Raw genomic sequence first — 56467 nt, 5'->3', positions numbered from 1 at the left:
CAAGGTCACGCTGCCGCGCTCGAGATAGCGCGTGACCGAGGCGTCGCCGGCCTTGCGGTCGTCGCTCATGCGCGAGGCGCCGGAGACCGCCGTGTGATAGCGCGGCGAGGCGCCCGAGACATCGTCCGTCACCAGCGAGCCGCTGACGCTCCATACGCCGGCCACCGGCGCCATCACCGAGATCGACGGCGCCTTGACCCGTATGCGGTCCAGGCCGGACTGGCTGTCGCGGTAGTCCAGGTAGCCGACACTGATCGTGCCGTTGGTGGGCGGCGCCTCGGCATGCGCCTGCACGCCGGGCAGCATCAGCGCCGCCGCCAGGATGGATGCGGCACCGACGCCGCTGTCTTTGTTGGTAGTCATAGGCATTCCCTCAATTGCAGCCGCAGCCGCCGCCGCCCACCCCGGCGCCGCCGGAGGAGGCTTCGCGGCTGGTGTAGATATGGTCGTCATAGCGCTTGAAGGCGTGGCTGTCGTTGAAGGTCATCTCGCTGCGCGCGAGCGTGCCCTTCTCCCATGGCTGCACGTTGCCGATCGAAGCGCAGCCGCCCAGCGCGGCGGCCAGTGCCAACAGTGTCAAGACTCGGATCCCATTCATTTGACCGCTCCCAGCGCCGACTGGATTTTGCTTTCCAGCTCGGCGCGGTCGGCGTCGCGGAAGCCGGAATGCTCCAGCAGCACCTTGCCGTCCGGTCCGATCAGCACACTGCTCGGCATGCCCTTGATGCCATAGCTGCGTGGCGTGGCGCCCTGCGGATCGAAGCCGATGGCGAAACGCGCCGGCGTCGATGCCAGGAACTGGCGCGCATCGGCGCTGTTGGCGTCGACGTTGACGCCGACCACCTGCAGGCCGCGCGCGCCATACTTGGCCTGCATCTCGTTCATCCAGGGGAAGGACTGGCGGCACGGGCCGCACCAGGAGGCCCAGAAGTCCACGTACACCACCTTGCCCTGCAGCTTGGCCAGCTTCACCGCGCCATCCAGTCCCTGCAGATCGAACTGCGGGGCGGGCGCGCCCTTTTCCAGCGCATATGCGGGCAAGGTGCTGAACGAGGCGGCCAGGGCCAGCATCATGGCGATCGTCTTCATCTCAAGCTCCTTTGGATTGATTGCGGCGGCGCCATGCGATGACGCCCAGCGCCAGCACCACCAGTGCCGGCAGCATCGGATCGTTGCCGTCCTGCGAGGCCGAGCAACCGCCGCCGCCGCGATTCGACGGTGCGGCGTTCGATGGCGCGGCCGTACCCTGGCCGCTCAACGCGATGGTCCAGCTGGAGCCGGCGACGCTGGATTGAATCGTCACGCTGCCGTTGCTGGCGCCCGCGTTGAGCGGGGTGTAGCCGACCACCAGGTCGCACGCGGCGCCAGGCTGCAAGGTCAGGGGGAACGCCGCGCAGCCGGTGCTGTCGGCGACCGCCGCGAACGGACCGGTGTAGGCGGCGCTGTTCAGCGTCACCGCCGCGGCGCCGCTGTTGGTCAGCGTGAAGCGGCGCGTCGGCGCGGCTGCGCCGATCACGACGGAACCATAGTCGAAGCTCTGCGGATTGATCGCCAGCGACGGCGTGCTGACCGCCACCGCCACGCCGGTGCCGTTCAGGGCCAGGTGGAACTGGGCGCCGCCGTCGGTCACCAGCAGCAGGTCGGCGCTACGGGCGCCGGCGGCGGTCGGCTTGAACGCGGTGGTGATGGTGCAGCTGGCGCCGGAACTGACGGAGGCGTTGGCCGCGCAAGTGCCGCCCAGTACAAAGTCGCCAGGCTGGTTGCCGCCCAGGGTCAGCGTGGAGATCTTCAGCGCGGCGTTGCCGCTGTTGCTCAGGGTGGTGGTGTGGACGGTGGCGCTGCTGCCGACCTGCGTATCGCTGAACGCCACAGGTCCGGTCTCGGACAGGGCCGGCTTGGCCGTCGCCTGGGTGGTGCCGCTGCCGCTGATGCCGACCGACAGCGCCGGCGCGTTCGAGGCGACCGCCAGCGCGGCGGTGACCGCGCCCTCCGCCGTCGGCGCGAAGCGCAGCGTTGCCGAGCAGGACGCGCCGACGGCCAGCGTGGCGCCGCAATTGCTGGACGCGACGGTGACGGTGCCCGAACCGGTCAGGCCGATCTGGGTGAAGGTGACCAGCACATTGCCGGTATTGGCCAGCGTGACCGCCTGCGTCGCCGCGGTGGCGCCGATGGTCTGCGTGCCGAAGGCGACGGCGGACGGCGTGGCCGTCAAGGCCGGCGCTGGCGCCGCCGCCGTGCCGGACAGGCCGACCACGGCGTTGCCGTTGGAGGCGTTGGAAGCCAGCGTCAGGCTGGCGGCGAAGGCGCCGGCGACGGTCGGCGCGGCTTGCAGCGTCACCGTGCAGCTGCCGCCCGCAGCCAATGGCGCGGTCGTGGCGCAGGTGCCGCCGCGCGTGAAGATGGCCGCGTTGGCGCCGCTGACGGCGATGGAGCTGAACGTCAGCGCGGCCTGGCCGCTGTTGCTGACGGTGATGGACGATACCGCCGACGGCGTCCCGGTCAGCAGCGTGCCGAAGTTGACGGATGCCGCCGACAGGGCGATGGTCGCCTGCGGCACGCTGTTGCCGGTGCCGCTCAGGGCCACCGCGCTGCTGCCGCCGGTGGCGTTGTGGGTGATGGTCAGCGTCGCCGCGCGCGATCCGGCGGCGGTCGGCGTGAAGCTGGCCTGCACGGTACAGGAAGCGCCGGCCGCGATGGCCGCGCCGTTGGCGCAGCTGCCGCCGGCCAGGCTGAAGTCGCCCGCCGCCGCGCCGCCGATGGAGATGTTGCCGATATTGAGGGCGGCGTTGCCGGTATTGGTCAGCGTCGCCGCCAATGGGCCGCTGCTCTGGCCGATGTTGGCGCCGCTGAAGGTCAGGCTGGCCGGCGCCAGCGATGCCGCGGGCGCGGCCACCACGTTGGGGTTACCGATGAAGGCCGCCAGGTCGGCCAGCTCCGCCGCGCTGAATTTGCCGCTGAACAGGCCACCCATGCCGCCCTTGTTGGTGGCAATGGCGTTGGAGATGACGGAAGGCTGGTTGGCCGCCGCGAGTATGCCGTTGACGTTGTTGGCCGGCGTCGAACTGTGACAGGAAGCGCAGCTCGCGCCGCCGCTCACCGGGCCATTCAGATAAAGGCTTTTGCCGTTCAAGGCATCGGCCGCATTCGATGTCGATGCGAAGCCCAATAGCAAAGCGGCAGCAGCCACCCGCGCAAACAATCCAGTCATGCCACTCTCCTAGTGAAGTTATAAGCTGCAGACAGAGATGGCAAAGGCATTCATGGCGCTATGGGCCAGCGCGCACCAGCGCCAGCTGCGCGTGCGCTGGTACAGCAGCGCCAGCGCCAGGCCGGGCGTCGCCACAGCCAGCGCTTGCGGCCAGCCGGAGCCGAGGTGCAGCAGGCTGAAGGCGACGACCGATACGGCGACCGGCCGAAGGCCGCTCCCGGTGTCGCGCCGCATCAGCCACTCCTGCAGGCCGGCGCGTATCACGCACTCCTCCAGCGCGGGCGACAGCAGGAGCAGGCGCAGGCAGACGCCGGCATCCGGCGCCTGTAACTGCGGGCTGCAGAACTCTGAGATCAACCACACGGAATGAAGTACCTTTGCTGCCGATTGCGCATCTTGTCTGACCGTTCATTCCCGGCCGCGCGGCAAAGGTTCTACAAAAGAAGAATTTATTTTCGGCCGATCAATCGGTCCAGCCATTTGGCGGCGATGCGCTTGTTGGCCTTGAGGGTGTAGTCCAGCGTGGCGAATTGCTCGTCCAGCGCTTCCTGCAGCATGCTGGCCGGGTTGGCCGGCAGCAGCTTGAGATAGGCGTCCGCCTCGCCGTAGTCGCGGTGGATTTCCATCCCGGCTTTTTTCGCGATGTGCATCATCGTCTTGTTCGACGACAGGCAGTGCATATACAGTGTATCGACATCGTTGTTGCGGCAATGGATGGCCGCGCGCTCGAACAGCTTGGAGCCGACGCCCATGCCGCGCGCCGATTTGCTGACCGAGACGCCGAACTCCGCCACCCGCTCCTTTTCGGTGACGGCGCTCTTGCTGTCGTCGCGCGGCGCGAAGGCCAGGTGCCCGGCCGCCACCAGCTTGAACATGCGGTTGTAGACGCCGAACACCATGTCGCGCGAGAAGTCGATACGGTTGACGTAGTTCTCCACCTGCTCGTCCGGCAGCACGGTGCCGAAGCGCAGCAGGCGGTCGCTGTTTTCCAGCTCGAGGAAATGCTTGACCATGCGGCGGCGGTCGCGCTCGTGCAGCTCCTTGACGAGCACCGTCGGCCGGCGCTTGCCGTCTTTGTGCTTGCCCCAGCGGCGCAGCGGATTTTGGAACAGATCGATGGAGTTCATACTTGCAAAAAGATTATGGTGCAGTGCAACATCAGCACCATTGTACCCTGCTTCAGGTGGATGCGCCGGGAGGCCGCAGGGGCATTCCCGCCTCGTCCTCGTCGTCCGTATCGGCGGCCTTCAGCGCCAGCTTGACGGCGCTGACGCGCGCGCGGTGCACCAGTTCCGGAATACGCTGGGGGTTCGCCACGCTGGCCTGGGCGATCTCGCCGGCGTTGACGGCGCGCGCGGCTGCCAGCGCGGTCTCCAGGTAAGGGCCTTGCGGGAACGGCGCATCGCGATAGCTGGCCGTGGGGCCGATGCGTCCGCGCGAGTCGCACTCGGTCGCCAGCAGCATCTGCGAGAAGCGCGCCGGCTTGCGGAAGGCGTCGCAGCGCTCCAGCAGCGTGACGATGGTATTGGGACGCAGCTGCAGGGCGCGGCCGACGTTGCCGTGCTCGCGCGCCGTCATCACGGCCAGGTCGCGGCACTCGGTCGGCACCTTGAGACGCTTGCAGACCTGCTCGACCAGCTTGACGCCCATGCCTTCATGGCCGTGATGCGCAGGCCACTTGTCTGAGGGCGTGACGCCCTTGCCCAGGTCGTGCATCAGGCAGGCGAAGCGCGTGGCCAGTTCGTGGCCCGCCTCCGCAGCGCAGTCGATCACCTGCAGCATGTGCATGCCGGTGTCGATCTCGGGATGCCATTTCTCCGGCTGCGGCACGCCCCACAGCACATCCAGCTCCGGCAGGATGCGCGCCAGCGCCCCGCAATCGCGCAGCACTTCCAGCATGCGCGACGGCCTGGCTTCCATCAGCCCGCGCGACAGTTCCTGCCACACCCGTTCCGGCACCAGCGCATCGACTTCGCCCTGCTCCACCATGCGCCGCATCAGCGCGTTGGTTCCCGGGGCGACGCGGAACTCGCCGTAGCGGGCGGCAAAGCGCGCCACGCGCAGGATGCGAACCGGGTCTTCCGCAAACGCGTCCGACACATGGCGGAAGATGCGCGCCTTGATGTCGTCCTGGCCGCCGTAGGGATCGGTGAGCGTGCCGTCTTCGGCGCGGGCGATGGCGTTGATGGTCAGGTCGCGGCGTACCAGGTCGTCTTCCAGCGTGACGTCCGGCGAGGTGTGGAACACGAAGCCCTTGTATCCGGGCGCGGTTTTGCGCTCGGTGCGGGCCAGCGCGTATTCCTCCTGCGTCTTCGGATGCAGGAACACCGGGAAATCCTTGCCGACCGGGCGAAAGCCCCGGGCCAGCATCTCGTCCGGCGTGGCGCCGACCACCACGTGGTCGTGGTCCTTGACCGGCAGGCCAAGCAATTCATCGCGCACGGCGCCGCCGACTACATAAATCTGCATGCTTGTTCCAAATTCGTTAATCCGGCATCTCGGCGTCGTGCTTGGGCGCGACTTCGGTTTCGGCCAGCGCCTCGGCGACCCAGCGCGCCACGGCGGGATGCGCCTGCACGCGCTGGCAGTAGGCGTCCAGCGCCGGCGCCAGCGACACGCCGTAGGTCTTGAAGCGCATCACCACCGGCGCGTAGTAGGCGTCGGCGATCGAGAAGTCGCCGAACAGGAACTGGTGATGGCCGAAGCGCGACAGGCACTCTTCCCAGATTTCGCTGATGCGGCCGATGTCGGCCTGGGTGCCGTTGGTGCGGCCCTTGCCCGGATAGCTGCCGCGGATATTCATCGACATCGAGTTGCGCAGGTCGGAAAAGCCGGCGTGCATCTCGGCGCAGATCGAACGCGCCATCGCGCGCGCTGCCACGTCCTGCGGCCACAGGTGCAGTTCCTGGAATTGCTCGGCCAGGTATTCGCAGATGGCCAGGCTGTCCCAGATCGTCATCTCGCCGGCGATCAGCACCGGCACGCGGCCGGCAGCGGAATAGCCGCAGATGCGGTTGGCGGTGTCATCCTGGTCCAGCAGCACGCGCACTTCCTGGAACGGAATGCCGAAGGCGGTCATCGCCACCCACGGGCGCATCGACCACGACGAGTAGTTCTTGTTGCCGATAACGAGCGTCAGGCCCGGCTCGCGCGCGGCGGCGAGGGTTTGCGACAGGCTGGGATCAAGCTGAGTGGTTTGCATGGCGATGCGTCCTGGTTGATGGTTGTGGCGCGGGTTTATCGGGCTCCGAAGCTCGACTCCTGCTGTTCCTGTTCGGTGTAGCCTTTCGGCGCGACGGTGCCCAGGCGCGCCTTCAGCGATTGCGGGCGGCCTTCAAACAGCGCCGCGTAGTAAGTCGTATTCGACATCACGTTCTTGACGTAGGTGCGGGTCTCGACGAAGGGGATCGATTCGATGAAGACCGCGCTGTCCATCGGCTTGGTCAGCGTCGAGCGCCATGAACGCAGGCGGCCCGGCCCGGCGTTGTAGGCGGCGGTGGCCAGCACCTGCGAGCCGTCCATGTTCCCCAGCACCATGTTCAGGTAGTTCGCGCCGAGCAGGATATTGGTGCGTACGTCGCTCAGCATGTCCTGCACGAAGTCGGCCAGGCCGATCTTCTTGGCGACCCAGCGGCCGGTCGACGGCATCACCTGCATCAGGCCCGACGCGCCGACATGCGACTGCGCGTCCATGATGAAGCGCGATTCCTGGCGTATCAGGCCGTAGACCCAGGCCTTGTCCAGGCCCAGCGTCTGCGTGGTCGGATGCATGATGTCGTTGTGCGGCGACGGGAAGCGCTGCGTGTAGTCGACCTGGATGCGGGTGCGTTCCGAGGTGTTGACCATGCGGTCGAGGATATTGTTCTGGCGCGCGAATTCGGCGGCGGCCAGGTGTTCGCGTTCGCTCAGGCCGCGCAGGCCCCAGTTCCATTCGCGCGTGCCTTCGAAGCGCAGGCGCATGCTGAAGAACTTCAGCGCGCGCTGGAAGTTCGGGTTGGCGGCGATCGGCGCGATCTCCGATTGGCCGATCGGCAGGCCTGGCAGCGGAATCGTAATCAGCTTGCCGGTTTCCTCCAGCGCCAGCTGGCCGTAGTAGTTCGACTGGTCGGCGATGCTGCGGAACAGCTGCAGCGCCTCGCCGGTCGGCTGGCTGGCGGCGCCGGCTTCCGCCATCAGCGCGCGGCCCAGCCAGTAGACCCAGGCCGGATCGCTGCGCAGCGATGGCGGCATCGCGCGGATATTGTTCCTGACCTGCTTCCAGTCGCCGTTGCGCAGCGCGAAACGGGTCTTCCACTGCATCTGGTCGATCGACAGCGGCGCGCCGTTGGCCTTGTTCCAGTACTCCGTGGTTTCCGGCGCCAGCGAGTACGACGATTGCAGCGCGATGGCGGCCCAGGCTTCCTGCTGTTCCTGGTGACTGAGCTTGGACGAGGCCTTGTTCAGCGCCAGCACCGCCAGCTTGGTGCTGGTCTTGGCCATGCGGCCGACGGCGACGACGAAGATTTCATGTTCGGTGCGGCCGGCGCCCACGCCCTTGGCCAGCGCCAGGGCCGGCAGGTCCACCGCCTGCACGGCCTTCTTCTCGTTCCCGTCCAGCAGCGCGACGATGCGGCGCGCCTGGCCGGTGGCGTTGAATTCGCCGGACAGGCGCAGCTGCGCGTACAGATCCTCGATGCTGAACTGGCCGGACTGGTACAGGGTGGCGATCAGCGCCGCGCACGGCTCGCCGTAGACGCTCGGCGACGTCAGCAAGGCGCGCGCCTCCTCCGCCACTTTCTGGCCCTTGAGCGCGCGCGAGATCAGCGCGTAGCATTTGACCTGGGTGTCGTCGTTCAGCACGAACAGCGGCAGCTGCTCGTCGAAGGTGGCCCAGTCGCGCTTGCGGCCCAGGTCCAGCAGCCAGTCGTTGCGCAGGCGGTCGACGATGGCCTGGCCTTCGTAGCGTTTGAAGAAGTCGCGGATTTCCGTCGGCGAAACGTCCTTCAGGTGCGATTTCAGCCGATAATAATCGACGTAGGATGGAATCGAGTAGTTGGCCAGGCGGGCGGCGTAGAAATCCGCCTTGGCTGCGTCGTCCTGGCGTACGGCGTCGCGCAGCAGCAGGAAGGAATCGTCTTCTCTGCGGCTATCAGCGCTGATGTCCTCGGCGTGGGCAAGCGATGTAAAGGCAACGACGAGGGCGCCGGCAATCCATTTCGAAGCAGAAATCAATGTGCAACTCTCTTAAGTCTTAAATCAATATGACCAGCGACCCTAGAATACCACGCAGCGCGACCGAACCACCAGCCCCGGCCATGATCGCCAAGGCGGATTTGCGCAAGCGTTTGCTGACGGCGCGGCGCGCGCTGGACATGGCCACGCGGGCCGCCTGGGACCACGCCATCGGCGGGCAGGTGGTGGCGTGGTGGAAGGATGCGCGGCCGGCGGCGCTGGGCGTGTATTGGCCGCTGCGCGACGAGCCGGACCTGTATGCAGCCTACGCGGAACTGGCGCGGCTGGGCGCGCGCTTGCTGCTGCCGGTGGTGGTGGAGAAGCACCAGGCGCTGGAGTTCGCCGAGTGGCGCATCGGCGAGGCGATGGTCAAGGACACGATGGGAGTGGCGGTGCCGGCCGACCTGCGCCTGCAGGCGGCGACTCCGCCGGCGCTGCTGGTGCCCTGCCTGGGTTTTAACCCGCAAGGCTATCGATTGGGGTATGGCGGTGGATTCTACGACCGCACGCTGGCGCGGGAACCGCGTCCGCGGACACTGGGCATCGCTTACCAGTGCCTGCAGGTGCCGTTCGCCGTCGACGGCCATGATGTGGCGCTGGACCGCATCATCACCGAGTGATCACACCAGGCGTTGCCACAGCGCGGTGGTCGGCGCGACCTGGTTCATGCTGTAGAAGTGCAGGCCCGGCGCGCCGCCGGCCAGCAGGCGCTCGCACAGCGCCGTCACCACATCGAGGCCGAAGGCCTTGATCGATGCGCTGTCGTCGCCGAAGCTGGCCAGCTTCAAACGCACCCAGCGCGGGATCTCGGCGCCGCACATGTCCGAGAAGCGCATCAGCTGCGTGTAGTTCGTGATCGGCATGATGCCGGCCACGATGGGCACGTCGATGCCCAGCTTGCGGGTCTGGTCGACGAACTGGAAGTAAGCGTCGGCGTTGTAGAAATATTGCGTGATGGCCGAGTTGGCGCCGGCCTTGACCTTGCGCTCGAACGCCAGCAGGTCGTCCTGCGGCGACTTGGCCTGCGGGTGCACCTCCGGATAGGCCGCCACCTCGATGTGGAACCATTCGCCGGTCTCCTGGCGGATGAACTCCACCAGCTCGTTCGCGTAGCGGAACTCACCGGCCGCGCCGTAGCCGCTCGGCAGGTCGCCGCGCAGCGCGACGATGCGCTTGATGTTGTGCGACTTGAATTCGGCCAGGATCTGGCGGATCGACTCGCGCGTGCCGCCCACGCAGGACAGGTGCGGCGCGGCGTCTTCGCCGGCGGCCAGGATCTCGACCACCGTGTCCAGCGTGCCGCGCTGCGTGCTGCCGCCGGCGCCGAAGGTCACGGAAAAATATTTGGGATGCAGTTCGGACAGCTTGGCGCGCGTGACGCGCAGCTTTTCCGCGCCTTCCGCCGTCTTCGGCGGGAAGAACTCGATACTGAAATTATGATTGTCCATCGGATGTCTTCAAAAGTAAGGTCGACAAGGCCCAGGAAATCACGCTGTACAGCAGCGCGCCGCCGATCGCCGCCCAGAAGCTGTCGACATGGAAGCCGTCCACCCATTGCGCCACCAGCCAGAACATGAAGCCGTTGACGATGAAGATGAACAGGCCCAGCGACAGCACGGTCACCGGGAGCGTCAGGAGCAGCAACACGGGGCGTATCAGCGTATTGACCAGACCCAGTACAAGAGCCGCGACGAGGGCTGCGCCTATGCTTGTGACATCGACGGAATGCATCAGGTAAGGCACTGCCAGCAGGGCAACTGCATTGATTAACCAGGTAAGGACCAGACGCATAAGAGGAACTCGCTGCAAAAAGTGGCACGACGTCGTTCCCGCGCAAGCGGGGACGACGAGGGTTTTTAATAACGGTAGTGGTCAGGCTTGTACGGACCTGCTTGCGTCACGCCGATGTAGGCCGCTTGCTCTTCGGTCAGCACGGTCAGTTGCGCGTTCAGTTTTTTCAACTGCAGGCGCGCGACTTTTTCGTCCAGGTGCTTGGGCAGCACGTACACGCCGACCGGGTACTTGGCGGTGTTGGCGTACAGCTCGATCTGGGCGATGGTCTGGTTGGCGAACGACGACGACATCACATACGAAGGATGGCCGGTGCCGCAACCCAGGTTGACCAGGCGGCCTTCGGCCAGCAGGATGATGCGCTTGCCCGACGGGAAGATCACGTGGTCGACCTGCGGCTTGATGTTGTCCCAGGTGTACTTCTTCAGCGCGGCGACGTCGATCTCGTTGTCGAAGTGGCCGATGTTGCAGACGATGGCCTGGTCCTTCATGGCCAGCATGTGCTGCTCGGTCAGGATGTGATAGTTGCCGGTGCAGGTGACGAAGATGTCGCCATGTTCGGCGGCGTAGTCCATGGTCACGACGCGGTAGCCTTCCATCGCGGCCTGCAGCGCGCAGATCGGATCGATCTCGGTGACCCACACCTGCGCCGACAGCGCGCGCATGGCCTGGGCCGAGCCCTTGCCGACGTCGCCGTAGCCGGCGATGACGGCGACCTTGCCGGCGATCATGACGTCGGTGGCGCGCTTGATGCCGTCGACCAGCGATTCGCGGCAGCCGTACAGGTTGTCGAATTTCGACTTGGTGACGGAGTCGTTGACGTTGATGGCCGGGAAGGCCAGCTTGCCCTCTTTGTGCATCTGGTACAGGCGGTGCACGCCGGTGGTGGTTTCCTCGGTCACGCCCAGGATCTGCGGCAGGCGCTTGGAGTACCAGGCCGGATCGATCGCCAGGTGGGCCTTGATGGCGTTGAACAGGCAGATCTCTTCTTCCGAGCCCGGCGCGGCCAGCACCGAGATGTCTTTCTCGGCGCGCGCGCCCAGGTGCAGCAGCAGCGTGGCGTCGCCGCCGTCGTCGAGGATCATGTTCGAATAGACGGCGTTGCCGGCGGCGTCCGCGGGCCATTCGAAGATGCGGTGGGTGTAGTCCCAGTATTCGTCCAGGGTTTCGCCCTTGATCGCGAACACCGGGGTGCCGGCGGCGGCGATGGCGGCGGCGGCGTGGTCCTGGGTCGAGTAGATGTTGCACGAGGCCCAGCGCACCTTGGCGCCCAGCGCTTCCAGCGTCTGGATCAGCACGGCGGTCTGGATGGTCATGTGCAGCGAACCGGTGATGCGCGCGCCCTTGAGCGGCTGCGTGGCGGCGAATTCCTCACGGATGGCCATCAGGCCAGGCATTTCGGTTTCGGCGATCTTGATTTCTTTGTCACCCCAAGGCGCCAGGGAGATGTCGGCGACCAGGAAGTCTTGTGCGGATTTGAGTACGGCGTTCATCACGCCCTCCTTTCATGTGTTGAAAAAAGTAACGTGAGCGCGGTTTGGATCTCCGAGCCTGGCGAATTTTTGATTCGTCGCAACGCTCCTCGGAAGGCGCATTTTAGCAAAAAAAAACGCCCCGCAGGGCGTTTTTTGCTTGCCGGCAGGCTTACTTCAAGCCGGCCGCGGCGCGCAGGATCGCCGCCTTGTCGGTGCGCTCCCAGGTGAATTCCGGCTCTTCGCGGCCGAAGTGGCCGTAGGCGGCGGTCTTGGCGTAGATCGGACGCAGCAGGTCCAGCATCTGCACGATGCCTTTCGGGCGCAGGTCGAAGTGCTCCATCACCAGCGCGGCGATCTTCTCGTCGGAGATCACGCCCGTGCCTTCGGTGTAGACCGTGATGTTGATCGGACGCGCCACGCCGATGGCGTAGCTGACCTGCACCTGGCACTGGCGCGCCAGGCCGGCGGCCACCACGTTCTTGGCCACGTAGCGGGCGGCGTAGGCGGCCGAACGGTCGACTTTGGTCGGATCCTTGCCGGAGAACGCGCCGCCGCCGTGCGGGCTGGCGCCGCCGTAGGTGTCGACGATGATCTTGCGGCCGGTCAGGCCGCAATCGCCCTGCGGGCCGCCGATGACGAAGCGGCCGGTCGGGTTGACCAGGTACTTGGTGTCGACCAGCCATTCGCGCGGCAGCACCTGCTTGATGATCTCTTCGATCACCGCTTCCTCGATCTGCTTGTGCTGCATTTCCGGCGCGTGCTGGGTCGACAGCACGACGGTGTCGACCGCGACCGGGCGGCCGTCGACGTAGCGCAGCGTGACCTGCGATTTGGCGTCCGGACGCAGCCAAGGCAGGCGGCCGTCCTTGCGCAGCTGCGACTGGCGCTCGACCAGGCGGTGCGCGTAGTGGATCGCGGCCGGCATCAGCTCGGCGGTCTCGTCGCAGGCGTAGCCGAACATCAGGCCCTGGTCGCCGGCGCCCTGGTCGAGGTCGATGCCGGCGCCCTCGTCCACGCCCTGGGCGATGTCGGGCGACTGCTTGTCGTAGGCCACCAGCACGGCGCAACCCTTGTAGTCGATGCCGTATTCGGTGTTGTCGTAGCCGATGCGCTTGATGGTTTCGCGCGCAACTTGAATATAATCAACGTTGGCGTGCGTGGTGATTTCGCCGGCCAGCACGACCAGGCCGGTATTGCACAGGGTTTCGGCGGCCACGCGGGCCTTCGGATCCTGGGTCAGGATGGCGTCCAGGATCGCATCGGAAATCTGGTCGGCGACTTTGTCCGGGTGGCCTTCCGAGACGGATTCGGAAGTGAAAAGATAATCATTTGACATCGCAAGCTCCTGATATGGTTTGAAGATTTTTTGTCGCATACCAGTACGGCTTGCGACGCTTTAGCGATATTTATATCCCGCATCGCAAGTTGTCTATTAACTCAGCGGTTACTACATACGTGGTATTTTACGCTTCTTTGAAAAAATTTGGCGACTGCAACCCCGCCAAACGCTCCTTTATATAGACAAATCAACATTCATGCTTGTTCCCATTTTCCGTTTTCTTTCTATTTTCCCGCTGCCGTTGCTGCACGCGGCAGGCGCCGCGCTGGGCTGGCTGGTGTACCTGAGTTCGCCGTCCTACCGCCGCCGCATGCGCGACAACATGGCCCAGGCCGGCTACGCGCAACACCTGCCGGCGGCCGTGGCCGAAGCCGGCAAAAGCATCGTCGAACTGCCGTTCATCTGGTGCGCCGACCCCAAGCGCGTGTCGCGCCACGCCAGCGATGAGAACTGGGCCATCGTGCAGGCCGAGCTGGACGCCGGCCGCGGCATCGTGTTCCTGACCCCGCACCTGGGCTGCTTTGAAATCGTGGCCCAGGAAATCGCCCTGCGCACCGAGCTGATGGTGATGTACCGCCCGCCGAAAAAGGCCGCGCTGAAACCGCTGATCGAGGGCGCGCGCGCGCGCGACAACCTGCTGCTGGCGCCGGCCACCATGTCCGGCGTGCGCATGCTGGCCAAGTGCCTCAAGAAGGGCAAGCCGATCGGCCTGCTGCCGGACCAGGTGCCGCAGGAAGGCGAAGGCGTGTGGGCCACCTTCTTCGGCCGCGACGCCTACACCATGACGCTGCCGGCCAAGCTGGCGCAGCTGGGCGACGCCACCATCATCGTCACCTACGCCGAGCGCCTGCCGGCCGGCCGCGGCTACGTGATCCGCTTCGTGCCGTTCGACGGCACGCTGGACGGCGACGCCGCGCAGCAGGCGCAGGCGATCAACGGCGCCATGGAACGCCTGATCGCCCGCAACCCGACGCAATACTATTGGAGCTACAACCGCTACAAGGTGCCGGCCGGCATCGACGCCCCGGCGCCGGCGGCGGGAGGCCGGGCATGAAGCTGATGCTGGGATTGATGTGGCTGCTGCACTGGCTGCCCTTGCCGCTGCTGGGCCGCTTCGGCGCCGCCGTCGGCAGCCTGCTGTTCGTGGTGGTGCGCTCGCGCCGCCATATCGCGCTGACCAATTTGCGCCTGTGCATGCCGGAACTGAGCGAGGCCGAGCGCATCGACATCGCGCGCCGCCACTTCCAGGCGTATTCGCGCAGCGTGTGGGAGCGCGGCATCCTGTGGTGGGCCTCGGAAGCCCGCCTGAACCGCCTGATCAGCGTCGAACCGGGCCCGGTGCCGGTGGCGGAGATGACGTCCAGGCCGACCATCCTGCTGTGCCCGCACTTCGTCTGCCTGGACGTGGCCGGCGCCTCGATCGCGATGGTGGCCAGCGCCTCGTCCATGTACGTGACGCAAAAGAACGCCACCTTCGACCAGGTGCTGCGCGCCGGCCGCGCCCGCTTCAAGCCGGTCAAGCTGTTCACGCGCCAGGACGGCATCAAGCCGATCTTGCGCGCGCTGCGCGACAAGCTGCCCTACTTCATGCTGCCGGACATGGATTTCGGCGACAAGGACGCGGAGTTCGTGCCCTTCTTCGGCATCGACGCGGCCACCCTGACGGCCACCGCGCGCATCGCCGCCACCACCGGCGCGCAGGTGATGCCGGTGATCGCCACCTTCCTGCCGAATTACCAAGGCTGGCGTGTGAAATTCTATCCGGTGTGGGACAATTACCCCGGTCCCGACATGGTCGCCGCCACCCGCCGCATGAACGCGTTCATCGAAGAACGCGTGCGCGAGGCGCCGGCTGAATATTTCTGGACGCACAAACGCTTCAAGACGCGGCCGAATGGCGAACCTTCGCTGTACCGTAAAAACTAAGTCACCCATGAAACTCAAATTCACCAAAATGCATGGCGCCGGCAACGACTTCGTCGTGATCGACGGCATCAACCAGGACATCCACTTCACGCCGGCGCAATGGCGGCTGCTGGGCGACCGCCGCTTCGGCGTCGGCGCCGACCAGATCCTGCTGGTGGAGAAGCCGACCCGGCCGGGCTGCGATTTCCGCTACCGCATCTTCAACGCCGACGGCGGCGAAGTCGAACAGTGCGGCAACGGCTCGCGCGCCTTCGTCAAGTTCGTCTCGGAAAAAGGCCTGACCGACCAGCGCAGCATCACCGTCGAAACCAAGGCCGGCGTGATCGCGCCGCGCCTGGAACCGGACGGCAGCATCACCGTGGACATGGGCGCGCCGGTGCTGGAGCCGGCCCGCGTGCCGTTCGACGCCGAGGGCTTGCAGGGCGTGGCGCAAGGCGCCGATACGCTGTGGCCGCTGGTGCTGGAACTGGGCGGCGCCAAGGAGAGCGTGCTGATTTCCGTGGTGTCGATGGGCAATCCGCACGCGGTGCAGATCGTCGACGACGTCGAGACGGCGCCGGTGGAGCTGACCGGTCCGCTGATCGAGCACCATGCGCGCTTCCCGAACCGCGTCAACGCCGGCTTCATGCAGGTCATCGACCGCCGGCACGTGAAGCTGCGCGTGTTCGAGCGCGGCGTCGGCGAAACCCTGGCCTGCGGCACCGGCGCCTGCGCCGCCGCCGTGGCCGGCATCCGCCGCGGCCTGCTCGACAGCCCGGTGCGCATCGATGCGCGCGGCGGCCGGCTGGCCATCAGCTGGGCCGGCGAAGGCCAGCCGGTGTGGCTGACCGGGCCGGCCGTGACCGTGTTCGAGGGCGAGATCGAACTGTAAGTCCTAGGCGGCCAGCAGGTCGTCGTCGGCCGCGCCCACCGGCAGCCAGGTCTTGAGCCGGTACAGGCGCTGGCGGTAGTTGCCTTCCAGCCCGTCCGGGCCGCTGTCGATTTCCTCGAACAGGCGCACGATGCGGTCCAGCGCCTGGCGCTCGCGGGCCGTGCGCAGCAACACCAGGCGGCGCTTGCTGCGGCCGTAGCTGGCGCGGATGTCGACCACCAGGCAATGGCCCTGGTCGGCCGCCTTCACATCCAGCAGCAAGGCTTCCGCCCGGCTCAGGCCGAACAGCGACGCCAGTTCCAGCCGGGCCGCCAGCAGCGGCTGGCTTTCCAGCAATTCCCGCGTCAGGCAGGCCAGGATGCTGGCGATCCAGCCCGATTCCTTGGGCGCGGCGGCGATGCGCGCCAGCGCCGTTTCCGCCTCCCCGCAGCCCTGGGCCGCGGCTTTCTGCAACCAGTAGGCGGCGCGCACGTCGCTCTGCTCTTCGGCGCGGCGGTTGCGCCAGGCGTACATGCCGCACTCCAGCTGGGCGCCGCAATGGCCCATTTCCGCCGCCCGCTCCAGGTAGGCTTGCGCCTCGGCCACGCAGCGCTGCGAAAATTCCGGTTTCAGATAAATGCGCGACAGCGCGAACCAGGCTTCCGCCAGGCCCTGCTCGCCGGCCAGGGTCAGCCAGCGGATCGCCCGCTTGAAGTTGACGGCGGCGATGCCGTTGCTCTGGCGCCGGCCCTCGCTGTCCATGCGCGCGAACCACAGGCCCAGCGCCAGCTGGGCGTTGCGCTCGCCGCCATGCGCGGCCAGCTCGCGGCACTGCTGCAGCTGGGGATCGCGCGATTCCGCATCGAACAGCTCCGGATCCCTTTCCTGCAAGTCGAGCAGCTCGGCGCAGCGCGCCAGCAAGCTCAGTTGCTGCGGCCCCGGCAGCCAGTCGGCCAGGCGGGCGGCTTCGGCGTCGGCCGGCGCATCGGCCAGTTGCTGGCGCAGCAGCGGCCGCGCCTGTTGCAAAAACGCTACGTGGTCATCCTGCCACAGCTGCTCCAGCAGCGCGTACTGGGCCGCCGCCATACCGTTGTCGGCGCGCCACGGTTGGCGCGTGACGGGACGGGCCGCGAGCACGCCTCCCGGCCGCGCGTTGCGGCCGGCCGGCGCCGGCGGCGGCGGCCGGCCGCCGGACTGGTGCGCCAGCATCCACTGGGCTTCCGGCGAGCCGGCGCGCGCGGCCGATTCCAGCGCCTGCTGCGCCTTGTTGCGTAAATGGGACGTATCGTGCGGCGCGGCCGGCTGCAGCACCAGTTGCGCCAGCACCAGCCCGGCGTGTTCGATGCCGGCGTCGTAGGCGCGCTCGTACCAGGACAGCACGCCCGGCAGGCAGTGTTGCGCGTACTCGTAGGGGATGTGGCCGCCGATCAGCAGCCATGCCTCTTCCTGCTCCTGCAAGGCGGCACGGTTCAGCCAGTGCAGCGCGGTCGGCATGTTCAGCGGCAAGCTGGCGCCGCCGAACAAGTACAGCTTGCCCAGCGCCAGTTGGCAGACCGCGTCTCCGGCACGGGCGCCCCTGATGATCCCTAACTCTTCTCGATTTGCCATCGTTTCACTATGAATGTGATTCTGCGAAGCGGGTGGCGTCACTGTGCGGTCTGCGGCGCCCTATGTTTCTCAGTGTAGCGTGCGATCCGCGCCACACCATAAACAATATGCGCGCCGGCTTGATTTGGCACAAGCGAGGTCCCCCGTGTTGGCCTGTACGCTAGAGCTATTTTGATGCCTCAGTGAAAGGAAATCATGCATGGCGGCGGGCGAATGGCTTGCCAAACAAGCGTTTCAAAAATACAACAGGAAGCCCGGATTCTGAAGCTTTCGACCAAAACAAGCCGTCACAAACGACCATTCCAACGACTTTGACCCAGCGAGCAATTAAGGTCTTACCAACTGATGGTCAGAACGCGGCCTTGCAGGTTTGGGATGTTTGTACGACTCACTTAAAAAAGGAATAACTCAAATGAAAAAATCTTTAGTGGCTCTGGCACTCATGGGCGCGTTTTCCGCCGCATATGCGCAGTCGTCCGTGACCATCTACGGCACTTTGGATGCAGGGGTTTCCAGGCGTACAGATACCGACCTCACCGCGGTCGGCAAACGAGACAACAACAAGCTGGGCTTCCGCGGCGTCGAGGACCTGGGCAGCGGCCTGAAGGCGCTGTTCCAATTGGAAATCCGCTACGAGCCGGACACCGGCGTCATCGAAAGCACCACCCGTCCGCTGTTCCAGGGCCAGAGCCGCGTCGGCCTGCAGGGCGACTTCGGTACCATCCGCCTGGGCCGCGGCCTGACGGCGTTCCAGGAAACCAGCACCGCCTATGAGCCATGGAGCGGCATGCCGGCCGTGGCCGGCTACCAGACCGACCTGCAAGTGGCCGGCTACACCAGCGATCCGCTCAGCCCCGCCGGCAACTCGGCCAACCGCTTCTCCAACGCGATCTTCTACAACACCCCGGTGATCGCCGGCGTGTTCCAGCTCAACGTCACGGTGGCCACCAAGGACGCCAACAACAACCCGGCCATCGTCGGCCGCGGCACCGCCGCCGCGCCGCAGTTCCCGGCCAACACCATGGCGCAAGTGTCGCCGTACTCGCTGAGCGCGACCGTCGGCCAGGGTCCGTACTCGATCTACGCCGCCTACGAGCGCAACGCGGTGGAAACCAAGCTGTGGTCGATCGGCGCCTCGATCAAGCCGATTCCCGCCTTGAAACTGATGGGTTCCTACCAGCGCCAGGACCAGGACAACAGCGTCCTGATCAACCCGATCACCAAGGCCTGGCTGATCGGCGCCAACTACTCGGTCGGCGCCGGCCTGGTGCGTGCCGGCTACGGCCAGAAGACGCCGGACAACGTGCTCAACAGCCCGGCCATCGCCAAGACCAAGCAGTTCTCGCTGGGCTACGACTACAACCTGTCGCCGCGCACCTACCTGTATGTGGACGGCGCCCGCAAGAAGATCACGCCGGCGGCCACCTTCAATTACTACAGCCTCGGTATCCATCACAACTTCTAAGCCTGAGCAGCGCAGTCGGCAAGAACTGCATGCGTGAGTTGGGGAATGGCGGGCATGGGCAACCATGTCCGTTTTTTTTCGTTTAGAATGCCATTGCACCCAACCCCGCTCTTAGACTCAGATAAAAGTACCTCAATGACCGCCCCACTGGATTCCACACTCGTCGCGCAATACCTGACCGATCACCCGCATTTCTTTGAAGAGCATGCTGACTTGCTGGGCGAAATCAAACTGGCCAGCCCGCTGACGGGACGCGCCGTGTCGCTGCAAGAGCGCCAGATGGAAGTGTTGCGCGATAAATACAAAACGCTGGAACTGCGCATGAGCAACCTGATGCGCCTGGCCTCGGAAAACGAAGCGATCGCCAACAAGTTCCACCACTGGACCAAGGTGCTGCTGGAAGCGGAAGATGTCGGCTCGATGCCGCACTCCGTGGTCAGCGGCCTGAAAAACAGCTTCGACGTGCCGCAGGTGACGCTGCGCATCTGGGACACCGCGCCCGACTACGCCGGCGAATGGTTCGTCAACGGCGTGTCGGAAGATGCGCGCATCTTCGCCAACAGCCTGCTGGCGCCGTATTGCGGCACCAACAAGGACTTCGAAGCGGTGCGCTGGCTGGACGACGCCTCCGGCATCACCTCGACCGTCATCATCCCGCTGCGCAAGCCGGGCAACAAGAACGCCTTCGGCCTGCTGATCCTCGGCTCGCCGGACCCTGCCCGCTTCACCTCGCTGATGGCGACCGACTTCCTGGTCCACATCGGCGAAACCTCCAGCACCGCCCTGGCCTGGCTGCTGGCCTGAGGCCCGTCCCCATGAGCGCCGATCCGGACAGCAAACTGGCCTGGATCGACGCCTACCTGGCCCACCTGCGCGGCGAACGCCGGCTGTCGCCGCACACCACCGCCGCCTACGCGCGCGACCTGCGGGAGCTGGCCCGGCTTTCCGCCGGCCAGGACTGGACCCAGCTCGACCATTTCGCCGTCCGCCGCCTGACCGCCAAGCTGCACGCGCAGCAACTCGACCCGCGCTCGATCGCCCGCAAGCTGTCGAGCTGGCGCGGCTTTTTCAACTGGCTGGGCGGCCAGGTCGCGCTGGCGGCCAATCCGGTGCAGGGCGTGCGCGCGCCCAAGCGCGCCAGGACCCTGCCGCGCGCGCTGTCGGTGGACGACGCCGTGCAGCTGGTGGCGCCGTCGCGCCCGCGCGCCGGCGCCGAGCCCGCCGAGCTGTGCAACCGCGCCATGTTCGAACTGCTGTATTCCAGCGGCCTGCGGGTGTCCGAGCTGGCCGGCCTCGACCTGACGCCGCGCAAGGACGCGCTGGGCTGGGTCGAGTTCGGCAACCGCGAGGTGATCGTCACCGGCAAGGGCAACAAGCAGCGCACGGTGCCGGTCGGCGCGGCCGCGCTGGCGGCGCTGCAAGCCTGGGTCGCCGTGCGGCCGGCGCCGCGGGACGGCAGCGACGCCCTGTTCCTCAGCACGCGCGGCACCCGGGTCTCGCCGCGCGTGATCCAGCAGCGGCTGCAGGCCCACGGCGTGGCCAACGGCGCGCCGGTGCACGTGCACCCGCACATGCTGCGCCACTCGTTCGCCTCGCACGTGCTGCAATCGTCGGGCGACCTGCGGGCGGTGCAGGAAATGCTGGGCCATTCCAGCATCAGCTCGACCCAGGTCTATACCTCGCTGGACTTCCAGCGCCTGGCCGAGGTGTACGATAAGGCCCATCCGCGCGCCAAGCTAAAGTAGAGATTCGCGGCTTAGCGAGACGCGTGCTGATATTGCTCAATCGGACGAATTGCTAGCGCCGGACAAATTCCGGCATAATCGCCCGATTGCATTTACGCATTTGATCCCCATATGGGGACTCCCCACCACAGAATGGCACGCATCATGGCATTGATACCCACCACCATCCTGACCGGCTTCCTGGGCGCCGGCAAGACCACCTTGCTCAACCGCATCCTGCAGGAAGACCACGGCATGCGCATCGCCGTCATCGAGAACGAGTTCGGCCAGGAAAACATCGACAACGAAATCCTGGTCCAGGACAGCGGCGAACAGATCGTCGAAATGAACAACGGCTGCATCTGCTGCACCGTGCGTGGCGACCTGATCGTGGCGCTCGGCAGCCTGGCGCAAAAGCGCGAGGCCGGCGAGATCCAGTTCGACCGCGTCGTCATCGAGACCACCGGCCTGGCCAATCCGGGCCCGGTGGCGCAGACCTTCTTCGTCGACGAAGAAGTGGGCACTCACTACATGCTGGACGCCGTGGTCACCGTGGTCGACGCCCGCCACGCGATGGATCAGCTGGACCAGCACGAGGAAGCCCAGCGCCAGGTCGGTTTCGCCGACAAGATGCTGCTGTCCAAGACCGACCTGGTCAGCGCCGGGCAGGTGGCCGAGCTGACCGCCCGCCTCAAGCGCATCAACCCGCGCGCGCCGATCAGCACCTCCGATTTCGGCCGCGCGCCGATCTCCGACGTGCTGGACCTGAAGGGTTTCAACCTGAACGACAAGCTGGAACTGGACCCGGACTTCCTGGAAACCGACCAGGCCCACGACGACGACCACGTGCACGATGAGCATTGCGGCCACCACCACCACGATCACGGCCACCACGACCACCATCACGCCCACCACAGCGACGACATCGCCGCCTTCGTGTTCAAAAGCACGCGGCCGTTCGACACCGCCAAGCTGGACGAGTTCCTCGGCGGCCTGGTGAATGTCTATGGTCCTCGCATGCTGCGCTACAAAGGCGTATTGTTGATGAAAGACGCCGACCGCAAGGTGGTGTTCCAGGGCGTACACCAGATCATGGGCAGCGATCTGGGGGCAAAATGGGGAGAAAACGACGTTCGTGGCAGCAAAATGGTGTTTATCGGTAAAAATCTGCCGAAAGATATCTTTATTAGCGGATTAGAACAATGTCTGGTATAAACTATCCGGGTTTTGTGGGGATGGCTAAAAAACCACAAAACCCGGGCTGATTAATTTGAAAACTCTGTCGTATCGAAGGTAAGCGAAGTTATGACCAAAACTAATAAATCGACCCCCGCCGCCGCCGACCGCATCCTGACCGAAGAAGAAATTCTGAAGATGGATGAGAAGGATTATATGAATCCGGCGCAAATGGCATTTTTCAAAGCCAAGCTGCAGCAGCTTGAAAAAGAGCTGTTGAAAAACGCCGGCGAAACCACCGAACACCTGCGCGAAACCGTGCTGGTGCCGGACCCGGCCGACCGCGCCACCATCGAAGAGGAACACGCGCTGGAACTGCGCACCCGCGACCGCGAACGCAAGCTGCTGAAGAAAGTCCAGCAATCCATCGTCGCCATCGACGGCGGCGACTATGGCTGGTGCGAAGAGACCGGCGAACCGATCGGCATCCCGCGCCTGATCGCGCGTCCGACCGCCACGCTGTCGCTGGAAGCGCAACAGCGCCGCGAACTGAAGCAAAAGCTGTACGGCGACTAAGCAGCGCCCGCCACTCAAAAAGCACGCGTCTGAACACCGCGTGCTTTTTTTACGTGGTTTTGCAATTCCATCCCATTCGTAATGCGGAAAACGGTTTTCCTTCCGCTACACTATGCTGCAATACGATAACGAGGTCAGCGTGGGATTGTTCTCCATCTTCAAGAAAACCGACGCGCTAGCGCCGCTCACCGACGACGAAGCGGCGCGGCTGGCCGCCAACAGCGAAGCGGAACGCGCCAGCCAGCAGGCGCGCCAGCGCGAGATCGCGCGCGCCACGGCGATGAAGATCGACGCCATCGAATCGGCGATGACCTTCGACATCTTCAACCAGCCGGAGCCGGCCTGGGGCAGCCAGCGCGCCGCCCGCCCGGCCCGCGCGCGCCAGGCCGCCGGCGGCGGGCCGGACACCCAGGCCCTGCTCGACCTGCCCACCACCTTGCTGCTGCGCGACGAGGACATGCCGCAGCAGGCGGTGGCGGCCGAGAGCGCGCCAGTGGTGGAGGAAATCGCCATCCTGTACGCCAACGCCCAAAGCGCCGTGGCCCAGCAGCTGCTGACGGCCGCCGTGGCCGACAGCGGCAGCAAAGGCGGCGGCCAGGACCGCAGCATCTGGTGGATGCTGTTCGACCTGTACCAGGTCAGCGGCCAGCAAGACCTGTTCGACAACCTGTCGATCGACTACGCCAGCACCTTCGAGACTTCGCCGCCGCCGTGGAACGCGCCGGCCATGCTGGCGGCCGCCTCGCCGGACTGGGCCGGCGTGACGCCGACCGAATCGTTCGCCGGCGTGCTGGACCAGCACATCGCGCCGCAGCTGGAGCGGCTGCGCCAGCTGGCCGACGGCAGCCCGGTGCTGCGGCTGGAATTCGGCCGCGTCAGCGCCATCGAGGCGGACGGCTGCATGCTGCTGCTCGACGCGCTGCGCAAGCTGCAGGCCCAGCAGCGCGAACTGATCCTGGTCGACGCCGCCGGGCTGGCCGCGCAGATCCGCGCCGGCATCGCCATCGGCCGCCGCGACGATACCGAGGCGCCGTGGCTGCTGTTGCTGGAGCTGCTGCAGCTGCTCAACCGCGAAAAGGAATTCGAGGAAATCGGCATGGACTATTGCGTCACCTTCGAGGTGTCGCCGCCGTCGTTCGCCGCCCCGCTCAAGGTCGCCACGGCGGCGGCCCAGCACGTGGCCGCCTCGCCGGACCGCTTCATGCTGCCGCCGGTGATCGAAAACCAGCTGGGGCCGGTGCTGCCGTCCATCCTGCACTATGCTGATCAATATCAGACGCTGGTGTTTGACTGCTCGCGCCTGACGCGCATCGACTATGCTTGTGCTATCCAGTTGCATGCGAACCTGCAGGCGCTGGCCGGCGACGGCAAGAAGATCGAATTCCGCGACGTGAACCATCTGGTCACCGCACTGTTGAGATTGCTAGGCTACCCCAACATCGCCAGAATTTATCCCCACAAGTACTAAATCTTGCAATTCCGGTTTCCAGCCCCACTTTTCAGTCTTGAGGCAGTCTGCGTCACTACTTTGAGGTAACTATGGAACAATTTCACGGCACCACCATCTTGTGCGTGCGCCGCGGCAAGGACGTCGCGCTGGGCGGCGACGGCCAGGTTACGCTGGGCAACATCGTCATGAAGGGCACGGCCCGCAAGGTGCGCAAGGTCTACCAGGGCAAGGTCCTGGTCGGTTTCGCCGGCGGCACCGCCGACGCCTTCACCCTGCTCGACCGCTTTGAAGGCAAGCTGGAAAAACACCAGGGCAACCTGCTGCGCGCCTCGGTCGAGCTGGCCAAGGACTGGCGCACCGACCGCGTGCTGCGCCGCCTGGAGGCGATGCTGCTGGTGGCCGACAGCGAGTCGACCCTGGTCATCACCGGCAACGGCGACGTGCTGGAGCCCGAAGACGGCGTCGGCGCGATCGGCTCGGGCGGCACCTACGCCCAGTCCGCCGCCAAGGCGCTGGTGGAGAACACGGAACTGTCGCCTGCGGAAATCGTCAAAAAATCACTGACCATCGCCGGCGAGTTGTGCATCTACACCAACTTGAACCACATCATCGAAACACTGGATCCAGCATGAACATGACTCCGCAGGAAATCGTCGGCGAACTCGACAAGCATGTGGTCGGCCAGGGCAAGGCCAAGAAGGCGGTCGCCATCGCGCTGCGCAACCGCTGGCGGCGCCAGCAGGTCGAGGAACCGCTGCGCCATGAAATCACGCCGAAAAACATCCTGATGATCGGCCCGACCGGCGTCGGCAAGACCGAGATCGCGCGCCGCCTGGCCAAGCTGGCCGACGCGCCCTTCATCAAGATCGAGGCCACCAAGTTTACCGAGGTCGGCTATGTCGGGCGCGACGTCGACACCATCATCCGCGACCTGATCGACATCGGCGTCAAGCAGACCCGCTCGGCCGAGATGGCCAAGGTGCGGGCGCGCGCCGAGGACGCCGCCGAAGACCGCGTGCTCGACATCCTGCTGCCGCCGGCGCGCGACTTCGGCTTCACGCAGTCGGCGCCGGGCGACGCGCCGAAGGAAGGCGACGCCACCCGCCAGACCTTCCGCAAGCGCCTGCGCCAGGGCGAACTGGACGACAAGGAAATCGAGATCGAACTGGCCGAGACCGGCCCGCAGATGGAAATCATGGCGCCGCCCGGCATGGAGGAAATGACCGAGCAGATCAAGTCCATGTTCTCCGGCATCGGCGGCGCGCGCAAGAAGGCGCGCAAGGTCAAGATCAAGGAAGCGATGAAGGTGCTGATCGACGAGGAGGCCGCCAAGCTGGTCAACGACGACGAGATGAAGCAGAAGGCGATCCAGAACGTCGAGCAGAACGGCATCGTGTTCCTCGACGAGATCGACAAGATCGCCACCCGCTCGGAAGTGGGCGGCGCCGACGTCTCGCGCGCCGGCGTGCAGCGCGACCTGCTGCCGCTGGTCGAGGGCACCACCGTCAACACCAAGTACGGCATGATCAAGACCGACCACATCCTGTTCATCGCGTCGGGCGCCTTCCACCTGGCCAAGCCGTCGGACCTGATCCCGGAGCTGCAGGGCCGCTTCCCGATCCGGGTCGAGCTGGAGTCGCTGTCGATCGCCGATTTCGAGCGCATCCTGACCAGCACCGACGCCTGCCTGACCAAGCAGTACGAAGCCTTGCTGGCGACCGAGAACGTCAAGATCGAGTTCGCGCCGGAGGGCATCACCCGGCTGGCGGAAATCGCCTACTCGGTCAACGAGCGCACCGAGAACATCGGCGCGCGCCGGCTGTACACGGTGATGGAAAAGCTGCTGGAAGAACTGTCCTTCACGGCCAGCGAAGACAGCGGCAAGGTGATCGTCATCGACGCCGCCTATGTCAACGCGCGCCTGGATGCGCTGGCGGTCAACGAAGACCTGTCGCGGTATGTGCTGTAATCCGGTGCGCTAAGGAGCGGACGGCATGGCGAACAAGGCTTTGTCCACGCGGCAGAAGATGACGATACGCGTCGAGCCGTCGCAGAAACCGCCGCGCAATCCGGTGGCGGTGGCGGCCAAGGCGCGCGCCGGCGGCGCCGGTCCGCACGCCAAGCCGCACGCCACGGACCGCCAGGCCGCCAAGCGCCTGCTGGCGAAGATCAAGCTGAAACCGGATCCGGAGGAAAAGGGGTGACCCCTTCGCCGGACGCCTGTGATGGCGCCCGCGCTCGGGGAGATGAGCGTAGTCTGCCCTGCTTGCGCGCGATGTACTAATAGATTATTCCAAGAGCTGATTTTCGCCCCATGAGGTATCGTGTTACGATACCTTTTGTTTTTTTACCAAGGCGAAATATGAGCTCACCGGAATTGCTGCTGCAAGTGCTGCGGACCCAGATGCGGGCCGCCGGCGTCACCTACAAAATGCTGGCCGAGCGGATCGCGATGAGCGAATCGAGCGTCAAGCGCATGTTCGGCCAGCAGGATATGTCGCTGTCGCGGCTGGCGCAGATCTGCAAGGCGGCCGGGGTGGCGATGGAAGACGTGCTGCGCGGTGCCGCCGACGCCACGCCGCAGGCCGACGCGCTGACGCTGACGCAGGAAAAATCGCTGCTGGCCAATCCGCATCTGCTGCTGATGGCGATCTGCTGCTTGGGCCACTGGACCGTGGAGCAGGTGCTGGAAACCTACGACCTGGGCGAACCCGAATGCATCATGCTGCTGGCCGAGCTGGACCGCCTGGGCGTGATCGAACTCAAGCCGATGAACCGCTACCGCCTGCGCGTCTCGAACGCCTTCCGCTGGCTGCCGGACGGCCCGGTGCAGCAATTCTTCCGCGAGCACGCGGTGCACGACTACTTCGGCGGCAGTTTCGACGGCGCCGGCGAAACATTGCTGTGCCTGCCTGCCCGGCTGTCGCAGCCCAGCGCGCAGGAACTGGTGGCGCGCATCCAGCAGCTGGCGGCCGAACTGGCGCGCCTGCACCAGGCCGACCGCCGCCTGGCGCCCCAGGAACGCGACGGCTTCACCCTGCTGGTCGGCTTCCGCTCATGGGAATTCGCCGCCTTCACCGCCCTGAGACGCCACCCCGCCTGAGCCGCCGGCAGCACTCCTGATTCTCGAGTTGACGAAAACTATCAAGATTGACTTCAGTCAATCCATACAATAGTCTCATCAACACACATAAAAATCAGGAGACAACCATGAACCCTCTACGCCGCAAGCCGCTGGTGGCGGCCATACTCGCCGCCCTTCCCCTGTCCGCCCTGGCGCAAGCCGGATCCGACACCGCCCCGCCCGCCGAACGGGGCACGCTGGACACCGTCGTCATCACCGCCACCAAGCGGCCGCAGATCATGCAGGACGTGCCGCAAACCATCAGCGTGTTTTCGGAAAAAAACATCAAGGACACCGGCGCCAAGGATTTCGCCGGCCTGGTCAACTCGATGGCCGGCGTCGAGCTGCGCCAGGAGCAAGGCGGCCAGGGCGGCGTGGCGGTGCGCGGGATTTCCGAGCTGAACATGATGAACCTGTATGGCGGCACCGGCTCGGCCACCGGCATGTACCTCGATGAAATGCCGCTCAGCTCGGCCGGCCGCTTCCCCGCGCTGGGCGCGTTCGACATGCAGCGCGTCGAGGTGCTGAAGGGACCGCAGGGCACGCTGTTCGGCGAGGGTTCGCTGGCCGGCACCGTGCGCTTCATCGCCAACAAGCCCAGGTTCAACAAGGCCGCCGCGGCGTTCGAAGGCAGCGCCGCCAAGACCGAAGACGGCGCCCGCAGCGACGCCACCAACCTGATGGTCAACCTGCCGCTGGGCGAGAATGCCGGCATGCGCGTGGTCGCCTACAACCGCAACGACGGCGGCTACATGGACGCCCGCATCACCGACGGCAAGCAGGTGTACCGCACCATCAAGGACGCCAACGGCGAGCGCAGCACCGGCGGCCGCCTCCTGCTGCGCGCCGAGCCGTCGAGCGACCTGACGCTCAGCGCCGTGCTGGTGAGCAACGACTCCCGCAACGGCATCCGCAGCCGTGGCGCCAGCGTCGACACCGGCTCGTTCTCGACCCCGGAATCGCAGCGCGACAAGCTCACCTCCTGGAACCTGACCGCCGAATACAGCGCCGGCCTTGCCGACGTCGTCGCCAGCGTCTCGCGCATGGAGCGCAAGATCACCGCCGACACCGACCAGTCGCAATCGATCGACACCATCGGCGGCGCGCTGGAGCAACTGGCGCCGCTGGCCCGGATGCTGGGCGTGGCCTGGGTGCCGAACCTGACCGCGGTACACAGCATCCACAACTACGACGCCACCGCCAACACGCTGGAACTGCGGCTGGTCTCCAACAAGGAATCGCGCCTGAAGTGGACCGTGGGCTTGTTCCACAAGAAAACCGACACCCTGCATGCGGCCGACGCCGACTCGATACCGGCCGTGCCGGCCGCCAGCTGGCAGGCGATCACCTCGGCGCTCAGCGATGGCCAGCTGGCGATCGGCAAGGCGCAGCGCGTCGTCTCGACCTCGGCCATCAAGCAGAACGCCGTGTTCGGCGAAGTCTCGCACGACCTCACCGGCCAGTGGCAGTTGCTGCTGGGCGGCCGCTACTTCAAGGAAACCCGCAGCTCGCTGGCGACCTGGGACAGCGCGTTCGCCGTGCTCAGCGGCGGCCTGCCGCCCGGCTCGTCGACCACCAAGGCCAGCTCCTCGCTGTTCAACCCCAAGCTCACGGCCAGCTACAAATGGACGCCGGACATGCTGGCGTACGCGACCTACAGCAACGGCTTCCGCAGTGGCGGCCAGAATGAATTCCTGCTGTTCACCCCGACCGCCGCGCCCGACTTCAGGCCGGAAACGCTGACCAACCAGGAACTGGGCCTGAAGACCACGCTGTTCAACAACACCGTCATGTTCAACGTCTCGGCCTACAGCATGAAATGGAAGGACTTGCAGCAGATCGTGCAGCAGGGCATAGGCGGCGTCGGCAAGGCCATCGGCAACGTCGGCAGCGCGCACAGCAACGGCGCCGACCTGGACGTCAAGTGGATGCCGACCCGGCAGTTGCAGATCGACTTCGCGCTGTCGCTGCTCAAGGCCACGCTCGACAACGACGTCGTGCTGGCCCCCAGCGCCGGCGGCGTGACCGTCCCGGAAGGCACGGCCATCCCCGGCACCACCCGCCACACGTTCAGCCTGGGCGGCAGCTACCGCCTGCCGCTGGGGCCCGGCCTGACCGGCTTTGCCGGCGGCCGCGTATCGCAGCGCGGCCATTTCATTTCCGACCTGCGCCACTACCAGGACCGCAGCAACGGCAGCACCACCGTCGACCTGCGCGCCGGCGTCGAGGCGAAGAACTGGCAGCTGTACGCCTTCATGGACAACGCCACCAACCAGCAGGTGGCGGTGCGCCAGGACTTCGATGGTCCCGACCTGTATTCCGGCAAGCAGAATTATTTCTGGGCGCGCCCGCGCACCATCGGCCTCAACCTGCGGGTGGGCCTATGAGCGGGAGCAAGCGCCGCGTCGTGGTCACCCAGCGCTTCTTTGACGCCGCCGCCATCGCCTATCTGGAAGCCGCGCGGTGCGAGGTCGAGATCGCCGAACTGGCGCCGGGCCAGGCCGACGGCAACCTGGCGCCGGCCCGGCTGCACGCGCTGCTGGACGGCGCGGCCGGCTGGATCGTCGGCCATGCGACGGTCGGCGACAGCCTGCTGCGGCCGCTGCCGCAACTGCAGGTGATCGCCCGGCGCGGCGTCGGCTACGAGCGGCTCGACCTCGACGCCATCCGCGCGCTGGGCAAGGTGGCCACGGTGGCGGTGGGCGGCAACGACGCCTGCGTCGCCGACCGCGTGCTGGCCATGATGCTGGCGCTCGGCCACCGGCTGCGCGCATCGCATGAACGCATGGAGGGCGGCAACTGGACCATCCTGCCGGGCACCGACGTGTACGGGAAGAAGATCGGCATTGTCGGCCTGGGCCGCATCGGCCGCGGCGTGGTGCGGCGTCTGTCCGGCTTCGACGCCCGCATCTTCGCCAGCGTGCCGCATCCGGACCTGGCCTACGGCCAGCGGCACGGCATCAGCTACGTCGGCATCGAAGCGCTGCTGGAACAATGCGATTATGTATCTTTGCACGCACCGCTGACGCCGGCCACGCGCCACCTGATCGACGCGGCGGCGCTGCGCCGCATGCAGCCGGAAGCGTTCCTGATCAACACCGCGCGCGGCGGCCTGGTGGACGACCGCGCGCTGCTGGCCGCGCTGGCCGCCGAACGGCTGGCCGGCGCCGGACTGGACGTGTTCGAGAGCGAGTCCGATCCGGCCTGCCACGACGTAACGCGGGCGCTGCTGGCGATGCCGAACGTGGTGGCCACGCCGCATTCGGCCGCTTCGACGCGCGAAGGCCTGGCGCGCACCAATATGCTGGCGGCGCAATGCGTGGTCGCGGTGCTCGACGGCACCGCGCCGCCGCCGGACTGCGTGATCGCCGGCGGCCGGCCGCAAGCGGCACAACAAAGATAACCACGGAGAAGTTTATGCTTGCACTACTGGGTTTCGCGATGATCGGCACCTTCATGCTGCTGATCATGACGCGCAAAATGTCGGCGGCCGTCGCCCTGCTGCTGATACCCATCGTTTTCGGCGCGCTTGCAGGCTTCAGTCCGCAGCTGGGAAAAATGGTCGGCGAAGGCATCACGCAGGTGGCGCCGATCGGCGTCACGCTGATGTTCGCGGTGCTGTATTTCGGCCTGATGCTGGACGTCGGCCTGTTCGATCCGCTGACCCGCGCCATGGTGCGGCGGGTCGGCAACGATCCGCTGCGCATCGCGCTCGGCACCACGCTGGTGTCGACGATGGTCGCGCTGGACGGCGACGGCACCAGCACCGCGCTGGTGGTGATCGGCGCCTTCCTGCCGATCTACCAGCGGGTCGGCATGAACCCGCTGATGCTGCTGACCCTGCTGGGCCTGAGCAATTCCATCATGAACATGACGCCATGGGCGGGGCCGGTGGCGCGCGCGGCCAGCGCGCTGCACCTCGATCCCAACGACATCTTCCTGCCGATGCTGCCGACCATGGGCATCGGCCTGCTCGGCGTCTTCGGCCTGGCCTGGCATTTCGGCCGCAGGGAACGGCGCCGGCTGGGCTACGACGCCGGCGCCGCCCAGCCGCTGTCGGTGCCGTCCACGGCGGCCGAGATCGACGGCGTGCGCGGCGGCCGCTGGCGGCGCGTCGCCAACGTGCTGCTGACCGTGCTGGTGCTGGCGATGGTGCTGACGCGCGCGGTACCGCTGTCGGTCGCGTTCATGGTGGCGTCGGCGCTGGCCCTGATGCTCAACTTCCATTCGCCGAAGGAGCAGAACGCGCGCCTCGCGGCCCATGCCCACAACTGCTTCTTCATCATGCTGCTGATCCTGTGCGCGGGCGCCTTCACCGGCATCCTCAACGGCACCGGCATGGTCGACGCCATGGGCCAGGCCCTGATCGCCATGATCCCGGCGCGGGCCGGCCCCTACATGGGCATCGTCACCGGGCTGCTGTCGATGCCGCTGACCTTCCTGATGTCCAACGACGCCTATTACTTCGGCGTGCTGCCGATCCTGGCCAAGACCGCCGCGGCCTATGGCGTGCCGGCGGTGGAAGTGGCGCGCGCTTCGCTGGTGGGGATCCCGGTCCACACGCTGAGCCCGCTGATGGCGTCGCTGTACCTGGTGACGGCCATGCTGCAGCTGGAGATCGGGCCGGTGCAACGCTTCGCGATGAAGTGGGCGGTGCTGTGCTCGCTGGTACTGATCGTGGCGGCCGTGCTGACCGGCGCGCTGGCCCTGCCTAGCTAGGGCAACGGGCCGCGGTAGTTGACGTTCTGCCGCTTCAACTCGCTGCCCTGGTATTGCTCGATCACGTGGGCGATCCAGCCGGCGGCGCGGCCCAGATGGAAGATCGATACGCGCGAGCCGATGCCGGTCAGCTGGGCGGCGACAATGCAGGCCATCGCGAAGCTCGGCTCGCGGTCGACGATTTCCTTGGCGGTCGAGATCGCCTCCTTGACGCGCAGGTAAGCGGCGTCCCGCGCGAAGGCCTGGTCGCAGAAGCCCAGCAGCGCGCGGGCGCGCGGATCGCCCTGCGGATACACGTTGGAATCGAAACCGGTCAGCTCCTCGCTGGCGCGGAAGCGGCGCACGATGACGCCGCGCGGATCGTCGCTGGCGATGACCTCGCCCACCAGCCGGCCGATCGAATCAAAACTGTTCAACTTGCTTTGCCGGCCCATGGTCACGGCCATGCCGCCGATCAGCGCGCGCCACGGCGTGACGCCGCTGCTGGCCAGCGAACGCACCACCATCGCGCCCGGCTCGAAGCCGTGATCGGCCGACAGCACCAGGATACGGCGCACGATCTCCGCCCCCAGCGGCGACAGCTGCAGATGGCGGGCGACAAACAAATGAATGGCTTCGGCACTGGGCAGCGGCGCGCCCACCGTGATCGCGGCCAGCCAGCGCAGGATGTCGGCGCCGCTGCGCGCCATGCCGGCGTGCGACAGGTCGTAGGCGCGCGGATTGGCTTCCTCCAGCAGCGGAAACAGCGCGGTGGCGCGGTTGATCTGGCTCTCGTTGCGCAGCAGCTGGTCCAGCGCCGGCCAGATCGCCGGCGCCTGCGGCGCCTTGTCGAGGAAGGTTTCCTGCTCGTCCTTGCCCCACAACAGCGAGGCGACCGTCTCCAGCGATGCATGCTCGGCCAGCTCGGCCGCATTCTGGCCCCGGTAGAACAGGGCGTCTTCGGTGATCAGGGTGATTTCGCTGTCGTGGGAGAAAAGCACGCCGGCCGTCCTGGCCGGGGTCTTCCTGGTGCGCAGCTGTTCGATGTCGGCCTTCCAGTACAGCCGCTGGCGGCTGCCGGGAACCGCCTTGGTGCGCAAGCCCTTGCGGCTGACGTAGGCGTACAGCGTCTGGGCGCTGACGCCCAGCAATTGCATGGCGTCCGCCGCCGTCAGGTATTCCGGCTGCGGCGAATGCGCGAGGCCCTGCGTTGTGCTTGCGGTGTCAGCCATGGTCATCGTTCAGGTCTTTGCAAGCTGACCATTCTAAACGATCCTGACGGCAAGGCAAAGCGCAGGGCCGGCGGGTTTCCTATTGCAGTTCGATGCCCAGCAGGCGCACGTACTGCTGGCCGCTGTGCATGTCGCGCTCGACCTGGCCGCCCTGGACGCCGGCGCGCGGATAGGACACCTTGAGCACGTTCAGCTCGGGCACCGGGTAGTGCCTGACCATCGCCGCGTCGCCCCCGTAGGCGGCGGCGATCGCGTCCGGGCCGATGGCCGCGCTGGCGTGGTAGCGTTCGAAACTGTCCCGGCTGTCGAAGAAGAAATCGATGGTGACCCAGAACGGCCCGGCGTTCTTGGAGCGGATGTGGCGGCATACTTGCTGTAGTGTGGTCATGCTGCTGGTCCTTGTTCTTGCGCTGCTGGGTCCTGCGACAGGTCGATCCACTCGGTGCGTACCAGTTCCATCGGATCGCTGGTTTCCACCACGTGGTTCAAGACAAACTCATAGACCCGCCCGCGCTCGATATCGGCCGGCGAGAACGCGAAGCCGTAGCTCGGCAATTCCGTGCCCATCTTCAACGGGAAATGGAAGAACCACGGGTTGCAGGCCTTGGCGATATCGGTCGCCATTTCCTGCGTGGCGGCGGTGGCGACGAACAGCACGCCGACTTCGCGCGGCGCCGGCGTGCCGGCCGGCGGCTTCAGGCCCGACACCGCGTTCCAGCCGTAGAAGCGCAGCGAAATATGGTAGTCGCCGGCCGCCGCGCCGATGGTGCTGGCCACGCGCAGGTTCAGCGCCGCCAGGAACTTGTCGTGGAATTCATCCAGGTTGGCCAGCACGTCCGGCTGCTCGATGCCGACCAGCATCACGGTCTGGAACGGTCCGGCGGCGGCCCCCTCCAGCTTCATCGTGTACGGCTTCGGCTCCCACCTGGAGCCGGTGACGCGCACGCTGCGTTCGTTGAGCTGCGCATAGCGCGCCTGCGTCACGTTCAGCACGCCGCCCGGCTCGACCAGCAGGAAGGGATCGCTGTTCTCGTACAGCATATGGGCCGACACGCTGTCCGGCTCGCAATGGTTGGACAGGCTCAAGGGCTCGACATCGAAGCTGTCGGCGCCGATGCGTATCAGCACGCCGGCGCTGGCGACAGGATTGACCGTGCACTGCCCGCCGCACTCGCCGATCTTGCCCGCGTGCCAGGCCAGCCCGGCCGGCGCGCCGCGCATCAGCGGCACCGCCGCCAGCACCGCCGTGTCGGTGGTGCGTCCACCCAGCACGATGTCGGCGCCGGCCTCCAGCGCGGCGATGTAGGGCTCCGGCCCCATCGCTGCGACGATGTGTTCGCAGGAATCGATCATCTCGTCGGTCATCGGCCCGACCACCGACAGCGCGCGGATCTTGCCTTCGGCGTTTTTACGCTTCAGCACTTCCTTGCTCTGCTCGGAATACAGCAGCGCGATGCGTGGCCTCAGCTTCAGCTCGCGCGCCACTTCGACCGCGATATCGCGCGTCCAGTCGACGCCGGCATCGCCGCCGGCCTGGCCGCAGGAGCCGATCAGCAGCGGTATGCCTTTCTCGGCCTGGGCCGCCATCAGGATCAGCAGGTCGCGCTTGACCGCCTCGCGGTTATTCTTGGACATGCCCAGCGCCAGGTAGGCGGCGCCGCTGTCGGTCGAACCGGCGTCCGATGCGATCACGTCCGCGCCCTGCTCCAGGCCGTAGCGCACCTCGTCGGCGCGCACGCCGGCGCCCAGCGAACCTACCGGGACCAGCAATGTGACGCTGGGACCAGCGCCGGTTTTGACCACCATCATGAGCTCCTTGATTGATTAACAGTTGACACTATCTTTCATGTGAATATTCGTGTCAATATTGATTTAATCAGTCAAGCCTTGAACGATAGCGCCGCCGCCTGCAGCAAATCCTTGGCCCGCAAGGCCAGCGAGGACAGATAGCCTTCGCGCCACACCAGGCCGATCGGGCAGCGGATATATTCCGAATCGATAGGCAACATCACCACGTTGGACGGCAGGCTGGCCGGCGAGACCGAATGCGGATTGACCATGCTGGCCAGCGGCAGCCGCGACACCGCCATCAGCAGCGCGGCCTGGTTGTTGGACTCCACCACGATGCGCGGCAGCGCCATGCCGTGCAGCGCGAAGACGCGCTCCATCTGCTTGCGCGCAAACTCGTGCGGGGTCGAGCCGGCCCAGGCGCAATCGGCCAGCTCGGCCATCGTCACGCTGGCCCGCGCCGCCAGGGGGTGATCGCGGTTGACCACCAGCCGGTAGCTGTCGTCGATCAGGTGGCGGGACGCCAATCCGGGCGGCAGTTGCTCCCGCATCGGCATCAACGCCAGCTCGATCTCGCGCTGGGCGACGGCGGCCAGCAGTGCATCGCTGAAGCCGGAAGTAAAACTGATGCGCGCCACCGGCCGCTCCTCGATCAGGCGCGGCAGCAGGGTGTCGAGCGCGAAGTCGGCGCCGGCCGGGGTACTGCCGATGCGCAGCACGCCGGCGCTGCCGTTGCCCAGGTCGCGCGCCTCCTGCAGCGCATCGTCCAGGTCCTGCGTCAGCGCGCGGCTGCGCGCCAGGAAGGCGCGCCCGGCCTCGGTCGGTTCGGCGCCCTGGCTGGTGCGCACCAGCAGCGGCACGCCGACGCGGCGCTCCAGCCGCTGGATGGCCTTGGTCAGCGCCGGCTGCGTCACGCCCAGGCGCTCGGCCGCGCGCGCCATGCTGCCGGCGCCGGCCACGGCGACAAAATAAGCAAGGTCGTCTTCCAGCATGGATATTCCTATTGGTTATAGAGAAACGCCGTTATGGTTATTTCATTTTATCGCCTAACGCGCAGATGATCGGGTTTCCACCATCACACCAAAGGAGACGCGATGCAAAACGATGAACGCTACAGCCCGGAGGAATGGGCCGCCCGCACCGACCTGGCGGCCGCCTACCGGCTGGTCGCCCTGTTCGGCTGGGACGACCTGGTATTTACCCACCTGTCCTGCCGGGTGCCCGGCGAGCCTGGCCATTTCCTGATCAATCCCTACGGCTATCTGTTCGACGAGATCACCGCGAGCAGCCTGGTCAAGATCGACTACCAGGGCCGCAAGGTGGCCGACACGCCGCACAACGTCAATCCGGCCGGCTTCTCGATCCACAGCGCAGTGCACGCCGGCCGCCCCGACGCCCATTGCGTGATGCACACCCATACCATCAACGGCTGCGCGGTGGCGGCCCAGGCCGGCGGCCTGCAACCCTTGTCGCAGCAATCGCTGTTCGTGTTGGCCTCGCTGGGTTATCACGACTACGAAGGGGTGGCGCTGACCGAAGAAGAGAAGCCGCGCCTGGTCGAGCATCTGGGTGAAAACAACTTCCTGATGCTGCGCAACCACGGCTTGCTGACGGTCGGCGCCAGCGTGGCGGACACCTTCCTGGCGATGTATGTGTTCGAGGCGGCGTGCGCGGTGCAGGTGCGGGCGATGGCGGGCGGCGCCAGGCTGCAGCCGATTCCGTCGGCGGTCGTGACCGGCATCGCGGCCCAGGCCCGGCAGGTCACGCGCGGCCTCGGCGGCGCGCTGGCCTGGCCCGGCCTGCTGCGCCGGCTGGACCGCATCGACACCGGCTTCCGCAGCTAAACCAAGGCACGCCGACCCGCGCCAGCGCGGTATCCGGGCCGATGCCCGTTCAGCGCACGTGGGTTTTATCGCCAACGGCAAGGCAGAAGCCGACGCGGCCAGCGCGCGGGGCCCGGACGGCTACAGCCTTGGGTTCGTGTTCAATATCCGGCAGCACCGACTACCAGATCGGGCCGAGGAACAGGTAGGCGCTGCTCTTGCCGCCCTTGGTGGAGCCGGTGCCGAAGTACAGCGGGCCGAAACGCGTATCGACCGCGATAAAGCCGCTGGCGGCCTGCTTGAGCGAACCCCAGTGCAGCGGATCGCTCGGGCTGTAGGCGGCCCCCGCTTCCAGCGAGAAGCCGAGCCGCACATCGCCGCCCAGCGCGGCCGGCATCGCGCCGATGCTGCGCGCCATCACCACCCGCCCCAGCATCGTGCTGCTGCCGATCACGGAGTCGGGCGTGGTGCCCGACAGCCGCAGGAAGCCGCCCAGGTTGTTGCCCGACGCCCCGCCCTGGCTGCGCGCCCATTCGGCGTACACGTGGCCGGCCCAGCGGCCCGCGCGGAACGCTTCCAGCCCCTGCACGCTCTGGCGCGTCGGCACCGGCCCGGCGGCGGCGCTGTGCACGGCGCGCTGCCAGTCCAGGCTGAACAAGGTGCCGCGCGTCGGGAAGGCGATCGTGTCGAGCGTATCGATATTGAAGGACAGTTCCTGCACCGTCTGCGTCACGCGCTGCTCGTTGAGATCCTCGGGGATAGACAGGTGCTGCTTGGTCTGCTGGCGCGCCACCGAGTAGCGCAGGTCGCCCCAATGGCCCAGCTGCCGCCCCACCGACATCAGCGCGGCCTGGTAGTTGTAGGCGTAGCGCGCCTGGCGGAAACCGGATGCGCTGAAGACATCGGCCGTCGACGAGCCGTATTCCAGCGACGGCGCCACATACCATTGCGAACCGGCGCCCAGCGGCTGCCAGAACTGCGTGCCCAACACGCGCTCGGTGCCGACGCGGCCGACCGTGCGCAGCTCCGCGCCCCAGTCGTTCAGCGACGACAGCACATGCATCACTTTCAGCTCGAACGTATTATTCTCGGTGAAGTCGCTGGTCAGTTCCAGGCCCACGCGCAAGCGGCTGCGCGCCCAGTCGGCCTCGGTCGGCTTGATCAACACGCTGCGGCCGTCCTTGTCGTCGCGCACCTCGGTCTCCACGCGCGACAGGTCGCCGCGGCCGAACAGCTGGTTGCCGGCGTGCTGCGCCTGCTCGCCGGTGACCATCTGGCCGACCTTCAGGCCCGATTGCACTTCCAACTCCTTGGGATTGATGCGGCCGCTGGGCGCCACTTCCAGCTTGGTCAGCCGGACCGGCTGGTCGATCGCCACCGGCGCCGACAAGCGCTTGACCTCATACGCGGCATACTGCGCTTCCGGCAAGGCCAGCTTGACCAGCTTGGCGCTCATCGCCCGCACCGCCGCCTCGCCCTCCTTCATCGCCCGGTCGTGGCGCGCGAAGTCGAGGAAGCCGATGCCGCCCAGGTCGGGCGCCAGCAGGATGTCGTCGGGACGCAGTTCCTTCAGCGAGCGCTGGACGTTTTGCTCGGTCAGGATCTGCAGCATCTGCTGCGCCACGCTGACCGCGCTGATCAATTCCTTCTCCTGCGCCAGCGGGGTGCCGACGTTGACGGCGATGATGATGTCGGCGCCCATTTCGCGCGCCACGTCCACCGGCAGGTTGCGCACCAGGCCGCCGTCCACCAGCAGGCGCTGGTTGATGCGCACCGGCGCGAACACGCCCGGCACCGCCAGCGAGGCGCGCATCGCCAGGAACAGCGGCGTGTCGTTCAGTTCCACCAGCTCGCCGGTGACCAGGTCGGAGGCGACCGAGCGGAACGGCAGTTGCAGCAGGTTGACCGGCTTGTCGCGCGCGCCGGACGGCAGCACGCGGGTCAGCGCCAGTTCCAGCGCCTCGTTGCCGGCGGCGGCCGGCGGCAGCGAAATGCCATCGAGCTTGGCGCCGAATTCGATCCGCGACGGCAGCAGCAAGTCTTCCTCGCGGCGGCGGTACACCAGTTCGTCGCGCGGCGGACGGTCCGCCACCACCGCGTTCCAGTCGGTGCGGCGCACCAGCTGCTCCAGTTGCTCGACCGAGCTGCCGGCGGCATAGGCGCCGCCGACCACGCTGCCCATGCTGGTGCCGACCACGAAGTCGACCGGGATGCGCAATTCCTGCAAGGCCCTGAGCACGCCGATGTGGGCGAAGCCGCGCGCGCCGCCGCCGGACAACACCAGCGCCACCTTGGGCCGCGGCTTGAGATCGGCGTCCGGCGCCACCGAGCTGGCGTTTTGCGCGCCGGCGGGAACGGCAAAAGCGGCCGCCAAGAAAAAGCCGCAGCAAAAAGCTGCGGCCAGGGTACGGATGTGAGCCATGAGCTAACCTATTGTCGGTCGGTGCTGGGGATCGGGGCGATGGTCATCGGCGCGACGCTGGAGCGCTGCGATTGCGGCGGCGGCTGCGATGGCGGCGGTGGCGCCGGCGGCGAGGGCTGCGGCTGGATCGGCTGAACCGGCTGCTGCGGCGGCATCTGCTGTTGCTGCTGGCCGGGCATGGCCGGCGGGCCGCTGGAGATGCCGGCGTCGCTCGGCAGGTCGACGCGCTTGATCACGCCGCCCTCGGACAGCAGCACGTAGCGCGGATAGACTTCCTTGACCAGCACGCCCGGCACCACTTCCTTGCCGACCGCGACCGCCTCGGCCGGCTTGTTGTCGACCGACAGGATGGCCGCGCTGTCTTCGCCGCGCGCGGCGACCACGCCCTTCAGCTGGTAGTTGCTGACGGCGGCGACGGCGATCTGGCCGCCGAACAGGCCTTTGGCGGCGTCGATATTGAGCGCCATCGCGGGCGGCGCCGGCGGCGCGGCGATCGCGCGCTGCTGCGGCTTGAACAACTGCAGTCCCCAGTAGGCCAGCGATGCCGACAACAGCACCACGGCGAGAACAGTCACGAATAAGGGCAAACGCTTCATAGCTTCCTTTTCAGCGTACCAGCTGATTAATTTCGATGATAGGCATCAGCACGGCCAGCACGATCAGCAGCACCACCACGCCCATCGCCAGGATCAGCGCCGGTTCCAGCAGGCCGGCGATGGTCAGCGTGCGGCGTTCCAGATCCGATTCCTGCGCGGCGGCGGCGCGGTCCAGCATGGCCGGCAGCTCGCCGGTGATCTCGCCGGCGCGGATCATGTGGATCAGCATCGGCGGAAAATGCTTTTGCGCCGACAGCGCGCGCGCCAGGCTGACGCCTTCGCGCACGCCGTCGCTGGCCTCTTCCACCAGCTCCTGCATGGCGACGTTGGACAGCGTGTCGCGGCTGGTCTCCAGCGCGCGCAGGATCGGCACGCCGGAACCGGTGGTGATCGCCAGCGTGCTGGCGAAGCGCGCCGTGTTCAGGCTGCGCTCGAATTTGCCGTACAGCGGCGCGGTCAGCAGCCAGGTGTGCCAGCGCCGCTTCAGCGCGGGATTCTGCAGCGCGCGCCGCCACATGAACCAGGCGCCGACCAGCGCGATCGCCACCACGATGCCGTAGTTGCGCACGAAGTCCGACACCGCCAGCATGACGACGGTCAGGACGGGCAGCTTCTGCTTGGTGTTGGCGAACACCGAGACGATCTGCGGCACCACGTAGGTCAGCAGGAAGATCACGATCGAGAACGCCACCACCGTCACGATGGCCGGATAGGTGAACGCCAGGCGCACCTTCTGGATCAAGGCGTTGCGGCGCTCGATGTAGTCGGCCAGGCGCGACAGCACGCGCGACAGCTGGCCGATCTGCTCGCCCGACGCCACCAGCGCGCGGTAGATCTCGGCGAAGTCGCGCGGATGCCGTCCCAGCACGTCGGACAGCGCGGCGCCGCCGATCACTTCGGAGCGGATCGAGGCGATCAGGTCGCGCATGTACGGACGCTCGGCCTGTTCCAGCAAGGCGGTAAAGGCCTGCTCCAGCGGCAGGCCGGCTTCCAGCAGGCTGGCCAGCTGGCGCGTGAACAGCGCCAGCTCGGTGGCCGACAGGCGCTCGCCGAAGCCGCGGCTCTTGGCCACGCCGGCGGCGTCGACCTGGGCGGCGATGGCGTCGACCTTGAGCGGCACCAGGCCCTGCGTGCGCAGCTCGGAACGGGCCGAACGCGCGCTGTCGGCGTTCAGCACGCCCTTCTTGGTGGCGCCGCCGGCGTCGACGGCTTCATAACGGAATGCGGGCATCGTCGGTCGCCTAGTCTTTGGTCACGCGCAGCAGCTCGGCCTGCGTGGTCACGCCGGCCTTCAGCCAACGCTCGCCGTCGTCGCGCATGGTCTGCATGCCGCTGGCGATGGCGGCGGTCTTGACTTCCGCCTCGGACGCGCGGTTGTGGATCTGCGCGCGGATCTGTTCCGTCGTCTCGAGGAATTCGTAGACGCCGACCCGGCCCTGGTAGCCGGTGTGGCCGCAATGCTCGCAACCCACCGCATGCCAGAACTGGCCGTCGTGGGTCTTGCAATGGCCGCACAGCTTGCGCACCAGCCGCTGCGCCAGCACGCCCAGCAAGGTCGACGACAGCAGGAACGGCTCGATGCCCATGTCCAGCAGGCGGGTGACGGCGGCGGCGGCGTCGTTGGTGTGCAGCGTGGCCAGCACCAGGTGGCCGGTCAGCGAGGCCTGCACCGCGATCTGCGCGGTTTCCAGGTCGCGGATCTCGCCGATCATGATGACGTCCGGGTCCTGGCGCAGGATCGCGCGCAGCGCCTTGGCGAAGGTCATGTCGATGCGCGGATTGACCTGGGTCTGGCCGACGCCGTTCAAGTCGTATTCGATCGGGTCTTCCACCGTCATGATGTTGGTGGTGGCCGCGTTGAGCAGCGCCAGCGCCGCGTACAGCGTGGTGGTCTTGCCCGAGCCGGTCGGGCCGGTCACCAGCACGATGCCGTGCGGCTGGTTGATCAGGGCGTCGAACTTGGGCAGCATGGTCTCGCTCATGCCCAGGTGGTTCAGGTCGAGGCGGCCCGCTTCCTTGTCCAGCAGGCGCAGCACCGCGCGTTCGCCGTGGCCGGTCGGCAGCGTCGAGACGCGCACGTCGACCGGCTTGCCGCCGATGCGCAGCGTGATGCGGCCGTCCTGCGGCAGGCGCTTCTCGGCGATGTCCAGCTGCGCCATGATCTTGATGCGCGAGATCAGCGAACCGTGGATCGCCTTGCGCGGGCGGACCACGTCGCGCAGCGAGCCGTCGACGCGGAAGCGCACCACCGAGGTCTGCTCGAACGGCTCGATGTGGATGTCCGACGCGCTGTCGCGCAGCGCCTGCGTCAGCAGCGCGTTGATCATGCGGATCACCGGCGCGTCGTCGGACGATTCCAGCAAGTCCTCGATGGCCGGCACGTCCTGCAGCAGCTTGGTCAGGTCGAGATTGGCGTCGAACTCCTCGGCCACCATCGAGGCGTTGCCGCCCGAGCTGGCGTAGGCCGCGGCGATGGCGATCTCCAGGTCGGCGCGCGTCATGTTCTTGAGCTGGATGCGGCCGAAGCGGCGCGACACCTCGGCGATGGCGGCCGGCGCGGTGGCGCCGCACACCAGCACGTCGACGGTGTGTTCCGCCTCTTCGCTGTACTGGGCCAGCACCACGAAATCGCGGGCGAAGGCGTAAGGGAGCAAGTTACTCATATCACTGCTGCGGCTGCGGTTGCGGTTGGACGTTTTCGGCACCCGGCCCCTTGGCCGGGAACGGCGCCGGCGGCACCGGCTTGGCCACGGGACCGCCGCTGGCCGGCACGCCGTTCTGCAGCTGCGGCAGCATAGGCTGGCCCAGGTCCTCGACCAGGATGCTTTCCGGCGGCTTGATCGCGCCCTGCTGGCTGCGCATGTAGTCGTAGCGGTCGGTCGCCAGGCTGGTGCTCTGCTCCTTGCTGCGGATGACCACAGGGCGCAGGAACACCATCAGGTTGGTTTTCTTGCGGGTGCGGGTCTGGTACTTGAACAGGTTGCCCAGCACCGGGATGTCGCCCAGGCCGCGCACCTTGTCGGTGCCGTCGCCCTCGGTATCCTCGATCAGGCCGCCCAGCACGATGATCTGGCCGTCGTCGGCGATGACGTTGTTCTCGATCACCCGGTTGTTCAGCGTGATGCCGGCGGTGGCCGTCAGGGTCGACTTGTCGACGCTGGAGGTCTCGTGATAGATCGCCATCTTGATGGTGCCGCCCTCGGAAATCTGCGGCCGCACTTTCAGCGTCAGGCCGACGTCCTTGCGGTCGATGGTCTGGAACGGGCTGGTGTTGGTGCCGGCGCTGGTGGTGAACTGGCCGGTCAGGATAGGCACGTTCTGGCCGACGCGGATGGTGGCCAGCTCGTTGTCCAGCGTGATCATGTTCGGCGTCGACAGGATGTTGGCGTTGCCGTCCGATTCCAGCGAGTGCGCCAGCGCGCCCAGGCCCAGCGCGCCGCCGACCTGCTTGAAGATGCCGACCGACAGGCCGTTGCTCGGCACCACGGCGCCATTGCCGGCATAGATCGAGGTCAGCGTGTTGGTGGTGCCGCCGGTGGTGAACGACTGCAGGCCGCCGACGCGGTAGGTGCTGTTGGAGTCGCCGGTCGCGCCGACCCACTGCACGCCGAATTCGGAGGCCTTGTCGGAGGTGACTTCGACGATCAGCGATTCGATGTAGACCTGCGCGCGGCGCACGTCCAGCTGGTCGATCACGGCGCGCAGGTTGCGGTACACCGATTCCGGCGCGGTGATGATCAGCGTGTTGGTGGAGGCGTCGGCCTGGATGAAGCCGGCGCTGCCGCCGCTGTTCTGCTGCTGCGAGTTGGAGCCGGTCAGCAGCGGATTGCTCGGGCCGGAACTGCTGCTGCCCGAGGTGCTGCCGCCCATGCCGGTATTGCCGGTGTTGCTGCTGCTGCCGCCCAGGCCGCCGGCGGTGTTCTGGCCCGAGGTGCCGCTGCCGCTGGTGTTGGTCTGCGACACGTCGCCGGAAACCACCGAGCGCAGCGTCTGCGCCAGCTTGGTCGCTTCGGCGTTCTTCAGGTAGACCACGTGCACATTGCCCAGCTCCTGGGTCGGCTGGTCGAGCTTGGCGATCAGCGACTTGGCCAGGTTGGAGCGCGCCGCCGACGGCGCCCGCAGCACCAGCGAATTGGTGCGCGGATCGGCCAGCACGCTGACCTTGCCCGCGTCGCCGCCGCCGGCGCCCGCGCCGGAACCGTCCAGCAGCTTGTTGACCATCGATGCCAGGTCGCTGGCGATGGCGTAGCGCACCGGGATCACGTCCAGGTCGGCCACCGCCGGCGCGTCGAGCGCGGCGACGATCTTGGCCAGGCGCTTCAGGTTGTCCGCGTAGTCGGTCACCACCACGGTGTTGTTGCCCGGGTTGGCGTTGATGGTGTTGTTCGGCGAGATCAGCGGCCGCAGCACCGTCACCACGTTGGCGGCCGATTCGTAATTGAGGTGGAAGATCTGGCTGACGATCTGGTCGCCCTTGATGGTGGTCGGCGCCGAGCCGACCTGGGTCGGTCCCGATTGCAGCTTGGCGTCCGCTTCCGGCACCACCTTGGCGTAGCCGTCGCCGCTGACCACGGCGTAGCCTTGCAGGCGCAGCGCGGAGGTCAGCAGGCTGAAGGCCTGCGACTTGGTGACCGGTTTTTCCGACACCACCGTCAGCGTGCCCTTGACGCGCGGGTCGATGACGAAGGTGATGTTGGTGTAGTGGCCGACGGCCTTGATCACCGACTCGATATCGGCGCCGACAAAGTTCAGCGCGGCGTCGTCGGCGGCGGCATGGGCCGTCGCCGGCAACAGCGCAGCGGTGGGCGCGGCGGCCATCGCACAGCACAGCATCGCACCCGCGCTCAGGCGGCGCAGCGCGGGAAGATTGGATTTGCTCACGGACTGTTTTTTCATTGTCTGAACTTTTATCTTTAATGGAACTCTAATGCGATGATGTTGCGCTCACTACCCGGCTTGCGCTGGCCCAGCAAATTCAGCAGGTTGGCCAGCGCCTCCTCCTGCCCTTGTGCTGCCTCGGCCTGCCCGGAAAACTGCAGGCGGCCGTTGTTCAAACTACCGCGGCCGCTCAGCAGCAGCGGCCCCTTGACCGAACTCAGCGACAACTGCGCCTGCTGGCCGCTCCAGTCCAGCGCCAGCGCATAACTGCCCAGCGGCCGGATCGACGACAGCCGCGAGGCCATGTCGCTCATCTCCAGCGTGGTGCGGCCGTTGATCGCGAGCTGGCGATTTTCCAGCGCCAGCTCCAGCCCGGTCCACGACAGGCGCATGGTGCCGCTCGGCGCGATCGTGTTCAACGGCGCCCCCAGGCCGGACAGGCCCTCGGCCGGCAGCAGCAGGGCCGACGGACTCAGCTTCCATTGCGACCAGCCGCCCTTGAAGGTGACCGGCTGCGCCAGCGCCTCGCTGTTCTCCAGCTGCAGGTCGACCATGCCGACCAGCGCCAGCGGCGAAATCTTCCAGCTGAACCGGCCCGGCAGCAGCGGCGTGACCGGGCTGTCGCCGCTGGCCGCGCCGCCGATAAAGGCCGAGCCGCGCCACAGCGTACCCTGCGCGTCCCCCAGCGTCAAACGGCCGCCGGTGCGCTGCTCGACCAGCGCCCCCAGCCATGTCGCCGGGAAGAACACCGCCAGCGTCAGCACCACGGTCAGCGCGATGGTCAGCAACCATAACATGGCGCGCTTCATGCACATCCTTTTTGCATCATTGGCCGCCCTGGCGCAGGGTCAGCGTGGCGTTGACCACGCCCGGCGTGTCCTGCGCGGTAATGGCGGCCTCGGCGACGTTGATGCGGCTTTCGGTGCGCACCGCGTCCAGCCACGCCACCAGGCCGGCGAACTGCGCGCCGTTGAACTGCAGCTTGGCGTATTCGCCGGTGACGTTGACCGACTGCGGGTTCAGGCCGCGCGCCGACAGGCCGGCGTTCAGGCTGTCGCGCGTCATCGGCGGCGGCGCGATGTTGCTCTGGCCCTGCAGCGACGCCGCCTCGCGCGCCAGCGCCTGCATCTCCGCTTCCTGCTGGCGCAGCTCCGGCAGCTGCTTGCGCAGCTTGTCGCGGCCGCTCAACGCCGGATCGACCAGCAGGCTGTAGAACAACGCCAGCCCGACCACCACGCCGCCGACGGTCAGCAGCTTGCGTTCCTGCTCGGTGCGCACCTGCCAGAAGGCGGCGGCCTGGGCGCGCAGGTTTTGTAGCGATTGATTCAGTTTGCTCATGATTTTTTCCCTCCGTCGCTGGCGGGACGGATTTGCCACGCGCCCGGACCGGTCTCCGACAGATCCAGCTTGCGGCCGGTCAGCGCCGAGCGCAGCTGCGCCATCGCCGCCGCGTCCACGGTATTCGGCTTGACCTTGACCAGCAGCGCGCGCTCCTTGTAGTCCAGCGAGGCGATGATGTCCTTGCGCGGCAGGACGTTCAGCGCCTCGCCGAAGCTGGCGCACAGCGCGGTGAATTCATCGGCGCTGGCCTGGCCGCCGGCGGCCTTGACCAGCGAAATATTCTTGCGCATCTGCTCCAGCCGGTCGTAGATGACCAGCTCCTTCGGATAGGCGGCCTTGAAGATCTGCGCCTGCGACTGCGTCACGGCGGCCGCTTCGCGCTTGAGGCGCAGCCATTCGACATTGATGCCCACCACGTTGACCAGCACCGCCAGCGCGGCGATGCGCACCGGCCAGCGCCAGCGCTGCCACTGGCGCGCGGCGGCGCCGCTGGCGCCCAGCGCCGGCGCCAGGTCCAGCCCGGCGCCGCGCGCGGCGGCGGCCCAGTGCTGCCAATGGTCTTCGGCCAGGGTCAGGTGCGGCACGTCGGCGGCCAGCACCTCCATCTGCTTCATCTGCGCCGGCGCCAGGTACAGCGTGACCGGCTGGTCGCCGGCCAGCGCATGCAGCGTCTGCAGCGCGGCCTGCGGCTGCGCCGGCAGCGCCAGGCCCAGGCCTTCGTACTGCGACTGGCGCATGATCAGTTCATAGCCGGTGTCGCCCAGCGTCAGCGCGGCCGAGACGGAACCCGGCTGGAACGGCAGGCACAGCTGCGACGGCACGGCCGAGATGCTGTGCGCGCCCTGCGCCTGCAACGCCTTGACCAGCACCTCCAGCCAGGCGCGCTGCACCACGGCGACGGTGCGCATGCCTTCGGCGTCGGCGGCGGTGGCGGCCAGCACGCAGTCGGCCGGATCGCCCAGCACCTGTTCTTCCACCAGCGCCGGCAAGGCGGCCTTGAGGCGGGCCGCCGACAGCGGCGGCGTCTTGAGGCGCAGCAGCGTCGCGTCCGAGGCGGCCAGCAGCAGCACCACGCGGCGCGACGACGCCACCAGGTCGCCGAGATTGCCCAGCGGCGAGGCGCCCTGCTGCAGCAGGTTGCCGCCGTCGCCGATCAGCGCGAACGGGCAGGTCTGGGCCGCGCCGCTGTCGACGCTGGCCTTGGCCGGATAGCGGATAAATAGTGTAGTCAAAGGGTCTCGCTTTCGTTCACGCTGTCGTCCATACTTGTTCTAGTTTTCCCGTATCCAAACCACCGAGGTGTTCGGCGTGCCCGGCCGCGATAGCAGCGACTGCGTATCGAGCGACGCCCTGTCCAGCCGAACCCGGCTGAACGCCAGGAAGTAATTGCTCTTGACGGCCACCGTGACCATCGCCACGCCGGCCGTCGCGCGCAGCGCGGCGGCGACCTGCGCCACCGACGTGAAGCCGGAGACGTCGCGGTAGTACAGGCCGCGGTTGCGGCTGCTCACCACCGCCGCCGCGTCCGACAACGACAGGTTCGGCACCAGCGCAGCGACCAGCTCCGCCGGCGCCGTGTTCACGTTCACCGGCGTCGCCGACGGCAGGATGATGACGTAGTCGCGCAGCTGCTCGATGGCCTGCGGCGTAAAACCGCTGACCGCCAACAAATCCTCCACCCGCACCAGGTCCATCGGCTCCGCGCCGCCGGACGACTGGCTCGGATTCTGCTGCGTGACGGTGCCGCCCGTGCCCGTGCCGGAAGCCGCCGCCGGTACCGCCTTCTGCGCGTTCGCCACCAGGCTGGCCGCCGCCGGCGCCAGGTTGGAATCCAGCTTCAGGTTGGCCAGCAGGCGCTCGAACACGGCCAGCTCATCGGTGTTAATCTTTTTACCACTCGCCAGGTTGGCAAGATTGTAGCGCGATTGAGCGTCCACCATCTTGCCCGAGAGGGTGGCGTTGAAACTTTCGCCTTGCAGGCGCTCGCGCTCGATATAGTCGTCCAGCCGCGTTTCCTCCAGCGGCGTGGCCCAGATGCCGTTGAGCTGCGTGAAATTCGGCGCATCCATGAAGTCCTGGTTCAAGATCAGTCGGCTCAGGTCCAGCGCGCCGCGCAATATCCAGCGCGTTTGCAGTTGCAGGCGCTGGTTTTCCATCGAGCGCACCTGCACCTGCTGCTGCCAGAACAGGCTGGCGACGATGGTCACCGCCAGCGTCGTCAGCAGCAGCGCCGTGATGACGGCCACGCCGCGCTGGCGCCGCGGCATGCGCGGCATCATATCGCCCCCAGCAGGAACGACTTCACCATCGGCACTTCCTGGCCGCGCAGCGCCAGCGACACTTCCAGTCCGGTCGGCGTGCTGGCGGTGGACGCCAGCAGCGGCGCCGGCACGGCGGCGGCGGTGGCCGCCGTCGATACACCGGCGGCGGCGCGCCAGCCGGCGGCGCCGGCGCTGGTGGCCGGCATCCAGTAGCGCATGCTCATGTTCTCCACGTCCGACTGCAGCGCCACGCTGACGGACGGATCGGTATCGGCCAGCGCCGCCTGCCACAGGCTGTCGAGCTGCAGCAGGTCGCGCGTGGACGACGATTCGCGCCGCGTCAGCACGCCGTCGCGCACGCGGTAGGACACCACCTGCAGGCGCGTGGCCTGGTTTTCCCCCAGCACCATGCGCACCAGCGTGATGCGGTTGTCCTCGACCTGCATGTAGGCGCGGCTGCGCAGCAGCGAGGAGGTGGCCAGGTTTTCGCAATCGCTCTGCATCTGCGCGAACGCCAGTTGCAGGCCGCGGGTCTGCTCCATCTGCGACGTCAGCGCGCTGCGCGAGCGGATGATGCCGTCCAGGCCGCGCCAGCCCAGCACCGCGATGAAGGCCAGGATGGTGATCGCCACCAGCAGTTCGATCAGCGTGAAGCCGTTGCGGCGCGCGAAGGTGTTCATCCGCGTCATCCGTTCAACACCAGTTGGACCAGCTTGATGATGCGGCGTTCCGGATGGTCTTGCGCATAGACGCTGACCTCGACGCGGCGGAAGCGCGGATTCGGGCTGGCGATGACTTCCTCTTCGCACATCAGTTTCAAATCGCCCTGCGGGCACTCATAGGTTTGCTTGCCGACCGCCGGAAACAGCCTGGACAAGCGCATCTGCACCAGCCGGTTCTCGGCCGACCAGGTGGCCATCATGGCGCTGCGCAGGCCGTCGCTGTTTTGCGTCAGGCTGCCGACCGCGCGCAGCGAGGCGCCCAGCGCGGTGCCGACGATCACCAGCGCCACCAGCACTTCCAGCAGCGTGAAGCCGCGCGCTTGTTTGGGTAATGGCCGCATGCTCAATCCACCGTGAAATGGCCGATGCCGTCGGCGCGGATGGCGACGCTGCTGCCGTCGCTGCCGGTCATGGTCAGCACAAAGGGTTTGTCGACCGGCTCGCGGCCGAAGATGATGCGCAGGCTGAGGTCCTGCACATTCGGCGGCGGGTCCAGCATCAGCGTCAGCGGGCCTTGCTTGAAGTCGCGCGCGCGCAGCAGGTCGTCCTGCACCGCCACGTCCCACTGCTTGTCGTTGCGGATCAGGAAGCGGTAGCTGTCCGGCCCCGCCTCGAAGGCGATCTGGCGGTTGCGGACGATGGCCTCGTCGCGCGCCAGTTGCAGCAGCAGCGCGACGCGCTGGGCGTCCTGCTGCAGGGACTGCTTCTGGCTCGGCATGGCCTTAAGCGACACCACGCCCAGCATGATGCCCAGGATGACCATCACCACCAGCAGTTCGATCAGCGTGAACCCACGGTTCAGCCGGCGAGCGGCGCGCATGATCCGCGATCCTTCCGCGATCAGTTATCCCAGGAGCCGATGTCGGCGTCGTCGCCGGTGCCGCCCGGGGCGCCGTCGGCGCCGTAGGAGAACACGTCGATTTCACCTTTGACGCCGGGGGACAGCATCTGGTACGCATTGCCCCACGGGTCTTTCGGCATCTTTTCCAGGTAGCCGCCGGCCTTCCAGCCGTTGGCGGCCGGGCCGGAGGTCGGCTTGACCAGCAGCGCCTGCAGGCCCTGCTCGGTGGTCGGGTAGCGCGAGTTATCCAGTTTATACAGTTTCAACGCCTGCATCACGGTCGCGATGTCGACCTTGGCGGCGGCCACTTTGGATTCGCCGGTGCGGCTCAGCAGCTTGGGCACGACCAGTGCGGCCAGCACGCCCATGATGACCACCACCACCATAATTTCAATCAGCGTAAAGCCGCGTGCGGCGCGGCGGGAGATCGAGAATTTTTTCATAAATTGATAACAAATTAAAGTGAGTGCAGAGTATAAGGCGGAATCACGGCAGGAGCGACATTCGACCGTGATTTATCCGCTTTTGCGCTTAAACAGTCCTTAATATGACAGTTTCTTTACATCGTCTTACCTCTAGTGGCGCTTGTGCGCGCTGGCGTCGATGCGGGCGCGGGCGCCCTCGTTGCTGCCGGTGTTAATCCCCGCCGCCTTGACTGCGGTTCTCACCGGCTGCGGCGCATCCTTGACGAACGGCGCGATGCCCAGCGCCGCATCGATCTCCGCCGGGTAGATCAGGAAGCCGCGCGTGATCACCGCCGACACCTTGCGCACGTCCTCGATATTCTTGGTCGGATCGCCGTCCACCAGCACCAGGTCGGCCAGCTTGCCGGCCGCGATGCTGCCGCGGTCATTGCTGGTGCGGGTGTAGCGGGCGCCGTTGCGGGTCGCCACCTGCAGCGCCTGGGCCGGGGTCAGCCCGGCCTTGACCAGCAGCGCCAGCTCGGAATGCAGCGTGAAGCCGGCGATATCGTCGGTGCCGGCCACGATCGGCACGCCGGCCTTGTACATGATGCCGACGAATTCGACCATCTTGGCGTAGGACTTTTCATAGCGCTTGAGCGCCGCGTCGCCGTCGATCTTCATGGTGCCGACCGAGAAGCCGCGCGCCACGTCCGGCGGCATGTGCGAGGCCACCGCCGCATACGGCTCGTTCATGTCGCCGTCGCGCTGCTTGAGGAAGGCGAAGGTGGCCATGGTCGGGTCGATGGAAATCTGCTTCTTCGCCAGCAGGGCGACGAAGTCCTTGACCGGCTTGGAGTTGAAGTCCAGGTCGGCCACCTTCTCGGCCGGCAGCACGAAGCGGTTCAGGTTGCGGGTCTCGGTGTCCGGCTTGACCAGGAAGTTCAGCAGCACCTGGTTGATGTGCTGGATCTCGTCATAGCCGGCGTCCAGCGCCTCCTGCGCGCGCAGGCCGGCCGGGATGTGGCCGGAGACGCGCATGCCACGGCGGTGGGCGTAGGCGACGGTGTCCTTCAGGATCGCTTTCGGGAAGGAGTTGTAGATCTTCAGTTGCGGATAGCCGCGCTCCGCGTACCAGTCGATCGCATCCTTCGCGCCCTGCAGGTCCTTGATGATGAAGCCGAGATTGGCGCTGAACGGGCTTTCTCCCTCCAGGAAGCCGGCCGGCACCACCTGCGGCGCCAGCAGCTTGCCGGCGGCGGTTTCGTCCAGGATCGCCTGCAGTTGGGTGTTGTCGTTGCCCATGTCGCGCACGCTGGTCACGCCGGTCGACATGTCCAGCGCGCCGGACCAGCGGTCCACGTGGCCGTGCAGGTCGAACAGGCCGGGCAGCACGATGCGGCCGGCGGCGTCGATGGTGTTGTCGGCGTCGCGCACCGGCGAGCCGGCGGGCAGCACGGCGGTGATGCGGCCGCGCAGCACATAGATATCGGAGGCCGGGCCGACGGTGGCCTTTTCGCTGTCGAACACGCGGGCGTTGCGCACCACGGTCAGGCCGGTGAGCGGATGCTGCAGCTTGGCGGCGACATCGGCCAGCATCCGGCTTTCGGCGGTCTTCTGGCGCGCGGCCAGTTCCGGCGCGACGGCTTGCCAGCCCTCTTCCAGCATGTTGGCGAAACCGGGGATGATCACGCCGAACAGGCGCGGCTTGTCGCCGGAGGTGGCCCAGTAGAACGATGGCGACAGGCCGACGCCGGTCTGCGCCAGCAGGCGCACGGTCTGTTTCTGGCCGCTGCCGCTGGTGACTTCGACGCGATCGAGTTCGCGCTGCGACAGCGTGCCGGACGGCAGCAGCGGCAGCTTGCCGTCCGGCGTGGCGGCCAGCGCGGCGATGGCGATCGACTCCACTTCGAAGGAGCCGTTCAGCGGCAGGTAGGCGGCCGGGCCGCTGACGGTCTTCTTGCCCTGCTCGGAGGTCGATTTCCACTCGGCCTGGTCGCCCTTGCGGGTGAAGTGCTCGTCGACCACGGCGCCGTAGGTGGAATTGCCCTTGACCGAGTATTCGGTCATGGTGCCGTCCGCGCCGAGGCGGAACTGCTCCGTCAACTCGGGGCCACGGCCGTTGTCCTTGTAGATGAAGCGTACCTTGATCAGGCCGTCGTCCAGGCGCTCGACCACCTGCTCGCCGATCTGCTTGGTGTTCTCCGAGATGATCAGGTATTTGGTGGTGGTGGCGGCCTGCGCGCCGAAGGCCGCAGCCAGGGCCAGGGGGAGTACGGCGAGTCGTTTCATCAACAAGATAGATCTCCTTTTAAGTTTTATTCTGTGCGCAGACCGGGCAGTCGCCGTTGCGGCCCACGCCGATGCTGGTCCATTCCATGTGCAGGCCGTCGAGCATCATCAGGCGCCCCGCCAGCGATGCGCCCACGCCCATCAGCAGCTTGAGCGCTTCGGCCGCCTGCATGGCGCCGACCACGCCCACCAGCGGCGCGAACACGCCCATGGTCGAGCAGGCCACGTCCTCGAACCGCTGGTCTTGCGGGAACAGGCATGAATAGCAGGGCAGCTCGCCGCCGCGCGGATCGAACACGCTGACCTGGCCGTCGAAGCGGATCACGGCGCCGGACACCAGCGGCTTGCGCGCCGCCACGCAGGCGCGGTTGACGGCGTGGCGGGTGGCGAAGTTGTCGGTGCAGTCCAGCACCACGTCGGCGTCGGACACCAATTCCGCCAGGCGGGCGTCGTCGACGCGTTCGTTCAATGCGGTGACGGTGATCTCGGGATTGATCTGCTGCAGCGTGATGCGCGCCGATGCCGCCTTGGACTGGCCGACGCGTTCCGTGGTGTGGGCGATCTGGCGCTGCAGGTTGGTCAGGTCGACGGTGTCGTTGTCGACCAGCGTGATGCGGCCGACGCCGGCCGACGCCAGGTACATCGCCGCCGGCGAACCGAGGCCGCCGGCGCCGATCACCAGCGCATGCGCGGCCAGCAGCTTTTGCTGGCCTTCGATGCCGATTTCGTCGAGCAGGATATGGCGCGAATAGCGCAGCAGTTGTGAGTCGTTCATCGTCTCAATGCGGCAGCGGCGCGCTGGCCGTTAGGGGGTGGCGGGCTGTTTCAAGGCGGGCTTCTTGTCGGTCGCCTTGGGTTTGGTTTCAGGTTTCACTTCGGGCTTGATGTCGGACTTGCTCTCGCCGACATCGCCGACCGCGGCGGGCGTCGCTTCCACTTGCGACAGCTTGACCGGCAAGCCCTTGAAGTGGTTGAGCGCCTGCGCCAGCTGGAAGTCGTCCTTGGAGCCGAATTCCACCGGTTTGGATTTCTTCGCCAGCGCGGACAGGCGCTGCTCGTCTTCCAGCTGGTCGCGCTGGGCCGTCAGGGCTTTCTTGGCGGCGTCGTCTTCCGGATCCTTGTCGTTGCCGAGGTGTTTTTGCAGATCGGCTTCGCGCACGCGCAGGCGGTTCAAGCCGTCGCCGTCGGCGGTTTCGTCGACCATCAGGTCCGGCACGATGCCGCGCGCCTGGATCGAGCGGTTGTGCGGCGTGTAGTAGCGCGCCGTGGTCAGCTTGACGGCGGTATCGGCGGTCAGCTGGCGCAGCGTCTGCACCGAGCCCTTGCCGAAGGTCTGCGTGCCCATGATGGTGGCGCGCTTGTAGTCCTGCAGCGCGCCGGCGACGATTTCCGAGGCCGAGGCCGAACCGGCGTTGACCAGCACCACCATCGGCACATCCTTCAGCGCGGCCGGCAGCTTGGCCAGCGGATCGGTCTTGGCGCGCGGCGCGTAGAACTCGCTGCGGCCGTAGAAAGTCTCCTTGGAGGTCAGCAGCTGGCCGTTGGTCGAGACGATCACGCTATCCTTGGGCAGGAAGGCGGCCGAGACGCCGATCGCGCCCGGCACCACGCCGCCCGGATCGTTGCGCAGGTCCAGCACCAGGCCCTTGATGTGCGGGTCTTGCGCGTACAGGGCGGTGATCTTTTTCGCCATGTCCTCGACGGTCGGTTCCTGGAACTGCGAGATGCGCACCCAGGCATAGCCCGGCTCGACGATCTTGGCCTTGACGCTCTGCACGCGAATTTCCTCGCGCGTGATGTTGAACACCAGCGGCTTGTCCTCGTCCTTGCGGCTGATGGTGACGCTGACCTTGGAATGCGGCTCGCCGCGCATCTTCTTGACGCTTTCGTCCAACGAGCTGCCCTTGATCAGCACGCCGTCGATGCGTGTGATCAGGTCACCGGCCTTGATGCCGGCCTTGAAGGCGGGCGTGTCCTCGATCGGCGAGACGACCTTGATGTAGCCGTCCTCCATGCCGACCTCGACGCCGATGCCGACGAACTTGCCGGCCACGGCTTCGCGCATTTCGCGGAAGGCCTTCTTGTCCAGGTAAACCGAATGCGGATCCAGCGACGACACCATGCCGGTGATGGCTTCAGCCAGCAATTTCTTGTCGTCGACGTTTTCGACGTAGTCGGTCTTGATCAGTCCGAACACGTCGGACAGTTGGCGCAGTTCTTCCAGCGGCAGCGGCGAGCCGGTGACTTTTTGCGCGATGGCGGAAAACTGCAAGGAGGCGGCAACACCAGCCACCATCCCGAGGCCGATCAGGCCGATGCTCTTGACTTTGTTGCCCATTTTTTTCCGCAAACCTTAAAACTTGACCCAGCCAGCCGGATCGAATGCTGTGCCCTGATGGCGAAGTTCAAAGTATAGCCCCGATTCCTCGTTGCCGCCGCTGTTACCTGCGCTGGCAATCGGATCGCCGGCCTTGACGATATCGCCGGCCCGCTTGAGCAGCGACTGGTTATAGCCGTAAATGCTCATGTACTGGCCGCCGTGATCGACGATGATCAGGTTGCCGAAGCCGCGCAGCCAGTCGGCGAACACCACCCTGCCGCCGGCCACGGCACGCACGTCGGCGCCTTCGGCGGCCTTGATGAACAAGCCCTTCCAGGTCGGGCCGTCGCCGCGCTTGGCGCCGAACTTGGCCGCCACCTTGCCGGCGACCGGCGGCCGCAGCTGGCCCTTGAGGCTGGCGAAGGCGCCGGCCGGCGCGGCCGGGGCAAGGGCGATGTCGGCCGCCTTGGCGGCCGGCTGGCTTGGTTCCTCGACCGGCTTGGCCGCCACTTTCGGCTCGTCGGCGTCGATCGGATCGAGCTTGACCGGGGCCGGCGGCTGCGTCGGCTGGGCCGGCTTGATGGTGCCGGACTTGCCGGCGTTGGCCTTGGCCAGGCGCTGGCGCTCGGCTTCCGCCGCGGCCTTGGCGTCGGCCTTGGCGCGGGCCAGCGCGCGCGCTTCGGCGTCCGCCTTGGCCTTGGCCTCGGCGCGGGCCGCGGCCAATTGTTCCTGGCGTTTCTTCTCGGCGGCGGCAGCGGCGGCCTGTTCGGCGATCAGCTTGTTCAGCTTGTCGACCAGGCCGGTGATGCGCTGCTCGTCGCGCTCGACGTTGCCCGCTTCCTTGCGCTGGGCCACCAGTTTCTTCGACAAGGTGGTCAGCAGCGCGGCGCGGCGGGTCTTTTCCTGTTCCAGCCTGGATTTTTGCTGCAGTTGTTCCTGCGCGATTTCTTCCAGTTCATCCTTGGCGTTCTGCGCTTCGGCCTGGTTCACTTCCACCGCCTTCAGGTTGGCGCGCAAGGCGTCCAGCAGGCGCGCCTGCGCCTGCGACACATAGGCCATCATCTGCAGATCGCGGTTGATGCGGTTGGGGTTGTCCCCGGACAGCAGCAGCTTGATGCGGTCTTCATTGCCGGCCACGTACTGCTCGCGCAATAGCTGGGCCAGTTGCTGCTTTTGCTGGGCGACCGTGGCCGCCAGCCGGTCGTGCTCGACCGACAGCTGTTGCAGCTTGGTATTGGTATCGCCCTGCTCCTGCGACAGGTCGCGCAGCGCGCGGTTGGCGTCCGAAATCGCCTGTTCGGACTCGGCCAACGTGTCGGCCGCGTCGTCCTTGGCGCTTTCGGTCTTGCTGATGTCGCGCTTGAGCGCACTGAGCTTTTGCTGCAAGCCGGCGCGCTCGACCTCGGCCGCCGCTTTCTGCTTGCTGCGCTCGGTGGTCTTGCCGAACGGCGCGGCCTGCGCCGCCGCCAGCGTCACCATCAACAGCAGCGCAGTTGCCACACCTGCGCCGCCCCACTTACGGAATGAAGAATGCGACAAATTACTTGGCCTTGCCCTGGTTGGCGACCGCTGCCTGGGCGGCGGCGATGGCATCGGCGTCGCCGAGGTAGTAGTGGCGGATCGGCTTCAGGTTCTCGTCCAGCTCGTAGACCAGCGGCTGGCCGTTCGGGATGTTGAGGCCGACGATGTCGTTGTCGCTGATGCCGTCGAGCATCTTGATCACCGCGCGCAGGCTGTTGCCGTGGGCCGAGATGATGATTTTCTTACCGGCGCGGATGGCCGGGGCGATTTCCTCATCCCAGGCCGGCATCACGCGGGCCACGGTGTCTTTCAGGCATTCGGTCAGCGGGATCTGGTCCTTGGACAGGCCGGCGTAGCGCGGATCGTTGAACGAGGCGCGGTCGTCGCTCGCGTCCAGCGGCGGCGGCG

General features: G+C 66.6%; 54 protein-coding genes and 1 riboswitch (2 of these 55 cut by a window edge). Of the genes, 18 read left to right on the top strand and 36 right to left on the bottom strand.

The window, feature by feature from the left end:
- The 9 genes from ACEN9F_RS20345 to ACEN9F_RS20305 all read right to left on the bottom strand — a co-directional run.
- On the bottom strand, nt 1-363 hold the 5' end (the start) of the coding sequence (locus ACEN9F_RS20345) for a DUF3570 domain-containing protein (protein ID WP_413422746.1). It extends 771 nt beyond the left edge of the window; only the first 363 of its 1134 coding nucleotides appear in the window; it begins with the start codon at nt 361-363; its stop codon lies off the left edge, out of view.
- A 10-nt stretch (nt 364-373) separates the two neighbouring features.
- Nucleotides 374-598, bottom strand: a complete 225-nt coding sequence (locus tag ACEN9F_RS20340; RefSeq protein WP_413422744.1) for a DUF4266 domain-containing protein — start codon at nt 596-598, stop codon at nt 374-376.
- Nucleotides 595-1089 carry a TlpA family protein disulfide reductase gene (locus tag ACEN9F_RS20335; RefSeq protein ID WP_413422742.1) on the bottom strand — a complete coding sequence of 165 codons (495 nt, stop codon included), beginning with the start codon at nt 1087-1089 and terminating at the stop codon, nt 595-597. Before ACEN9F_RS20335 ends, ACEN9F_RS20340 begins: the two co-directional genes overlap by 4 nt.
- A 1-nt stretch (nt 1090) precedes the next feature.
- Nucleotides 1091-3208 carry a choice-of-anchor D domain-containing protein gene (locus ACEN9F_RS20330; protein WP_413422740.1) on the bottom strand — a complete coding sequence of 706 codons (2118 nt, stop codon included), beginning with the start codon at nt 3206-3208 and terminating at the stop codon, nt 1091-1093.
- An 18-nt stretch (nt 3209-3226) separates the two neighbouring features.
- Nucleotides 3227-3571: a JDVT-CTERM system glutamic-type intramembrane protease MrtJ gene (gene mrtJ, locus ACEN9F_RS20325; RefSeq protein ID WP_413422739.1), complete on the bottom strand. Its 345-nt coding sequence runs from the start codon at nt 3569-3571 to the stop codon at nt 3227-3229.
- 86 nt (nt 3572-3657) lie between these two features.
- A complete protein-coding gene (locus tag ACEN9F_RS20320) occupies nt 3658-4335 on the bottom strand; it encodes an N-acetyltransferase family protein (RefSeq protein ID WP_413422737.1) in 678 nt (225 codons plus the stop codon).
- 52 nt (nt 4336-4387) lie between these two features.
- Nucleotides 4388-5677 (bottom strand): multifunctional CCA addition/repair protein, encoded by a 1290-nt coding sequence (locus tag ACEN9F_RS20315; protein WP_413422735.1) that lies wholly within the window; start codon nt 5675-5677, stop codon nt 4388-4390.
- A 16-nt stretch (nt 5678-5693) separates the two neighbouring features.
- Nucleotides 5694-6410 carry a glutathione S-transferase family protein gene (locus ACEN9F_RS20310; protein ID WP_413422733.1) on the bottom strand — a complete coding sequence of 239 codons (717 nt, stop codon included), beginning with the start codon at nt 6408-6410 and terminating at the stop codon, nt 5694-5696.
- Between the two features lie 35 nt (nt 6411-6445).
- Nucleotides 6446-8419, bottom strand: coding sequence for a transglycosylase SLT domain-containing protein (locus ACEN9F_RS20305; protein ID WP_413422731.1), 1974 nt, complete (start codon nt 8417-8419; stop codon nt 6446-6448).
- Between the two features lie 83 nt (nt 8420-8502).
- Between ACEN9F_RS20305 and ACEN9F_RS20300 the strand changes: the two genes are divergently transcribed.
- On the top strand, nt 8503-9039 hold the full coding sequence (locus ACEN9F_RS20300; RefSeq protein ID WP_413422729.1) for a 5-formyltetrahydrofolate cyclo-ligase: 537 nt from the start codon (nt 8503-8505) through the stop codon (nt 9037-9039).
- On the opposite strand, the gene metF is transcribed toward ACEN9F_RS20300, so the two are convergent.
- The 4 genes from metF to metK all read right to left on the bottom strand — a co-directional run bounded on the left by metF (nt 9040) and on the right by metK (nt 13021).
- Nucleotides 9040-9867, bottom strand: coding sequence for a methylenetetrahydrofolate reductase [NAD(P)H] (metF, locus tag ACEN9F_RS20295; RefSeq protein WP_413422727.1), 828 nt, complete (start codon nt 9865-9867; stop codon nt 9040-9042).
- Nucleotides 9854-10210 (bottom strand): phage holin family protein, encoded by a 357-nt coding sequence (locus ACEN9F_RS20290; RefSeq protein WP_413422725.1) that lies wholly within the window; start codon nt 10208-10210, stop codon nt 9854-9856. Before ACEN9F_RS20290 ends, metF begins: the two co-directional genes overlap by 14 nt.
- A 65-nt stretch (nt 10211-10275) precedes the next feature.
- Nucleotides 10276-11703, bottom strand: coding sequence for an adenosylhomocysteinase (ahcY, locus tag ACEN9F_RS20285; protein ID WP_413422723.1), 1428 nt, complete (start codon nt 11701-11703; stop codon nt 10276-10278).
- Nucleotides 11704-11731: 28 nt separating this feature from the next.
- Nucleotides 11732-11800: riboswitch (S-adenosyl-L-homocysteine riboswitch) on the bottom strand.
- Nucleotides 11801-11854: 54 nt separating this feature from the next.
- On the bottom strand, nt 11855-13021 hold the full coding sequence (metK, locus tag ACEN9F_RS20280; protein ID WP_413422721.1) for a methionine adenosyltransferase: 1167 nt from the start codon (nt 13019-13021) through the stop codon (nt 11855-11857).
- A 199-nt stretch (nt 13022-13220) separates the two neighbouring features.
- On the opposite strand from metK, the gene ACEN9F_RS20275 reads away from it, so the two are divergent.
- The 3 genes from ACEN9F_RS20275 to dapF are packed head-to-tail and all read left to right on the top strand — an operon-like array spanning nt 13221 to nt 15821.
- Nucleotides 13221-14078 carry a lysophospholipid acyltransferase family protein gene (locus ACEN9F_RS20275; RefSeq protein ID WP_413422719.1) on the top strand — a complete coding sequence of 286 codons (858 nt, stop codon included), beginning with the start codon at nt 13221-13223 and terminating at the stop codon, nt 14076-14078.
- Nucleotides 14075-14950, top strand: a complete 876-nt coding sequence (locus tag ACEN9F_RS20270) for a lipid A biosynthesis acyltransferase (RefSeq protein ID WP_413422717.1) — start codon at nt 14075-14077, stop codon at nt 14948-14950. The genes ACEN9F_RS20275 and ACEN9F_RS20270 overlap by 4 nt, the downstream gene beginning before the upstream one ends.
- A 7-nt stretch (nt 14951-14957) precedes the next feature.
- Nucleotides 14958-15821 carry a diaminopimelate epimerase gene (dapF, locus tag ACEN9F_RS20265; RefSeq protein ID WP_413422715.1) on the top strand — a complete coding sequence of 288 codons (864 nt, stop codon included), beginning with the start codon at nt 14958-14960 and terminating at the stop codon, nt 15819-15821.
- A gap of 3 nt (nt 15822-15824) precedes the next feature.
- Here dapF and ACEN9F_RS20260 read toward each other — a convergent pair whose 3' ends face one another.
- A complete protein-coding gene (locus ACEN9F_RS20260) occupies nt 15825-17408 on the bottom strand; it encodes a tetratricopeptide repeat protein (protein WP_413422713.1) in 1584 nt (527 codons plus the stop codon).
- A gap of 412 nt (nt 17409-17820) precedes the next feature.
- On the opposite strand from ACEN9F_RS20260, the gene ACEN9F_RS20255 reads away from it, so the two are divergent.
- The 13 genes from ACEN9F_RS20255 to ACEN9F_RS20195 all read left to right on the top strand — a co-directional run bounded on the left by ACEN9F_RS20255 (nt 17821) and on the right by ACEN9F_RS20195 (nt 31642).
- The gene (locus ACEN9F_RS20255; protein WP_413422711.1) at nt 17821-18873 is read left to right on the top strand and encodes a porin; all 1053 of its coding nucleotides are present in this window, start codon (nt 17821-17823) and stop codon (nt 18871-18873) included.
- Nucleotides 18874-19008: 135 nt separating this feature from the next.
- Nucleotides 19009-19677, top strand: a complete 669-nt coding sequence (locus ACEN9F_RS20250; protein WP_413422709.1) for a DUF484 family protein — start codon at nt 19009-19011, stop codon at nt 19675-19677.
- An 11-nt stretch (nt 19678-19688) separates the two neighbouring features.
- On the top strand, nt 19689-20618 hold the full coding sequence (xerC, locus tag ACEN9F_RS20245; protein ID WP_413422707.1) for a tyrosine recombinase XerC: 930 nt from the start codon (nt 19689-19691) through the stop codon (nt 20616-20618).
- Nucleotides 20619-20762: 144 nt separating this feature from the next.
- The gene (locus ACEN9F_RS20240; protein WP_413422706.1) at nt 20763-21812 is read left to right on the top strand and encodes a CobW family GTP-binding protein; all 1050 of its coding nucleotides are present in this window, start codon (nt 20763-20765) and stop codon (nt 21810-21812) included.
- Nucleotides 21813-21902: 90 nt separating this feature from the next.
- A complete protein-coding gene (gene dksA, locus ACEN9F_RS20235; protein WP_413422704.1) occupies nt 21903-22349 on the top strand; it encodes an RNA polymerase-binding protein DksA in 447 nt (148 codons plus the stop codon).
- Nucleotides 22350-22461: 112 nt separating this feature from the next.
- Nucleotides 22462-23817 carry an STAS domain-containing protein gene (locus tag ACEN9F_RS20230; protein ID WP_413422702.1) on the top strand — a complete coding sequence of 452 codons (1356 nt, stop codon included), beginning with the start codon at nt 22462-22464 and terminating at the stop codon, nt 23815-23817.
- A 71-nt stretch (nt 23818-23888) separates the two neighbouring features.
- Complete coding sequence (gene hslV / locus ACEN9F_RS20225; protein WP_413422700.1) at nt 23889-24431, top strand: ATP-dependent protease subunit HslV; 543 nt, start codon at nt 23889-23891, stop codon at nt 24429-24431.
- Nucleotides 24428-25768: an ATP-dependent protease ATPase subunit HslU gene (hslU, locus tag ACEN9F_RS20220; RefSeq protein WP_413422698.1), complete on the top strand. Its 1341-nt coding sequence runs from the start codon at nt 24428-24430 to the stop codon at nt 25766-25768. Before hslV ends, hslU begins: the two co-directional genes overlap by 4 nt.
- Before the next feature lie 25 nt (nt 25769-25793).
- Nucleotides 25794-26003 carry a hypothetical protein gene (locus tag ACEN9F_RS20215; RefSeq protein WP_413422696.1) on the top strand — a complete coding sequence of 70 codons (210 nt, stop codon included), beginning with the start codon at nt 25794-25796 and terminating at the stop codon, nt 26001-26003.
- Nucleotides 26004-26161: 158 nt separating this feature from the next.
- Nucleotides 26162-26902, top strand: coding sequence for a helix-turn-helix domain-containing protein (locus ACEN9F_RS20210; protein WP_413422694.1), 741 nt, complete (start codon nt 26162-26164; stop codon nt 26900-26902).
- Between the two features lie 107 nt (nt 26903-27009).
- Nucleotides 27010-29310, top strand: a complete 2301-nt coding sequence (locus tag ACEN9F_RS20205) for a TonB-dependent receptor (RefSeq protein ID WP_413422692.1) — start codon at nt 27010-27012, stop codon at nt 29308-29310.
- Complete coding sequence (locus ACEN9F_RS20200; protein ID WP_413422690.1) at nt 29307-30326, top strand: NAD(P)-dependent oxidoreductase; 1020 nt, start codon at nt 29307-29309, stop codon at nt 30324-30326. Before ACEN9F_RS20205 ends, ACEN9F_RS20200 begins: the two co-directional genes overlap by 4 nt.
- 14 nt (nt 30327-30340) lie before the next feature.
- Entirely contained in the window at nt 30341-31642 is a 1302-nt protein-coding gene (locus ACEN9F_RS20195) for a CitMHS family transporter (protein WP_413422688.1), read from the top strand.
- Here ACEN9F_RS20195 and ACEN9F_RS20190 read toward each other — a convergent pair.
- The 4 genes from ACEN9F_RS20190 to ACEN9F_RS20175 form a co-directional block, all read right to left on the bottom strand.
- Entirely contained in the window at nt 31639-32853 is a 1215-nt protein-coding gene (locus tag ACEN9F_RS20190; protein WP_413422686.1) for a citrate synthase, read from the bottom strand. The genes ACEN9F_RS20195 and ACEN9F_RS20190 overlap by 4 nt on opposite strands.
- Nucleotides 32854-32932: 79 nt before the next feature.
- A complete protein-coding gene (locus tag ACEN9F_RS20185; protein ID WP_413422684.1) occupies nt 32933-33241 on the bottom strand; it encodes a DUF4387 domain-containing protein in 309 nt (102 codons plus the stop codon).
- Nucleotides 33238-34662: an acyclic terpene utilization AtuA family protein gene (locus tag ACEN9F_RS20180; protein ID WP_413422682.1), complete on the bottom strand. Its 1425-nt coding sequence runs from the start codon at nt 34660-34662 to the stop codon at nt 33238-33240. Before ACEN9F_RS20180 ends, ACEN9F_RS20185 begins: the two co-directional genes overlap by 4 nt.
- 71 nt (nt 34663-34733) lie before the next feature.
- Nucleotides 34734-35633 (bottom strand): LysR family transcriptional regulator, encoded by a 900-nt coding sequence (locus ACEN9F_RS20175; protein WP_413422680.1) that lies wholly within the window; start codon nt 35631-35633, stop codon nt 34734-34736.
- 102 nt (nt 35634-35735) lie between these two features.
- On the opposite strand from ACEN9F_RS20175, the gene ACEN9F_RS20170 reads away from it, so the two are divergent.
- Complete coding sequence (locus tag ACEN9F_RS20170; protein WP_413422678.1) at nt 35736-36485, top strand: class II aldolase/adducin family protein; 750 nt, start codon at nt 35736-35738, stop codon at nt 36483-36485.
- A 160-nt stretch (nt 36486-36645) separates the two neighbouring features.
- On the opposite strand, the gene ACEN9F_RS20165 is transcribed toward ACEN9F_RS20170, so the two are convergent.
- The 18 genes from ACEN9F_RS20165 to gpmA form a co-directional block, all read right to left on the bottom strand.
- On the bottom strand, nt 36646-38886 hold the full coding sequence (locus ACEN9F_RS20165; RefSeq protein ID WP_413422676.1) for a patatin-like phospholipase family protein: 2241 nt from the start codon (nt 38884-38886) through the stop codon (nt 36646-36648).
- 8 nt (nt 38887-38894) lie between these two features.
- Entirely contained in the window at nt 38895-39461 is a 567-nt protein-coding gene (locus ACEN9F_RS20160; RefSeq protein ID WP_413422674.1) for a type II secretion system protein N, read from the bottom strand.
- Between the two features lie 31 nt (nt 39462-39492).
- Nucleotides 39493-40713, bottom strand: a complete 1221-nt coding sequence (gene gspF, locus ACEN9F_RS20155; protein ID WP_413422672.1) for a type II secretion system inner membrane protein GspF — start codon at nt 40711-40713, stop codon at nt 39493-39495.
- Between the two features lie 10 nt (nt 40714-40723).
- Entirely contained in the window at nt 40724-42145 is a 1422-nt protein-coding gene (gene gspE, locus ACEN9F_RS20150; RefSeq protein WP_413422670.1) for a type II secretion system ATPase GspE, read from the bottom strand.
- Nucleotide 42146: 1 nt separating this feature from the next.
- Nucleotides 42147-44378: a type II secretion system secretin GspD gene (gspD, locus tag ACEN9F_RS20145; protein ID WP_413422669.1), complete on the bottom strand. Its 2232-nt coding sequence runs from the start codon at nt 44376-44378 to the stop codon at nt 42147-42149.
- Nucleotides 44379-44395: 17 nt separating this feature from the next.
- Entirely contained in the window at nt 44396-45169 is a 774-nt protein-coding gene (gspN, locus tag ACEN9F_RS20140; RefSeq protein ID WP_413422667.1) for a type II secretion system protein N, read from the bottom strand.
- Nucleotides 45170-45185: 16 nt separating this feature from the next.
- Nucleotides 45186-45698, bottom strand: a complete 513-nt coding sequence (gspM, locus tag ACEN9F_RS20135) for a type II secretion system protein GspM (RefSeq protein ID WP_413422665.1) — start codon at nt 45696-45698, stop codon at nt 45186-45188.
- Nucleotides 45695-46933 carry a type II secretion system protein GspL gene (gene gspL / locus ACEN9F_RS20130; protein ID WP_413422663.1) on the bottom strand — a complete coding sequence of 413 codons (1239 nt, stop codon included), beginning with the start codon at nt 46931-46933 and terminating at the stop codon, nt 45695-45697. Before gspL ends, gspM begins: the two co-directional genes overlap by 4 nt.
- 39 nt (nt 46934-46972) lie before the next feature.
- Entirely contained in the window at nt 46973-47980 is a 1008-nt protein-coding gene (gspK, locus tag ACEN9F_RS20125; protein WP_413422661.1) for a type II secretion system minor pseudopilin GspK, read from the bottom strand.
- Nucleotides 47977-48642: a type II secretion system protein J gene (locus ACEN9F_RS20120; protein ID WP_413422659.1), complete on the bottom strand. Its 666-nt coding sequence runs from the start codon at nt 48640-48642 to the stop codon at nt 47977-47979. Before ACEN9F_RS20120 ends, gspK begins: the two co-directional genes overlap by 4 nt.
- Nucleotides 48643-48647: 5 nt before the next feature.
- Nucleotides 48648-49025, bottom strand: a complete 378-nt coding sequence (gene gspI, locus ACEN9F_RS20115) for a type II secretion system minor pseudopilin GspI (RefSeq protein WP_413422657.1) — start codon at nt 49023-49025, stop codon at nt 48648-48650.
- Nucleotides 49026-49027: 2 nt separating this feature from the next.
- Entirely contained in the window at nt 49028-49504 is a 477-nt protein-coding gene (gene gspH / locus ACEN9F_RS20110; protein ID WP_413422656.1) for a type II secretion system minor pseudopilin GspH, read from the bottom strand.
- A 20-nt stretch (nt 49505-49524) separates the two neighbouring features.
- Nucleotides 49525-49968 (bottom strand): type II secretion system major pseudopilin GspG, encoded by a 444-nt coding sequence (gene gspG / locus ACEN9F_RS20105; protein ID WP_413422654.1) that lies wholly within the window; start codon nt 49966-49968, stop codon nt 49525-49527.
- A gap of 132 nt (nt 49969-50100) precedes the next feature.
- Nucleotides 50101-52218 (bottom strand): amidohydrolase family protein, encoded by a 2118-nt coding sequence (locus ACEN9F_RS20100; protein ID WP_413422652.1) that lies wholly within the window; start codon nt 52216-52218, stop codon nt 50101-50103.
- A gap of 19 nt (nt 52219-52237) precedes the next feature.
- Nucleotides 52238-52993 (bottom strand): HesA/MoeB/ThiF family protein, encoded by a 756-nt coding sequence (locus ACEN9F_RS20095; RefSeq protein ID WP_413422650.1) that lies wholly within the window; start codon nt 52991-52993, stop codon nt 52238-52240.
- A gap of 30 nt (nt 52994-53023) precedes the next feature.
- The gene (locus ACEN9F_RS20090) at nt 53024-54556 is read right to left on the bottom strand and encodes a S41 family peptidase (RefSeq protein ID WP_413422648.1); all 1533 of its coding nucleotides are present in this window, start codon (nt 54554-54556) and stop codon (nt 53024-53026) included.
- Nucleotides 54557-54571: 15 nt separating this feature from the next.
- Nucleotides 54572-56017, bottom strand: coding sequence for a murein hydrolase activator EnvC family protein (locus ACEN9F_RS20085; protein WP_413427119.1), 1446 nt, complete (start codon nt 56015-56017; stop codon nt 54572-54574).
- 61 nt (nt 56018-56078) lie between these two features.
- Nucleotides 56079-56467, bottom strand: the 3' portion of a protein-coding gene (gene gpmA, locus ACEN9F_RS20080; RefSeq protein WP_413422646.1) for a 2,3-diphosphoglycerate-dependent phosphoglycerate mutase. Its footprint extends 358 nt past the window's final position; the window shows 389 of its 747 coding nt (coding positions 359-747); its start codon lies off the right edge, out of view; the stop codon is at nt 56079-56081.

It is taken from the genome of Duganella sp. CT11-25, assembly GCF_047302815.1.
GTDB lineage: Bacteria > Pseudomonadota > Gammaproteobacteria > Burkholderiales > Burkholderiaceae_D > Rugamonas.
The sequence above is the reverse complement of the archived record's forward strand: the minus strand, read 5'-3'. Positions and strand labels throughout refer to the sequence as shown.

Coding starts and splice junctions, on each gene's coding strand:
- ACEN9F_RS20320 (WP_413422737.1), bottom strand. CDS start 4,335: ATGAACTCCATCGATCTGTTCCAAAATCCGCTGCGCCGCTGGGGCAAG.
- metF (WP_413422727.1), bottom strand. CDS start 9,867: ATGGACAATCATAATTTCAGTATCGAGTTCTTCCCGCCGAAGACGGCG.
- ACEN9F_RS20310 (WP_413422733.1), bottom strand. CDS start 6,410: ATGCAAACCACTCAGCTTGATCCCAGCCTGTCGCAAACCCTCGCCGCC.
- gspG (WP_413422654.1), bottom strand. CDS start 49,968: ATGAAAAAATTCTCGATCTCCCGCCGCGCCGCACGCGGCTTTACGCTG.
- ACEN9F_RS20330 (WP_413422740.1), bottom strand. CDS start 3,208: ATGACTGGATTGTTTGCGCGGGTGGCTGCTGCCGCTTTGCTATTGGGC.
- ACEN9F_RS20185 (WP_413422684.1), bottom strand. CDS start 33,241: ATGACCACACTACAGCAAGTATGCCGCCACATCCGCTCCAAGAACGCC.
- ACEN9F_RS20100 (WP_413422652.1), bottom strand. CDS start 52,218: ATGAAACGACTCGCCGTACTCCCCCTGGCCCTGGCTGCGGCCTTCGGC.
- ACEN9F_RS20090 (WP_413422648.1), bottom strand. CDS start 54,556: ATGGGCAACAAAGTCAAGAGCATCGGCCTGATCGGCCTCGGGATGGTG.
- ACEN9F_RS20240 (WP_413422706.1), top strand. CDS start 20,763: ATGGCATTGATACCCACCACCATCCTGACCGGCTTCCTGGGCGCCGGC.
- ACEN9F_RS20290 (WP_413422725.1), bottom strand. CDS start 10,210: ATGCGTCTGGTCCTTACCTGGTTAATCAATGCAGTTGCCCTGCTGGCA.
- ACEN9F_RS20120 (WP_413422659.1), bottom strand. CDS start 48,642: ATGAACACCTTCGCGCGCCGCAACGGCTTCACGCTGATCGAACTGCTG.
- ACEN9F_RS20095 (WP_413422650.1), bottom strand. CDS start 52,993: ATGAACGACTCACAACTGCTGCGCTATTCGCGCCATATCCTGCTCGAC.
- ACEN9F_RS20190 (WP_413422686.1), bottom strand. CDS start 32,853: ATGGCTGACACCGCAAGCACAACGCAGGGCCTCGCGCATTCGCCGCAG.
- ACEN9F_RS20205 (WP_413422692.1), top strand. CDS start 27,010: ATGAACCCTCTACGCCGCAAGCCGCTGGTGGCGGCCATACTCGCCGCC.
- ACEN9F_RS20230 (WP_413422702.1), top strand. CDS start 22,462: ATGCTGCAATACGATAACGAGGTCAGCGTGGGATTGTTCTCCATCTTC.
- ACEN9F_RS20340 (WP_413422744.1), bottom strand. CDS start 598: ATGAATGGGATCCGAGTCTTGACACTGTTGGCACTGGCCGCCGCGCTG.
- ACEN9F_RS20210 (WP_413422694.1), top strand. CDS start 26,162: ATGAGCTCACCGGAATTGCTGCTGCAAGTGCTGCGGACCCAGATGCGG.
- xerC (WP_413422707.1), top strand. CDS start 19,689: ATGAGCGCCGATCCGGACAGCAAACTGGCCTGGATCGACGCCTACCTG.
- metK (WP_413422721.1), bottom strand. CDS start 13,021: ATGTCAAATGATTATCTTTTCACTTCCGAATCCGTCTCGGAAGGCCAC.
- hslU (WP_413422698.1), top strand. CDS start 24,428: ATGAACATGACTCCGCAGGAAATCGTCGGCGAACTCGACAAGCATGTG.
- dapF (WP_413422715.1), top strand. CDS start 14,958: ATGAAACTCAAATTCACCAAAATGCATGGCGCCGGCAACGACTTCGTC.
- hslV (WP_413422700.1), top strand. CDS start 23,889: ATGGAACAATTTCACGGCACCACCATCTTGTGCGTGCGCCGCGGCAAG.
- gspH (WP_413422656.1), bottom strand. CDS start 49,504: ATGCGCGCCGCTCGCCGGCTGAACCGTGGGTTCACGCTGATCGAACTG.
- ACEN9F_RS20170 (WP_413422678.1), top strand. CDS start 35,736: ATGCAAAACGATGAACGCTACAGCCCGGAGGAATGGGCCGCCCGCACC.
- gspD (WP_413422669.1), bottom strand. CDS start 44,378: ATGAAAAAACAGTCCGTGAGCAAATCCAATCTTCCCGCGCTGCGCCGC.
- ACEN9F_RS20200 (WP_413422690.1), top strand. CDS start 29,307: ATGAGCGGGAGCAAGCGCCGCGTCGTGGTCACCCAGCGCTTCTTTGAC.
- ACEN9F_RS20085 (WP_413427119.1), bottom strand. CDS start 56,017: ATGGTGACGCTGGCGGCGGCGCAGGCCGCGCCGTTCGGCAAGACCACC.
- ACEN9F_RS20250 (WP_413422709.1), top strand. CDS start 19,009: ATGACCGCCCCACTGGATTCCACACTCGTCGCGCAATACCTGACCGAT.
- ACEN9F_RS20315 (WP_413422735.1), bottom strand. CDS start 5,677: ATGCAGATTTATGTAGTCGGCGGCGCCGTGCGCGATGAATTGCTTGGC.
- ACEN9F_RS20195 (WP_413422688.1), top strand. CDS start 30,341: ATGCTTGCACTACTGGGTTTCGCGATGATCGGCACCTTCATGCTGCTG.
- gspK (WP_413422661.1), bottom strand. CDS start 47,980: ATGATGCCGCGCATGCCGCGGCGCCAGCGCGGCGTGGCCGTCATCACG.
- ACEN9F_RS20180 (WP_413422682.1), bottom strand. CDS start 34,662: ATGATGGTGGTCAAAACCGGCGCTGGTCCCAGCGTCACATTGCTGGTC.
- ACEN9F_RS20255 (WP_413422711.1), top strand. CDS start 17,821: ATGAAAAAATCTTTAGTGGCTCTGGCACTCATGGGCGCGTTTTCCGCC.
- ACEN9F_RS20165 (WP_413422676.1), bottom strand. CDS start 38,886: ATGGCTCACATCCGTACCCTGGCCGCAGCTTTTTGCTGCGGCTTTTTC.
- gspN (WP_413422667.1), bottom strand. CDS start 45,169: ATGAAGCGCGCCATGTTATGGTTGCTGACCATCGCGCTGACCGTGGTG.
- dksA (WP_413422704.1), top strand. CDS start 21,903: ATGACCAAAACTAATAAATCGACCCCCGCCGCCGCCGACCGCATCCTG.
- ACEN9F_RS20275 (WP_413422719.1), top strand. CDS start 13,221: ATGCTTGTTCCCATTTTCCGTTTTCTTTCTATTTTCCCGCTGCCGTTG.
- ACEN9F_RS20300 (WP_413422729.1), top strand. CDS start 8,503: ATGATCGCCAAGGCGGATTTGCGCAAGCGTTTGCTGACGGCGCGGCGC.
- ACEN9F_RS20215 (WP_413422696.1), top strand. CDS start 25,794: ATGGCGAACAAGGCTTTGTCCACGCGGCAGAAGATGACGATACGCGTC.
- gspM (WP_413422665.1), bottom strand. CDS start 45,698: ATGAGCAAACTGAATCAATCGCTACAAAACCTGCGCGCCCAGGCCGCC.
- ahcY (WP_413422723.1), bottom strand. CDS start 11,703: ATGAACGCCGTACTCAAATCCGCACAAGACTTCCTGGTCGCCGACATC.
- ACEN9F_RS20260 (WP_413422713.1), bottom strand. CDS start 17,408: ATGGCAAATCGAGAAGAGTTAGGGATCATCAGGGGCGCCCGTGCCGGA.
- gspI (WP_413422657.1), bottom strand. CDS start 49,025: ATGCGGCCATTACCCAAACAAGCGCGCGGCTTCACGCTGCTGGAAGTG.
- ACEN9F_RS20335 (WP_413422742.1), bottom strand. CDS start 1,089: ATGAAGACGATCGCCATGATGCTGGCCCTGGCCGCCTCGTTCAGCACC.
- gspF (WP_413422672.1), bottom strand. CDS start 40,713: ATGCCCGCATTCCGTTATGAAGCCGTCGACGCCGGCGGCGCCACCAAG.
- gspE (WP_413422670.1), bottom strand. CDS start 42,145: ATGAGTAACTTGCTCCCTTACGCCTTCGCCCGCGATTTCGTGGTGCTG.
- ACEN9F_RS20270 (WP_413422717.1), top strand. CDS start 14,075: ATGAAGCTGATGCTGGGATTGATGTGGCTGCTGCACTGGCTGCCCTTG.
- ACEN9F_RS20175 (WP_413422680.1), bottom strand. CDS start 35,633: ATGCTGGAAGACGACCTTGCTTATTTTGTCGCCGTGGCCGGCGCCGGC.